55 protein-coding genes and 1 pseudogene (2 of these 56 cut by a window edge) are annotated in these 57,671 nt (G+C 48.0%); 14 read left to right on the top strand and 42 right to left on the bottom strand.

Annotation, left to right across the window (positions count from 1 at the left end):
* From AB1L17_RS02010 to AB1L17_RS01985, 6 genes are all read right to left on the bottom strand, one after another.
* Positions 1 to 256, bottom strand: partial view of a GNAT family N-acetyltransferase gene (locus tag AB1L17_RS02010; protein WP_412842929.1) — the start only. Its footprint begins 335 nt before the window's first position; only the first 256 of its 591 coding nucleotides appear in the window; its start codon is at positions 254 to 256; its stop codon lies beyond the left edge, outside the window.
* Between the two features lie 113 nt (positions 257 to 369).
* On the bottom strand, positions 370 to 1,896 hold the full coding sequence (locus AB1L17_RS02005; protein ID WP_412842930.1) for a tripartite tricarboxylate transporter permease: 1,527 nt from the start codon (positions 1,894 to 1,896) through the stop codon (positions 370 to 372).
* 17 nt (positions 1,897 to 1,913) lie between these two features.
* On the bottom strand, positions 1,914 to 2,381 hold the full coding sequence (locus AB1L17_RS02000; RefSeq protein ID WP_412842931.1) for a tripartite tricarboxylate transporter TctB family protein: 468 nt from the start codon (positions 2,379 to 2,381) through the stop codon (positions 1,914 to 1,916).
* 47 nt (positions 2,382 to 2,428) lie between these two features.
* The gene (locus tag AB1L17_RS01995) at positions 2,429 to 3,487 is read right to left on the bottom strand and encodes a tripartite tricarboxylate transporter substrate binding protein (RefSeq protein WP_412843288.1); all 1,059 of its coding nucleotides are present in this window, start codon (positions 3,485 to 3,487) and stop codon (positions 2,429 to 2,431) included.
* A gap of 144 nt (positions 3,488 to 3,631) precedes the next feature.
* Positions 3,632 to 4,324: a response regulator gene (locus tag AB1L17_RS01990; protein ID WP_412842932.1), complete on the bottom strand. Its 693-nt coding sequence runs from the start codon at positions 4,322 to 4,324 to the stop codon at positions 3,632 to 3,634.
* Positions 4,321 to 5,931, bottom strand: coding sequence for an ATP-binding protein (locus AB1L17_RS01985; RefSeq protein WP_412842933.1), 1,611 nt, complete (start codon positions 5,929 to 5,931; stop codon positions 4,321 to 4,323). Before AB1L17_RS01985 ends, AB1L17_RS01990 begins: the two co-directional genes overlap by 4 nt.
* A gap of 221 nt (positions 5,932 to 6,152) precedes the next feature.
* Between AB1L17_RS01985 and AB1L17_RS01980 the strand changes: the two genes are divergently transcribed.
* Positions 6,153 to 7,643: an NCS1 family nucleobase:cation symporter-1 gene (locus AB1L17_RS01980; RefSeq protein ID WP_412842934.1), complete on the top strand. Its 1,491-nt coding sequence runs from the start codon at positions 6,153 to 6,155 to the stop codon at positions 7,641 to 7,643.
* 64 nt (positions 7,644 to 7,707) lie between these two features.
* Here AB1L17_RS01980 and AB1L17_RS01975 read toward each other — a convergent pair whose 3' ends face one another.
* From AB1L17_RS01975 to AB1L17_RS01950, 6 genes are all read right to left on the bottom strand, one after another.
* The gene (locus AB1L17_RS01975) at positions 7,708 to 9,420 is read right to left on the bottom strand and encodes a methyl-accepting chemotaxis protein (protein ID WP_412842935.1); all 1,713 of its coding nucleotides are present in this window, start codon (positions 9,418 to 9,420) and stop codon (positions 7,708 to 7,710) included.
* A 106-nt stretch (positions 9,421 to 9,526) separates the two neighbouring features.
* Entirely contained in the window at positions 9,527 to 10,039 is a 513-nt protein-coding gene (locus AB1L17_RS01970) for a hypothetical protein (protein ID WP_412842936.1), read from the bottom strand.
* A gap of 89 nt (positions 10,040 to 10,128) precedes the next feature.
* Positions 10,129 to 11,019: a nitrilase-related carbon-nitrogen hydrolase gene (locus tag AB1L17_RS01965; RefSeq protein WP_412842937.1), complete on the bottom strand. Its 891-nt coding sequence runs from the start codon at positions 11,017 to 11,019 to the stop codon at positions 10,129 to 10,131.
* Between the two features lie 19 nt (positions 11,020 to 11,038).
* Positions 11,039 to 12,424, bottom strand: a complete 1,386-nt coding sequence (hydA, locus tag AB1L17_RS01960) for a dihydropyrimidinase (protein ID WP_412842938.1) — start codon at positions 12,422 to 12,424, stop codon at positions 11,039 to 11,041.
* A gap of 97 nt (positions 12,425 to 12,521) precedes the next feature.
* On the bottom strand, positions 12,522 to 13,799 hold the full coding sequence (gene preA / locus AB1L17_RS01955; protein WP_412842939.1) for an NAD-dependent dihydropyrimidine dehydrogenase subunit PreA: 1,278 nt from the start codon (positions 13,797 to 13,799) through the stop codon (positions 12,522 to 12,524).
* A gap of 15 nt (positions 13,800 to 13,814) precedes the next feature.
* Positions 13,815 to 15,161 carry an NAD(P)-dependent oxidoreductase gene (locus AB1L17_RS01950; protein WP_412842940.1) on the bottom strand — a complete coding sequence of 449 codons (1,347 nt, stop codon included), beginning with the start codon at positions 15,159 to 15,161 and terminating at the stop codon, positions 13,815 to 13,817.
* A gap of 186 nt (positions 15,162 to 15,347) precedes the next feature.
* Here AB1L17_RS01950 and AB1L17_RS01945 point away from each other — a divergent pair, with 186 nt between their 5' ends.
* Together AB1L17_RS01945 and AB1L17_RS01940 are read left to right on the top strand one after the other, a co-directional pair.
* Positions 15,348 to 15,860 (top strand): hypothetical protein, encoded by a 513-nt coding sequence (locus AB1L17_RS01945; protein WP_412842941.1) that lies wholly within the window; start codon positions 15,348 to 15,350, stop codon positions 15,858 to 15,860.
* A gap of 9 nt (positions 15,861 to 15,869) precedes the next feature.
* Positions 15,870 to 16,298: a hypothetical protein gene (locus tag AB1L17_RS01940; RefSeq protein WP_412842942.1), complete on the top strand. Its 429-nt coding sequence runs from the start codon at positions 15,870 to 15,872 to the stop codon at positions 16,296 to 16,298.
* Between the two features lie 11 nt (positions 16,299 to 16,309).
* Here the strand turns inward: AB1L17_RS01940 and AB1L17_RS01935 are convergent, their stop codons facing one another.
* From AB1L17_RS01935 to AB1L17_RS01920, 4 genes and pseudogenes are all read right to left on the bottom strand, one after another.
* Positions 16,310 to 17,569: a hypothetical protein gene (locus tag AB1L17_RS01935; RefSeq protein ID WP_412842943.1), complete on the bottom strand. Its 1,260-nt coding sequence runs from the start codon at positions 17,567 to 17,569 to the stop codon at positions 16,310 to 16,312.
* Positions 17,570 to 17,747: 178 nt separating this feature from the next.
* Positions 17,748 to 19,034 (bottom strand): hypothetical protein, encoded by a 1,287-nt coding sequence (locus AB1L17_RS01930; protein ID WP_412842944.1) that lies wholly within the window; start codon positions 19,032 to 19,034, stop codon positions 17,748 to 17,750.
* Positions 19,035 to 19,201: 167 nt separating this feature from the next.
* A complete protein-coding gene (locus tag AB1L17_RS01925) occupies positions 19,202 to 19,783 on the bottom strand; it encodes an LOG family protein (protein ID WP_412842945.1) in 582 nt (193 codons plus the stop codon).
* A 152-nt stretch (positions 19,784 to 19,935) separates the two neighbouring features.
* Positions 19,936 to 20,721, bottom strand: a pseudogene (locus tag AB1L17_RS01920) (RNA-guided endonuclease InsQ/TnpB family protein); the annotation flags it as partial.
* A gap of 6 nt (positions 20,722 to 20,727) precedes the next feature.
* Here AB1L17_RS01920 and AB1L17_RS01915 point away from each other — a divergent pair.
* Positions 20,728 to 20,880: a helix-turn-helix domain-containing protein gene (locus tag AB1L17_RS01915; protein ID WP_412842946.1), complete on the top strand. Its 153-nt coding sequence runs from the start codon at positions 20,728 to 20,730 to the stop codon at positions 20,878 to 20,880.
* A gap of 125 nt (positions 20,881 to 21,005) precedes the next feature.
* Positions 21,006 to 21,335, top strand: coding sequence for a MazG nucleotide pyrophosphohydrolase domain-containing protein (locus tag AB1L17_RS01910; RefSeq protein ID WP_412842947.1), 330 nt, complete (start codon positions 21,006 to 21,008; stop codon positions 21,333 to 21,335).
* A gap of 50 nt (positions 21,336 to 21,385) precedes the next feature.
* On the opposite strand, the gene AB1L17_RS01905 is transcribed toward AB1L17_RS01910, so the two are convergent.
* Together AB1L17_RS01905 and AB1L17_RS01900 are read right to left on the bottom strand one after the other, a co-directional pair.
* Complete coding sequence (locus tag AB1L17_RS01905) at positions 21,386 to 22,750, bottom strand: aspartate aminotransferase family protein (protein WP_412842948.1); 1,365 nt, start codon at positions 22,748 to 22,750, stop codon at positions 21,386 to 21,388.
* A gap of 39 nt (positions 22,751 to 22,789) precedes the next feature.
* The gene (locus tag AB1L17_RS01900) at positions 22,790 to 24,298 is read right to left on the bottom strand and encodes a CoA-acylating methylmalonate-semialdehyde dehydrogenase (RefSeq protein ID WP_412842949.1); all 1,509 of its coding nucleotides are present in this window, start codon (positions 24,296 to 24,298) and stop codon (positions 22,790 to 22,792) included.
* A gap of 132 nt (positions 24,299 to 24,430) precedes the next feature.
* Here AB1L17_RS01900 and AB1L17_RS01895 point away from each other — a divergent pair, with 132 nt between their 5' ends.
* Positions 24,431 to 26,071 (top strand): PucR family transcriptional regulator, encoded by a 1,641-nt coding sequence (locus AB1L17_RS01895; RefSeq protein WP_412842950.1) that lies wholly within the window; start codon positions 24,431 to 24,433, stop codon positions 26,069 to 26,071.
* Positions 26,072 to 26,124: 53 nt separating this feature from the next.
* On the opposite strand, the gene AB1L17_RS01890 is transcribed toward AB1L17_RS01895, so the two are convergent.
* From AB1L17_RS01890 to AB1L17_RS01835, 12 genes are all read right to left on the bottom strand, one after another.
* A complete protein-coding gene (locus tag AB1L17_RS01890; RefSeq protein ID WP_412842951.1) occupies positions 26,125 to 28,395 on the bottom strand; it encodes a S8 family serine peptidase in 2,271 nt (756 codons plus the stop codon).
* Between the two features lie 125 nt (positions 28,396 to 28,520).
* Positions 28,521 to 30,923, bottom strand: a complete 2,403-nt coding sequence (locus AB1L17_RS01885; protein WP_412842952.1) for an AAA family ATPase — start codon at positions 30,921 to 30,923, stop codon at positions 28,521 to 28,523.
* 85 nt (positions 30,924 to 31,008) lie between these two features.
* Positions 31,009 to 32,187 (bottom strand): MFS transporter, encoded by a 1,179-nt coding sequence (locus tag AB1L17_RS01880; RefSeq protein WP_412842953.1) that lies wholly within the window; start codon positions 32,185 to 32,187, stop codon positions 31,009 to 31,011.
* Positions 32,188 to 32,247: 60 nt separating this feature from the next.
* The gene (locus AB1L17_RS01875; RefSeq protein ID WP_412842954.1) at positions 32,248 to 32,739 is read right to left on the bottom strand and encodes a MarR family transcriptional regulator; all 492 of its coding nucleotides are present in this window, start codon (positions 32,737 to 32,739) and stop codon (positions 32,248 to 32,250) included.
* A 131-nt stretch (positions 32,740 to 32,870) separates the two neighbouring features.
* Positions 32,871 to 33,074, bottom strand: coding sequence for a hypothetical protein (locus tag AB1L17_RS01870; RefSeq protein WP_412842955.1), 204 nt, complete (start codon positions 33,072 to 33,074; stop codon positions 32,871 to 32,873).
* Positions 33,075 to 33,115: 41 nt separating this feature from the next.
* On the bottom strand, positions 33,116 to 34,165 hold the full coding sequence (locus tag AB1L17_RS01865; RefSeq protein WP_412842956.1) for a Gfo/Idh/MocA family protein: 1,050 nt from the start codon (positions 34,163 to 34,165) through the stop codon (positions 33,116 to 33,118).
* Positions 34,166 to 34,207: 42 nt separating this feature from the next.
* On the bottom strand, positions 34,208 to 34,870 hold the full coding sequence (locus AB1L17_RS01860) for a GNAT family protein (RefSeq protein WP_412848860.1): 663 nt from the start codon (positions 34,868 to 34,870) through the stop codon (positions 34,208 to 34,210).
* 159 nt (positions 34,871 to 35,029) lie between these two features.
* On the bottom strand, positions 35,030 to 35,710 hold the full coding sequence (locus AB1L17_RS01855; RefSeq protein ID WP_412842958.1) for a metallophosphoesterase: 681 nt from the start codon (positions 35,708 to 35,710) through the stop codon (positions 35,030 to 35,032).
* 173 nt (positions 35,711 to 35,883) lie between these two features.
* Positions 35,884 to 36,531 (bottom strand): nitroreductase family protein, encoded by a 648-nt coding sequence (locus AB1L17_RS01850; protein WP_412842959.1) that lies wholly within the window; start codon positions 36,529 to 36,531, stop codon positions 35,884 to 35,886.
* A gap of 169 nt (positions 36,532 to 36,700) precedes the next feature.
* On the bottom strand, positions 36,701 to 37,021 hold the full coding sequence (locus tag AB1L17_RS01845; RefSeq protein ID WP_412843289.1) for a hypothetical protein: 321 nt from the start codon (positions 37,019 to 37,021) through the stop codon (positions 36,701 to 36,703).
* 16 nt (positions 37,022 to 37,037) lie between these two features.
* Positions 37,038 to 39,581 carry a DNA topoisomerase IV subunit A gene (parC, locus tag AB1L17_RS01840; protein WP_412842960.1) on the bottom strand — a complete coding sequence of 848 codons (2,544 nt, stop codon included), beginning with the start codon at positions 39,579 to 39,581 and terminating at the stop codon, positions 37,038 to 37,040.
* 2 nt (positions 39,582 to 39,583) lie between these two features.
* Positions 39,584 to 41,554 (bottom strand): DNA gyrase/topoisomerase IV subunit B, encoded by a 1,971-nt coding sequence (locus AB1L17_RS01835; RefSeq protein ID WP_412842961.1) that lies wholly within the window; start codon positions 41,552 to 41,554, stop codon positions 39,584 to 39,586.
* Positions 41,555 to 42,007: 453 nt separating this feature from the next.
* Between AB1L17_RS01835 and AB1L17_RS01830 the strand changes: the two genes are divergently transcribed.
* Positions 42,008 to 42,385 carry a YflT domain-containing protein gene (locus AB1L17_RS01830; RefSeq protein WP_412842962.1) on the top strand — a complete coding sequence of 126 codons (378 nt, stop codon included), beginning with the start codon at positions 42,008 to 42,010 and terminating at the stop codon, positions 42,383 to 42,385.
* Between the two features lie 59 nt (positions 42,386 to 42,444).
* Here the strand turns inward: AB1L17_RS01830 and AB1L17_RS01825 are convergent, their stop codons facing one another.
* The 8 genes from AB1L17_RS01825 to AB1L17_RS01790 form a co-directional block, all read right to left on the bottom strand.
* Positions 42,445 to 42,744, bottom strand: coding sequence for a DUF1292 domain-containing protein (locus AB1L17_RS01825; protein WP_412842963.1), 300 nt, complete (start codon positions 42,742 to 42,744; stop codon positions 42,445 to 42,447).
* Positions 42,745 to 42,883: 139 nt separating this feature from the next.
* Complete coding sequence (locus tag AB1L17_RS01820) at positions 42,884 to 43,096, bottom strand: hypothetical protein (RefSeq protein ID WP_412842964.1); 213 nt, start codon at positions 43,094 to 43,096, stop codon at positions 42,884 to 42,886.
* Positions 43,086 to 43,952, bottom strand: coding sequence for an ABC transporter permease (locus AB1L17_RS01815; protein WP_412842965.1), 867 nt, complete (start codon positions 43,950 to 43,952; stop codon positions 43,086 to 43,088). The genes AB1L17_RS01820 and AB1L17_RS01815 overlap by 11 nt, the downstream gene beginning before the upstream one ends.
* On the bottom strand, positions 43,949 to 44,881 hold the full coding sequence (locus AB1L17_RS01810; protein WP_412842966.1) for an ABC transporter ATP-binding protein: 933 nt from the start codon (positions 44,879 to 44,881) through the stop codon (positions 43,949 to 43,951). The genes AB1L17_RS01815 and AB1L17_RS01810 overlap by 4 nt, the downstream gene beginning before the upstream one ends.
* Positions 44,875 to 47,106, bottom strand: a complete 2,232-nt coding sequence (locus AB1L17_RS01805; RefSeq protein WP_412842967.1) for a DUF8725 domain-containing protein — start codon at positions 47,104 to 47,106, stop codon at positions 44,875 to 44,877. Before AB1L17_RS01805 ends, AB1L17_RS01810 begins: the two co-directional genes overlap by 7 nt.
* 17 nt (positions 47,107 to 47,123) lie before the next feature.
* Positions 47,124 to 48,197, bottom strand: coding sequence for a TolB family protein (locus tag AB1L17_RS01800; protein WP_412842968.1), 1,074 nt, complete (start codon positions 48,195 to 48,197; stop codon positions 47,124 to 47,126).
* Positions 48,194 to 48,748 carry an RNA polymerase sigma factor gene (locus AB1L17_RS01795; protein ID WP_412842969.1) on the bottom strand — a complete coding sequence of 185 codons (555 nt, stop codon included), beginning with the start codon at positions 48,746 to 48,748 and terminating at the stop codon, positions 48,194 to 48,196. Before AB1L17_RS01795 ends, AB1L17_RS01800 begins: the two co-directional genes overlap by 4 nt.
* Before the next feature lie 138 nt (positions 48,749 to 48,886).
* A complete protein-coding gene (locus tag AB1L17_RS01790) occupies positions 48,887 to 50,044 on the bottom strand; it encodes a trans-sulfuration enzyme family protein (protein WP_412842970.1) in 1,158 nt (385 codons plus the stop codon).
* Between the two features lie 125 nt (positions 50,045 to 50,169).
* Here AB1L17_RS01790 and AB1L17_RS01785 point away from each other — a divergent pair, with 125 nt between their 5' ends.
* On the top strand, positions 50,170 to 50,865 hold the full coding sequence (locus tag AB1L17_RS01785) for a peptidylprolyl isomerase (protein WP_412842971.1): 696 nt from the start codon (positions 50,170 to 50,172) through the stop codon (positions 50,863 to 50,865).
* A 226-nt stretch (positions 50,866 to 51,091) separates the two neighbouring features.
* Positions 51,092 to 51,715: a cell wall hydrolase gene (locus AB1L17_RS01780; RefSeq protein ID WP_412842972.1), complete on the top strand. Its 624-nt coding sequence runs from the start codon at positions 51,092 to 51,094 to the stop codon at positions 51,713 to 51,715.
* Positions 51,716 to 52,193: 478 nt separating this feature from the next.
* Here the strand turns inward: AB1L17_RS01780 and AB1L17_RS01775 are convergent, their stop codons facing one another.
* Positions 52,194 to 52,250, bottom strand: coding sequence for a hypothetical protein (locus AB1L17_RS01775; RefSeq protein ID WP_412848859.1), 57 nt, complete (start codon positions 52,248 to 52,250; stop codon positions 52,194 to 52,196).
* A 156-nt stretch (positions 52,251 to 52,406) separates the two neighbouring features.
* On the opposite strand from AB1L17_RS01775, the gene AB1L17_RS01770 reads away from it, so the two are divergent.
* Positions 52,407 to 52,718 (top strand): YfhH family protein, encoded by a 312-nt coding sequence (locus AB1L17_RS01770; protein ID WP_412842974.1) that lies wholly within the window; start codon positions 52,407 to 52,409, stop codon positions 52,716 to 52,718.
* Between the two features lie 78 nt (positions 52,719 to 52,796).
* Here the strand turns inward: AB1L17_RS01770 and AB1L17_RS01765 are convergent, their stop codons facing one another.
* Positions 52,797 to 53,801 (bottom strand): RCC1 domain-containing protein, encoded by a 1,005-nt coding sequence (locus tag AB1L17_RS01765; RefSeq protein WP_412842975.1) that lies wholly within the window; start codon positions 53,799 to 53,801, stop codon positions 52,797 to 52,799.
* A gap of 88 nt (positions 53,802 to 53,889) precedes the next feature.
* On the opposite strand from AB1L17_RS01765, the gene AB1L17_RS01760 reads away from it, so the two are divergent.
* A complete protein-coding gene (locus tag AB1L17_RS01760; protein ID WP_412842976.1) occupies positions 53,890 to 54,339 on the top strand; it encodes a DUF441 domain-containing protein in 450 nt (149 codons plus the stop codon).
* Between the two features lie 13 nt (positions 54,340 to 54,352).
* Here AB1L17_RS01760 and AB1L17_RS01755 read toward each other — a convergent pair whose 3' ends face one another.
* The gene (locus AB1L17_RS01755; protein WP_412842977.1) at positions 54,353 to 54,661 is read right to left on the bottom strand and encodes an iron-sulfur cluster biosynthesis family protein; all 309 of its coding nucleotides are present in this window, start codon (positions 54,659 to 54,661) and stop codon (positions 54,353 to 54,355) included.
* Between the two features lie 103 nt (positions 54,662 to 54,764).
* On the opposite strand from AB1L17_RS01755, the gene AB1L17_RS01750 reads away from it, so the two are divergent.
* The 3 genes from AB1L17_RS01750 (at position 54,765) to AB1L17_RS01740 (ending at position 56,988) form a co-directional block, all read left to right on the top strand.
* Entirely contained in the window at positions 54,765 to 54,905 is a 141-nt protein-coding gene (locus AB1L17_RS01750) for a hypothetical protein (RefSeq protein WP_167402490.1), read from the top strand.
* A gap of 61 nt (positions 54,906 to 54,966) precedes the next feature.
* Positions 54,967 to 56,022 carry a DUF2515 family protein gene (locus tag AB1L17_RS01745; RefSeq protein ID WP_412842978.1) on the top strand — a complete coding sequence of 352 codons (1,056 nt, stop codon included), beginning with the start codon at positions 54,967 to 54,969 and terminating at the stop codon, positions 56,020 to 56,022.
* A 21-nt stretch (positions 56,023 to 56,043) separates the two neighbouring features.
* Entirely contained in the window at positions 56,044 to 56,988 is a 945-nt protein-coding gene (locus AB1L17_RS01740) for a hypothetical protein (RefSeq protein ID WP_412842979.1), read from the top strand.
* Here the strand turns inward: AB1L17_RS01740 and AB1L17_RS01735 are convergent.
* Positions 56,955 to 57,671: the 3' portion of an IolE/MocC family protein gene (locus tag AB1L17_RS01735; RefSeq protein WP_412842980.1), read on the bottom strand. The gene runs 213 nt beyond the window's last position; only the last 717 of its 930 coding nucleotides appear in the window; the start codon falls outside the window, past its right edge; it ends in the stop codon at positions 56,955 to 56,957. The genes AB1L17_RS01740 and AB1L17_RS01735 overlap by 34 nt on opposite strands.

Below are 57,671 nucleotides of genomic sequence, written 5' to 3'. Positions count from 1 at the left end.
AGAACCTTGTACTTCCAATGACTCGCTCATCTGATTGGCGAATGATAACGAACGGCAGCTCTGTTTCGGCTTGTTCATTTTTCAACGCCTGCTGTATAAAAGCCTCGGCATCTTCCCTCGTCCTTATTTTCGTGGACATATGGGGCCAAATCTCTTCATACGCTCCTGCTTCCCAGATTCCGTCCACATGGGTAATTCTAAGCGGCTCCATTCGGACGAGCTTGCCTTCCAAGATTACAGGTTCAATCTTTAACATGTCTGTCTCTCCTCTACTGTTCTGCCGCAGCCTTTAAGCAGTACAGCTTCCCGAAATTTTTCCAATGATACGGGCATGAGAGGATTCTGTCAAGCAAGAAAATTGAACGGATGCTACGCTTCTTCACTAATAACGACTTGCTTCCCTCTACGCTTTAACAGGATAGGGATCAGTAACCACAGGAGCGCGCATACGAGAAAAGCAGCGGACAACGGCTTCGTAAAGAAGATGGAAAAGTCACCATTCGAAGTGGTCAATGCTCTTCTCATATTATTTTCAATCATTGGTCCCAAGACAAGACCGAGTACGAGCGGAGCCAGCGGGAAGTCGTTTTTCGTCAAGAAATAGCCAGCTACACCACAAATGACGAGCAAGATCAGGTCAAAGGTACTGATCTGCACAGCGTACACACCGAACACGGAAATCGCGATAATTAACGGAATCAAGAAATGCGACGGTGTTTCAATAATTTTTGCAAACACTTTAACTAATGGCATGTTCAAAATCAACAGCATCACATTTCCGATAAACATACTCGCAATCAAGCCCCAAGCAATCTGCGGATGATCCGTGAACAAGAGCGGGCCTGGTTGTACGTTATACATCAGTAATGCCCCCATCAAAATGGCTGTTGTACCAGACCCAGGAATACCCAACGTCAACAGAGGTATCATCGCACCGCCAGAAGCAGCGTTGTTTGCAGACTCCGGGGCAGCTACGCCTGCAATCGCACCTTTTCCAAAGCGACTAGGATCTTTACTCAGCTTTTTCTCAAAAATATACGAGAAGAATGAGGCAAGGGTGGCACCCGCACCAGGTAGAACACCAATGAAAAACCCGAGCAAGGAACCGCGTGTAATCGGTCCGGCACTTTCCTTGAGGTCTTGCTTGGTAGGAAGTACGCGCCCCACTTTAATAATATCCTTTGACGATTGATCGTCTTCGAGGATTGTCTTGAACACTTCTCCAAGCGCAAACAACCCAACCGCTATCGTGAGGAACTCAAGGCCTTGGTACAAATCGGGAATATCGTAGGTAAATCTCGCTACACCTGAGACAGTGTCCATCCCGATTGTCGCAAGCAAGAGTCCCATGACTGTCATAATAAGGGCTTTGGTCATCGATTTCCCCCCAAGTCCGCTTACCGCACACAAGCCCAGCAGCATGAGGGAGAAATATTCGGCAGGGCCGAATTTCAAAGCCAGATCAGATAATGGATCAGCCAAAAACACGAGGGCAATTAACGCCACAAGCCCTGCGACAAAAGAACCGATGGCTGCAATCGACAAAGCTGCGCCAGCACGTCCCTGTTTGGCCATCTGATATCCGTCCAATGTCGTAACAACCGAGGAGGATTCACCCGGAGTATTTAACAAAATCGAAGTAGTGGAACCACCGTACATCGCGCCATAATAAACCCCGGCCAACAAAATCAGTGCGCTGGCCGCCGCACTTTCTGGGGGTAATCCAGAGGTCAGGGAAGCCGTTACAGGCAGTAACAGCGCGACTCCGCTCATCGGACCAATACCGGGAAGAACACCTACCGCGGTACCGATCAGGACGCCAATAAATGCAAAGACAAGATTATGCCACTGTAAGGCAACAAGAAAACCGTCCGCCAAAAATTGCATTGCACTCATGCTATCGTATCCCCTCCCTAGACGCCGAGCCAGGAAGGTAGTCCTGGAAGCGTACCTTTGAGCAAATGCACATAGATGCCATAAACTCCTACAGAAAACAACAACGAAACGATGACCGACTTGAGAACGCTTTTACTTCCCATCATGGTAAAGGCGTATGTAAGGAAAGCAAAGCTCGAGATGACATAGCCGAGTATTTCCAATAGCAATACGTACAAGAGGGTTGCTGCCAAAATGAAAAAAAATCGCTTGTATCGCAGTGGACTCTGTGACTCGGATGAAGAAGCAGCCGTACCTTTCTTATAGGTCTCCCACAACAGCCGCAAGCTTAACAGGATCAGGATAACGCCAAGTCCGAATGGAAACATATTGGGTCCGACCTGACTTCCGTATGCGCTGGACGAAATATTTTGGCTTTCAGCGATAAACAATGCGCCTACTAGCGCAAAAAACAGGCTGCCAATACGATCAAACATCAGGTTCATGTATACCTCCTAAGGTGTGGAAAAAGGAGGGGTTGCCCCTCCTCTCCCTACTTCGACATACCGAGTGATGTCAACAGTTCTTTTACCAGCTTATCTTGTTCATCCAGGAAAGTAGTGAAGGCCGCTGCGTCCTTGTACTCGCTCTCCCAACCGTTTGCTGCCAATTCTTTTGTCCAAGCCTCATGAGTAGACAGTTCTTTCAGCTTTGTATCCCAATAAGCTTTTGCGTCTGCTGGCATGTCAGCAGGACCGAAGACACCGCGCCAAATTGTAAAGGTCGCATCGATTCCTTGCTCTTTTAATGTAGGGATGTCTTTTAAATTGCCGCCGAGGCGTTCTTCCGAAGTGACGCCGAGTACGCGAATTTTGCCTGCCTTGAGATATTCACCGACACTGGAAGCATCAGTCGCAATGATATCAGCATTACCGCCTAATAATGCAGCCATTGCTTCGCCGCCACCGTCATAAGAGACGTATTTCACGCTTTTCGGGTCAATTCCATATTTAGCTGCTGGGAGTACGCCGATCAAGTGATCCATCGATCCTGGTGCAGATCCACCTGCGAGTGTAATCTTGCTTGGATCAGCCTTGATCGCGTCTAGGATGCTTTTGACGTCCTTATGCGGTGAATCCGCTTTCACTACGAGGGTGCCAAAATCTTTCGTCATTTGCGCCAGTGGTGTTACATCCTTGTAGCCAAATGGGCTGTTCCCCTCTTTTTTGTTATTGTTAATCAAGATAGGCGGGGAGCTCACGAATAATTTATAAGGATTGCCTTTGTCTTTGCTGACATACTCAGCCAAGAATACCGTTCCGCCACCGCCTGGCTTGTTTTCAACCGTGATAGTCTCTGTCACCAGCTTGCTTTCACCGAGCACCTTTGCCAGCGAGCGAGCTGTCTTATCCCAGCCTCCTCCTGCACCGGACGGAGCCACGTACACGATCGGCTTTTCAGGATATTTAGACGCCTCTGCCGCTGGCTGTGCAGCTGGTGCTGGTTGCGTTCCCGGACCTGCTGTTCCCGTATTCGCTGTACCTCCACCACAAGCAGCCAATGCTAGTGTAAGAAAAGTGGACACTGTGATCAGTACTTTTTTTCTTTTCATCAAACAAATATCCCCCTTAAACCGCCTGATTGTAAGCGCTGTCACGCTTGAACCTAATGTACCACTAGGTCCTAAGGAGGAATAGTTTTCGTGCATAAGGTCTATTTAGAAAATTAGAAACTTTTTGTTCATTTTGTTCATGGCTCAGGATGAGATGTAGCGATATTTTCTCTCTGGTCTGCCTACTGTGCCATAAATCAAGTCAGCACGCGCCTTTTTTTCCAGCACCAAATATTCCAAATACCGTCGTGCCGTCGTTCGACTGGTCCCAATCTCTCGGCCGATCTCCTCTGCCGAGACCCCTTTGTCTCCCGTCCGTCTTATCGCTTCGCTCACTTTTTCCAACGTTAAGAGGTCAATTCCTTTTGGCGCGAGCACTTCCCGACTTTTCGAGGCTACCAGTCTTCTCGTCAGCATTTGGTCGATGACTTCCTGGTCCACCTCGATTGCTTCTCTCGTCCGTATTACGTGCTCACGATAGCTTTCCAGCCGTTCACGAAAACGCTCGAAAACCAATGGCTTGACGATGTAGTCGAATACTCCGCCGCGCAGCGCTTCCTGAACCATTTCCATTTCCTTGGCTGCCGTAATCATGATGACGTCTACCTCTCGATAATGCTGCCGAATAAACCAGACCAGCTCCGTCCCCAGCATGTCAGGCAAGTACACATCCAGCAAAACGAGCTGAGGGCGCGTATACGATAGCAATTCTTTGGCATCACTGCCATTGGTCGCGGTAGCAATTACTTCAAAGCCTTCGATCTTGCTGACAAATCGTTTGTTGATATCGATAATCCGCAAATCGTCCTCTACGATGAGAACCTCCAACTTCCTCAAGACGCCACCTCCATTCTTTTTCGCAAGGATACGGTGAATAGAGCGCCTCCTAGCTCGCTGTTGCCCACGAGGATATAGCCATCCATTTCATTAATGATTCCATGCACCTTGGCCAGACCAATCCCTCGATCCGCTCCTTTTTTCGTGGAAAAACCGTACTCGAATATTTTTTCGCGCAATTCTTCCGCAACACCCGGCCCCGAGTCCTCGATTTCGAACATGATCTCATCACCCGTGTCAGACAAATAACATTCCACACGTTTATGCTCCACACTGGGTTCATTGACAGCTTCCAACGCGTTTTGGATGAGTGTACCCAACAGGACAACAATCTGCTGGCGGTTGATCGTCGTGGGGAGCTCCTTCAAACGACTGTCATGATTGATGACGAACTGAATCTTTAGCTCTTTGGCTCGATTGTGCATTCCTAGCAGCAGCGCTCCTATTAATGGATCAGGAATTTGCTTTGCCAAAAACAAAATCATTTCTTGTTGTGCCGATGTTTCACTCGTAATCAGCTCTACGGCTTCCTGAATCGAGCCAAGCTGTAGCAAGCCTGAGATGGTGTACAACAAATTGTGAAATTCATGTGTCTGGGCCCGAAGTACATCTGCATAACGCCTCGCTTGGGACAATTCGGAAGCCAGCTGGTCAATTTCCGATTTGGGGCGAAAGCTGCTGACCACGCCTACGATCTTATCTCCGAGCTTGATGGGAAGCCGATTCACGATGATTTCTTTTCCACCCATCATGGACTCCCGATCCAATTGATGTTCGCCCGATTCTAGCAATTCAGGCATACGGCTGTCTGGCAGTACATCGAAAATTTCTTTGCGGTGGACATCTTGTTCCGGTAAGTTCAAAATCCGAATCGCAGCCTTATTCATCATCGTGATGCGATTATTGCGGTCAATCGCCACGATTCCTTCGCGTACTGACTCTAGAACTGCATTTCTTTCTACATACAGCGCTGCAATCTCTTCCGGCTCCAATCCCAAAATTAAACGCTTTAAATAGCGACTCAGTGCAATCGCACCAGCAATTCCGCATAACAAGGCGAGAAGCGTAATGATCAATACGCGATCTTGATAAAGATCAATGGCCTCCTCGATATCCTCCAGCAAGAATCCGACTGAAACAATTCCGATGATATGCCCTTGTTCGTTTTTGATCGGTACTTTCCCGCGCAGCGATGGCCCCATGCTGCCAACTGCCTTCGATATGTAGGATTGACCATGTGAAAGACCAGGCTCGTTGTCTCCTCCCACCATTTCCTTCCCGATTCGATCCGGAATCGGATGCGCATAACGAATCCCCTCATGGTTACCCACAACCACAAACTCTGCTCCGGTTTGGATCCTGATGTTTTCTGCGATTGGTTGTATCAGCGCAGAAGGATGATCCGTTAAAAATGCTTTACGCAGCTCAGGATCACTCGCAACGATCTTTGCTACATTTAGTGCTTTTTTCCCCACCTGGTCTTCGATCGACGAAGCGACAATGGATGAAAACACCGCCCCAACTGACGAAACAATCAGAATAATGACAATAGTAATCAATAAGATCATTCTGGTTTGCAAAGACATACGTATTTTGCTTGTTGCCACAGCTCGCTCACCTCTTGCTTCATCTTACCATCCACATTAGGTAAAAAGGTAGATTATTCCCATTGTCCATGCTGGAACTTGTCGTAGGTGGCCGTCTTTTTTCGACGAAAAATCAGGTATTAGGCCTTCTGTCCCCCAATATAATGTTACAACTTGTATTCAAGACAAACTAGGCGCTTGTCCGAATACGAGACATCTTGAAATGAAAAGGAGGGAAAGAAGTGAAGACGCAAACGGATACAAATGGAATCGTGACCCTGACGAAAGAAGGCGTAGAGTCAATCGAGAACAGTCCGCTTTATAATGAAGGTCTTCGGCCGACGACGATGGCAGAGCACAACTGGACATCCTACAACTTTGCCAGCTTGTGGATCGGTATGTCGATCTGTTTGCCGACGTATGCAATGGCGGCAGGGCTGATTTCGTTGGGTATGAACTGGTGGCAGGCCATTTTGACGATCATTCTCGGTAACTGTATTGTCCTTATTCCCATTCTCCTCAACTCTCATGCCGGGACGAAATTTGGCATTCCTTATCCAGTATTTGCGCGCCTATGGTTTGGCTCCAAGGGTGCCCATATTCCGGCCGTCGCTCGCGGTTTAATTGGCGCTGGATGGTTTGGCATCAACTGTTGGTTCGGAGGTGCTGCCATCGATACACTCTTGATGTCGATGACAAGCTGGGAAAATGTTCCTGGCCATCTCTGGATCTCTTTCTTCGGATTTTGGCTGTTAAACGTATGGGTCGCTTATAAAGGACCAGAGACGATCAAGAAAATGGAGGCGTGGGCTGCCCCGATCCTGATCATCATGAGCTTGGCTCTCCTCGCCTGGGCACTTACAAAAGCAGGCGGATGGGGGCCGATGCTCTCAGCACCGTCGAAATTTACTACGAATGCAGAATTCTTGAAGGTTTTCTTCCCAGCCTTGACGGGAGCAATCGCATTCTGGGCGACCATGGCTCTTAACATTCCTGATTTCTGTCGATACGCGAAAAGCCAAAAAGCACAAATCATCGGACAATCCTCCTCGTTGCCGACCACGATGGGCTTCTTCTCGTTCATCGGTGTTGCCGTCGCCTCCGCTACTGTCGTCATTTACGGAGAAGCTTTGTGGGACCCGGCAGCTGTGCTGGCAAAATTCTCGCCTTTTGCCATTTTTCTCGGAACGATCGGCATCATTCTCGCCACATTGACGACCAACGTCGCAGCCAATATCGTTGCTCCCGCGCGGGCAGTGGAGAATTTGGCACCTCGTCGCCTCTCGTATGAAGCCGGTGCGATCATTGCAGGCGTCGTGTCGCTCTTGATGCAGCCTTGGTACATTTTGGAGAACTTCGGCAACTACATTTTCCTATGGCTAGGAACGTATGGTGCCTTGTTAGGACCCATTGACGGAATTGCCATCGCGGACTATTGGCTCGTGCGCAAGCGGCGCATTCATTTAACCGAACTTTACAAAACAAATGGGATCTACGCATACAAGACTGGCTTTAATGGCAGAGCAATCTGGGCGATGCTAATCGGGATCGCGATTCCTTTTATTAGTAAATACATTCCGGGCTTAGGTATTATATGGGACAATGCTTGGACGATCGGGCTACTGATTTCGCTCGTGATCTATACCTGGATGATGAAAAACGACTCTACGATATTGAGTGCCAAAGATTACGAGAAAATTACGGCAAACACCAAGCAAACGATTGCTTCCTAATAGCAAGGTACAAAAAAGACTGGCTGCCCATCGGGTTTGCCAGTCTTTCGTATGATCGTTCACGCTACCATTTGAATTGACGAATAGAATCTTGCAGTTCCTGGGAAAGCTGATTCAGATTCGCACTAGAGCGGGCGATTTCTTGCATGCTAGCGAGCTGCTCCCCTGCTCCTGCTGATACGCCCTGCGTATGTACGGCTGCTTCCTGCGCGAGTCGATTCATCTCATCTATTGCGGAAGCAACTTGCTGAATACTTGCCGACATTTGCTCGGTTGCCGCTGAAACGTCTTGGATTTGACCTGCAACATCCTGAGAAGCTGCTACGATACGCTGGAAGGTAACACCTGCTTCTTGAACGACTTCTGCACCCTTTTTGGCCTCTTCGGTTCCATCCATCATGACATGCACGACTTGCGTGGTTTCTTGCTGGATTTCCCCGATCAGTCTCGCAATCTCACGCGCAGATTCCTCTGACTGTTCTGCGAGTTTGCGCACCTCGTCAGCTACAACCGCAAATCCCCTGCCATGCTCTCCTGCACGCGCCGCTTCAATCGCAGCATTGAGCGCCAATAAATTCGTTTGAGACGCAATCCCCGTAATCACGTCGACAATTTGGCCAATGGCTTCTGACCGAACGCCGAGAAGCTGTACGAGATCTGCAGCATGATTAACCGAGTCGGAGATGGTATTCATCTGTACAACAGCTTGTTGAATGTGAATATTTCCTTGCTCAGCATCATCTGCTGCCTGTGCGGAGGATTCTGATACTGCTCCAGACGTGTCGGCAATCCGCTGAATGGCAATCGACATTTCCTCCATGACACGTACACTTTCTTGGGTGCGTTGGGTCTGTACTTCGGAGGCGGATGCGATTTGCTGTACACTGCTGATCGACTGTTCTGTTGCGTACGCGGACTGCTCAGCACTCGCTGACAATTCCTCAGAAGAAGCAGCGACTTGCTCACCTGCCACTTTTACTTGCTCAATCAATGAACGGAAATTGGTTACCAGCTCATTGAAGGCAACTCCTAGCGTACCGACCTCGTCACGTGTCACGTAGGTAACAGGGGCAACTGCCATATTTCCGTTAGCTAATTGCTGCATGCGACTCGAAACGATGCGCAGCGGGTCAGCGATCATCTTGGAGATAATGAACCCCAGTACACTTCCTACCACGATCGACAGTATGCCAACCACAATCAGGAATGTAATCGCATCCTTTGTCTCGGCCTGGTTTTGCTTCTGCATGGCGACTGCCTGCTCTGACTTGTAATTCGCCCATTCCAGTTGTTCTTGATTAATCCAATTCAAAGTCTTATCGGTTGCACGATAAAACGCATAGGCTTGATCCGATTGCCCCTGCTGGATCATTTTGATGACTTCGCCCTGATCCTTGCGATACTGCTCGGTGAGCTCCTTGAGCATCGTCACTCGTTCGAGTTCTTGTTCATCTAGCTTAGCTGCCTGGAGATATTGGAAGGTTTGATCTGCTGATTCCATTCGTACATCCAGCTCAGTCTTGTATTCGGCAAATATCGCAGGAGATGGATCAAGAATCATTTTATAGACCAATCCGTCAATCGCGCGTATTTCTTGTCTCCAGTCGTTAATCCACTTTACTGGAAGAAGCTGATCTTCGTACATTGCCTGGATTCGTTCGCCAGAGACTTTTACATGAAAATATCCCGTGAATCCAACAGCGCACAAAAAGACCGCCATCATCACGATCAAGCTAAAAAGTTTGGCTCGGGTGCTGAGGTTGCGTAAAAAACTCATCGTTGTCGGCAATCCTTCCTGTGTCAGATAGGTAAGCTGAAAATGCTCGAATATTGTCTAATCTTACCAAACTATGTCGAATACGTCGATAGTCTTAGACTATTTCTCACACATCGAGCACAGAAAGAATCGTGATCTCTTCAATTTGTACGTCAGGCTCATAGCAAATATAGTACGTAAGCTCCGGGCTGATCCGATACCGTATCCCCCGGTATCCACAGGAGATCAAATAGGCTCGTACCTTATCTCCCGTCCATTCCAGCCACTCCTCATGTCCCATGGCGCCCTGTCTTTTTTCTAGTTCCTCTTCTGAATAAGCAGCCCGCAATGCATCCATGCGTAGTTCGTTTTCCCCATATCGCTCGTCCAAACATACGAGACCCTGCAAATGTAGCTGCTGGCTCAGTACGACTGCCTTCTCTCCATTCGTCTCTGCATGGCAAATCGCATACTGTGCAGCAATCTCCGGATTGCTCACCAAGTAGACACCGGAGCCAAACACTGCCTTGGCACTTGCACCGTTTATAAAATGTCGTCGCTCTTCCCTCTCATACCGTTGCGCTTTCGCGACGCGAAGTCCCTCGCCATATTCAACTCCTCGATATACAGTCTGCCTCATCCCTGAACGCTCCTTTTGGCTCTGATGGAATCCTTCCAATGATGCGAAAAGGAGGAAGGCGCGTGTCTGGCACCTCCCTCACTCTTGTATTAAGGTAATAGCTTTACCATATCCTCGTAGGTCTCCGGTCTGCGATCCCGGTAAAATTGCCACGTATCCCGTACTTCATGAATTTTGTTGCGGTCCATCTCGGCGATAACAACCTCATCCTGATCCCGACTCCCCATGGCGACAAATTGTCCTCGTGGATCGACCAGGTACGATTGCCCGTAAAACTCTCCCATGCTCCAAGGCGCTTCTGTCCCCACCCGATTGATCGCTGCGACATAATAACCGTTGGCTACGGCATGAGCAGGCTGCTCTAGCTTCCACAGGTATTCGGATAAGCCGGCGACTGTCGCAGATGGATTAAAGACGATCTCTGCGCCATTCAAGCCTAGCAATCGTGCGCCTTCTGGAAAATGCCGATCATAGCAAATATAGACCCCGACCTTGGCAAAAGCGGTTTCAAAAACGGGATAGCCAAGATTGCCCGGCTTAAAGTAATATTTCTCCCAGAAGCCACACCCACTGCTGCCCACTCCCACATGTGGAATGTGCTGCTTGCGATATTTGCCTAAATACGTGCCATCCGCATTAATTACAGCCGCGGTGTTGTAGTAAGTACCGATCCCCACTCGCTCGTACACAGGCAAAATCAATACCGTTCCTAATTCGCGGGCAAGAGACGAGAACAGCTGCACGGTTGGTCCATTCGGGACTTCCTCCGCTGATTCATACCATTTCGGTTGCTGCTCGGCACAAAAATAAGGGCCATAGAAGATTTCTTGCAGGCAGATGATTTGTGCCCCTTTGCCCGCCGCCTCTCGCACCATCCTCTCATGCTTCTCAATGGCTTTTTCTTTGTGCAAATGAACCGGTTCGTCTCCGTGGACATCGTTTTTAGCCTGAATCAAGCCGATGCGAATGATATCTGCCATATTCGTCCTCCTCGCCTTTTTACGGTCTTGCAAAGGTCGATCGTTTCACAAAGCGGCCAGCCCCGGCTTGACCGACGAATTGCTGTTCGCGAATGACAAAGGTGCCACGCGAAAGCACCGAAATAATATCGCCGTTCACCACCATACCTTCAAACGGATTGTAATCGACATTCATATGGTGCGTTTCCTCGGAGATCGTTCGCTTCACAGTCGGATCAAACAATACGATATCGGCGTCAGAGCCTACCGCAATCGTGCCTTTCTGCGGGAACATCCCGAACAGTTTGGCTACTTTCGTTGAGGTAATATCAACAAACTGATTCAGACTGATCTTCCCCTTCACCACACCTTCCGAGAAGAGGATGCGCATCCGATCCTCAATGATCGGTCCGCCATTTGGAATTTTCGTGAAATCACCCAGGCCCAACTCTTTTTGACCCGAGAAGTTAAAGGAACAGTGATCAGAGCCGACCGTTTGCAAGATGCCGTTTTTCAGCGCACTCCACAGGACATCCTGATTCCATTTTTCCCGGAGTGGTGGGGACCAGACGTACTTCGCTCCTTCAAAGTCTGGCTTCTCGAGATGGGTAATATCGAGTACCAAATATTGCGGACACGTCTCCCCGTACACATTCCAGCCTTTCTCACGTGCTTCCGCGATTCTGCGTACAGCGTCTGCACACGAGACATGCACGACATACAATTGTGCGTCAGCCAGTGCAGTCAGTGCCGCTGCACGTCCAGTCGCTTCCCCCTCAGCCTCAGGAGGCCGTGTGTAAGCGTGGTACACCGGATCTTTTTGGGCTTTTGCTAGCGCCTGCTTGGTCAAATAATCAATGACGTCGCCATTCTCCGCATGAACCTGGACGAGGGCTCCCAGCTCTTTCGCGCGAATCAATGTTTTAAAAAGTGTCTCATCATCGGCCATCAGCACATTTTTGTAGGCCATAAATACCTTGAGTGAAGTAATGCCTTCATTTCGGACGACAGCTCCCAATTCCTCGAGAACTTGGTCATTCGCATCGGAAACCATCAGATGGAAGCCGTAGTCGATAACCGCCTTGCCCCTTGCTTTTTCATGCCAGGTAGAAATGGAAGAATGCAGTGGCTCCCCTTTATTCGTCAGACAGAAGTCAATGATACTGGTCGTTCCACCAAACGCTGCGGCCTTTGTTCCTGTATAAAAGTTATCGGAAGTAACGGTTCCGCCAAATGGCATATCGAGATGAGTATGTGGATCAATTCCTCCCGGGAAAACATAGCATCCGGTAGCATCAATCACTTCTGCATCTTTCACATCCAGATGGGAGCCAATTGCGACTACCTTTTCCCCTTCGATCAAAATGTCCGCCTGATACGTGTCTGACGCTGTCACGACTGTGCCATTTCGAATCCATTTCTTCATCCAATCATCTCCTCTTCAACCCGTCACCGAGTAGACATGCCTTCCCTAGTACACGCTATGCGTTCTAGGCCCAAAAGATGCATGCAGGCTCACTGCCTTACAACTCACAGCTACTTCCTTGCGCCAAAGCAGCCTGCCGTTGATTCCAGCTCAGAGGGGCTTTGTCGCTTGGAATCTTGACCATCTCAATCGTTCCTTCTACAGGACATACGATCGAACACAAATTACAGCCGACACAATCATCTTCGCGCACGACCAGGCGCTCTTTGCCCGTCGCTGCATCAGGGACGATATCGATGCATTGATGCGAGGTGTCTTCACAAGCAATATGACATTTGTTGCAATTAATACAGGTTTCTTCATGGATGCGAGCCACGACCTTGTAATTGAGATTCAGATGTCCCCAATCCGAGTACGTGTGCACGGCTTTACCTACGATATCCATCACAGAGGCGATTCCTCGCTGGTCCAAGTAATTGTTTAGCCCGTCAATCATGTCCTCGACGATCCGGAATCCATGGTGCATCGCTGCTGTACACACTTGAACACCCGTTGCACCCATGAGCAAAAACTCAACGGCATCACGCCAGGTAGAGATACCTCCGATACCAGAGATCGGGATTCCCACCTTGGGATCACGCGCACACTCTGCCACCATGTTCAGGGCGATTGGCTTGACAGCTGGTCCACAATAGCCACCATGAGCCCCTTTTCCATCCACATGAGGAATCGGCAGCCATTTATCGAGATCGACCCCCATCAAGCTGTTGATGGTGTTGATCATGCTGATGGCATCTGCTCCACCCTGACTAGCTGCCCGTGCTGTAAAGCGTATGTCTGTGATGTTCGGTGTGAGTTTCACGATGACGGGCGTTTTGGCGACTTCTTTTACCCATTCGACCTGTTGCCGGATTAAATCGGGATGCTGACCAACTGCAGATCCCATCCCGCGTTCTGCCATGCCGTGTGGACAGCCGAAGTTCAGTTCCAACCCGTCTACGCCGATCGCTTCCACCTTTTTGACGATCTCGTGCCATGCTTCCTGGGTATGTTCAACCATTAACGACGCAATCAACGTGTGCTTCGGAAAACGCCGCTTCGTTTCGTCCATTTCCTTCAAATTGACTTCAAGCGGTTTGTCTGTAATAAGTTCAATGTTGTTGAAGCCAAAGACGCGTTGTCCCCCGAAGTTCAGACCGGCAAAGCGGGAGGTGACGTTAATGATCGGTTCTCCGAGTGTCTTCCAGACCGCTCCACCCCACCCTGCTTCAAAAGCACGCTGGACTTGGTAGCCTGAATTGGTAGGCGGTGCAGAGGCCAACCAAAAGGGATTCGGCGATTGGATTCCCGCCAGATTGATGCTGAGATCTGCCATGAAAGGTCTCCTCCTTTATACCGGCTGTTTTTGATCACTAAGTGATTGGTGGATGGCATGAGCGGCTCTTTTTCCATGATTGGCCGCATCTACTACCATCGCATCTGTCTTGCCTCCGCCAAAGATGACATCGCCCGCCGCGAAAACCTTGGCATGAGAGGTTCGATAGGTGCCTTCCTCGACGCTGACAATCCCTTTGCGGTGCTGTAGCCCCAATGCTTCAATGAGCGACAGGTGTCTGTTTTGTCCGATCGCTTTGACGACATAATCTACCTCGATTACAAAATGACTGCCCGGAATTTCTACAGGACGCTTTCTTCCCTTCTCATCCGGCTCGCCCAGCTCCATGCGCACGAGTTCCAAGCCCTTCACTCGACCATCTTCTTCCAGAACACGTGTTGGTGCAACGAGCCAGCGGAATTCTACGCCATCCTGCTTGGCGAACTCGTACTCAAACTGGTAACAGGACATCTCATGCACTGTCCTCCGGTAAAGAATCTGCACATTGTCTGCGCCCAGACGCTTCGAACAGGTAGCAGCGTCAATGGCCGTATTTCCAGCACCGATGACGACGACTTTTTTCCCTACCATCTCTTCTGATAGCGGCTTTGTCTTGGTTTCCTCTACGAGTGCAATGGCATCGAGTACACCGTCCAAATCTTCTCCCGGAATGTGAAGCTGCGGTACACTGCCCATACCCGCCGCCAGGAGGACAGAATCATAATTGGCTAACAGCTCTTCCGGCGCTACATCCACACCGATTCGCGTGTTCGTACGAATCTCTACTCCCAAGGCTTCTACTTGCTCTACTTCCCAGAGCGAGATTTCCTGTGGCAAGCGGAAGGAAACAATGCCGTAGGTGTTCAATCCCCCTGCCTTATCCTTGGCTTCGAATACGGTAACTTGATAGCCCAGACGTGCCAGCTCACGCGCAGCCGATAACCCGGCTGGTCCCGCTCCGATTATTGCTACCCGTTTGCCATTTGCTTCGCCCTTTGAAAACAGCGACGCTTGATTCTGGATGGCCCAGTCTGTCGCGTGACGCTGGAGAAGACCGATCATGATTGGCTTGGAAGCATTGTTCAGTACACAGGCACCCTCACACAGCTCTTGTGTCGGACATACGCGTGCACAGCTTGCCCCTACTGGATTGGATTCCATGATGGTCCGGGCAGATCCGAACAGATTCCCCGTCGCAATTTTTTTGATAAAGGAGGGAATATCAATCGACGTAGGACAAGCCTTGATACAGGGTGCATCGTAGCAATACAAGCAGCGGTTCGCCTCATCGATTGCTTCCATCGGTTTTAGTGCAGGCACGACTTCCACGAAGTTTTTCGTCAGATCATTCGGGATGCTCATCGGTTCACAACCTCCTTACCAGATCTATACATGCTTGCTATTAATCAATGTGCGAAATCGTCTTTTTATGATTGTTACATTTCGTATTTGCATATGGTGGTGACGAAATCAATCTGCTTGTTTTGACATGAATGATTTCATGGTCGAATAGGATAAAAGCAAACACGGAGGAAAGGACCGTCCCGTATGAAGGATTACGACCGAGAAATCCGGCTCGTGAAGCAAAAAATCGCGGATGCGAATGCCCTTCTCATTCAATTGGAAGCAGAGCACAAGAACTATTTGACCCAGCTGGAGACTCGCACAGCGTATCTCTCCTCTCGGGAAATTCTTGAGATGATGGAGGCAAGAGTTGGCCGCGTAGGCAGTATGGCCACCATCAAGCGCTGGGCAGATCAGGGTTATTTAGGGATTTGTATTGACGAACGGGAAGCCTTTCCCCTCTTGGTCAGTAAACAAGGAAACAAACGATTTCTTTATCCTCGTGAGTCCGTACTGACTTTCCTATATAAAAAAGGGTATCTACGCCCGATCTATGAGGTATTAGATCGTGTCCAGGTCAACACGGGACACATACACTGCTGGGGAATCATCACCTCCGTTGAGCGCAGCGACCAGCGCTTCACCTACCAAGTCCAATTGGAAAAAACGGGAGAAGTATTATTGTCGGTAGCAGAAGGAGACCTGTCACTCCCGTAAGGAGGCTCTATGGAACTGGCCGTTATCACACTGGAAAATACAATCACCAATCAAGAACGATCGCGACAAATCCGCGACTTGCATAAAAAAAAGGGCCAGACCCTCGCGATTCGTTTCAGCGAAGACCTGACCCATATCATTTTAGAAGCACCTTGCTTGTATATCCCCGACCATGAGCTATTGGATGGAGCCGTTGCTATAGTGGGAGCCTTGAAAAAAACAGCGGAGCACTACGAAATACATCCGCGAAGCAAAGGGAAGACTGTCAATCTCCACCTTGATTCAGAACTGGTTGCCGAGCTGGAACAAATACGCTCTCTCGTCAATAGCAAAACACAGCAAGAGGTCATCCGCGAGTTGTTCATTCGCGGGATGCGTTCATACTTGGCCGAGAAAGAAGCCGGAAACTCAGAGGTCGGAGCCAGTGAGAATCGGTAGTCATGATTCCCCTACCAGGAGAACGTAATCTTGTCGCCCTTGATTTCATAACGAACCGTGTAAGTCTGTTTCTTCTCCTTCGTGTTGACTTCAAACACGATCGCTTTTTTTGTGAGATCTGGCTGGACTTGATTGACGTCTAGCATCTCAAAGGGCTCGTTCGCTTTTTTCTCCATGCCTACGAGTTCTATCTTTTCATGCGTATTAACATGAAAAACGCCCACACCCAGCATCGTATGATACAAGATCCAGTTGTTGTCCAGCCATGTTATTTGATCTACAAAATAACCTGGGAACAGTTGAGCCTGTGGGGTATAGTCCGGCTGATAAATTCGAATGTTTGCGTTGTTGTACAAACTGTCTGAATCAATGACCGCAATTTTTTTCTTGTCAGGCGAGCTGATTCCAGCCTTTTTCGCCAGCTCGATTTTTTCTTTTTCATTCTCTATTCTGAATTTCTCGATCATAAACAGGGAATCTTCTTGTGAGAAGACGACATTTTTTACATTTTTCAAGTCTGTGAGCTTGTCTTTGCCTGGAAAATTACTGTAAATGGTAAGCGTTGCCTCATCAAGTGCACCATCATAAGCGATCCCTCTGGACGGATACTCCCACGAATAGGTACCGACCCCCCGCAAGTGATAGGCAAATTCCGGCTTACCCCAAGCACCAAAGATGGAAAAGCTCGCGTTTTCGGCGGGTGCCCCCAGCTTCTCCCCGTATGCTTGCAGATTTTTGGCCATTTCAACCAAGGCTGTAGTATCGGTGATCGGGTCACGTCGATAAATGGACATGTCTTTCACTTTTTCCTGCGCGAATGTGATGAACAAATAATAATCCTGTTGGGCGTAGCCAATCAGCTCATGTTTTTCATCTGTAAATGGAGGAGTACCCAGTAGCTGTACAATCTCAGCTTTGCTTTTGGATGTGGTGATGCCTTTCACGATTTCACCCTTGTACGCTGGATCAACCAGCACGGAAAACACTCGTTTGTTATCATCCCACTTGATGCCGATTCCTTGTGGATAGTACTCATACTCATCAAAAAATTTCACAGATTTTCCTAGTAGATTCATGAGCGAATCTTGTTTCCACTGATGGGAAGAGAAGGTATTTACGAGCAGCCCTTTGGACAAATCTGCTGGTGCCTGCATGGATGTTGCTGTACCGCTTTGCGTTGAGGCTGGCTTTGTCGTTGATGCGCTTGCTGCGAATGCTGTCGAAGCGAACAAACAGCAGGACATCAGCACAATTATCGCTTTCTTTTTCACTTCATTCCCTCCCAAACTCTCAGCATGACTATACAACCATTTCCATAGATCAACGGTTATCCCTAAATTATACCAGAAATAGACAAAATCAGCTAAATGGATTTTTTATTACATGATATGAAAGCGCCCTTCTCCTCGCTTTTGCGCAGGTAAAAGGACGCTTTTTGATGTACGCTATTTACTTGGATTCACCGTTGAGATAACGAAAGAAAGGCTGATCTACCCAAAATTTGTAGGTCTCTACTTTTACTTTGTCATTCAGCTTATGAAAGCCTTCCACGACTTTTGGTGATTGCTCATTCAGAGAGAACGACTGCACGACATAACGGCCATCTTTCAATACGTTGTTCGTAATAACCGCATAATCTGCCAGCTCTGTACGGGAATGATAGAGTGGTTGCCACCAAGAAGCCTTGAGCAATCCGGTCATGTCCTCTTGATCTCTTTTCGCATATTTCAAAACAAGTGGCTGAAACTTCTCTTTTTCTTCTACACTGTCGAATTCCAGGCTGAGATCGTATTCCTTCGCATACGCAATGTAGTTGCCGTTTTCTATCTGAACCACCTGGTAATCGGCCGTCTGAACAGGCTCTCCCCATTCCTTCAAGTAAATAAATGCAGATGTTTTCGGCTCAAATTGTACCTTGGCATCGATTCCTTCACTTTTTAACAGACCAATCAATTGAATCGCGTGGGCGATATCGCTGTGTCCGTACGTAATCGTGCGCTGTGGATCAAAATGAGGATCAAATGCAGCGTCCTTCAGGTTGTAGCCGGTAATCAGGTTTTGCTTCAAGCCCTTGTCTACGAGCTCTTGCAGTGCTCCGGCTTTCATGATTTGCGATTCATTCCAAGCTTGTGCGAGCTTGCCAAAAATCTCTTCATCTGCAATCGTGCCCAAATAGTTTTTGGCTGAGCCGTGGAACTCAGCTACTTTTGCTAGCAATTCACTCGCCAGCTCTGCGGATACAGCTCCTTCCACAGATGCTGCTTTCAAAGTATTCGCAAAGACAAGCCCCGTGTCAAGGGCTACAGCCAGCTCTTGCGCTGCCTGCAAGGTGAGGTTTCCGCCTTTTTTGTACGTAATCCCTGCTTTTTTCAAGGAGGCAGCCACTTTCTCCTCGCTATATGTATATCCTAGTTCTTTTAATTCAGCAGCTTTTACAGCAGCACTGACGGCTTCCCATACAAGCAGCTTGGAAGCATCTTTTGCTGCTGGCAAGAAACTTTTGGATGTCTCTGCATTTTCCGCTATACTTGAAGTAGCTGCTATAACCTTGAGCAACGCTTTCTCAAATTGCTCGCGAGTCACGGTCTTGTCAAAAGAAACCCCGTATTGCTGCTGTAAAAAGCTGTTCCACTCTACTGGAGCTGTTTTTGCTCCTACTACAGTCGGGAATACGAGTGCGGCCGTTAGTACGGCAGCGGAAGTCGAGAGTTGTAACCATTTCGCTGATCTGTTCATGAAGAATCCTCCTGACGTATGAAGACGAATCATATTAATATTATTCCTATGTGTTTACTAGGGATATAATCAAATACATTAGCACTCCATCCGTACACCTGTCAATAACTAGCATAACCCGAATTCCTTCCGCAAGTGGAAGGCTTCGGGTTATTTTTTGTGCTTGTTTATTTATCCAGTTCCGACCATTTGTTCACTTTCACTGGTGGTGTGTAATCTCGCATACGATCTAGCAAAATCGCAGGATCGCTTTCGCAGAGGATCAATTCACCTTGCATAGCGGGAATAAAGCCAGCTGTAGTCGCATGCTCAACCATCTCCATCAGCGGCGTATAGTAGCCATCCACGTTCAACAGTCCAATCGGCTTTTGGTGAATGCCAATTTGCCCCCAGCTCACCACTTCGAATATCTCCTCAAAGGTTCCCAAACCACCGGGCAAAGCAATGAAGCCATCAGACAAATCGATCATTTTCGCTTTACGCTCGTGCATCGTCAGAACCTCATGCATTTCTGTCAGACCTGTATGTACGATCTCACCGCGGAACAATCCTGTTGGCATGACGCCGATCGCTTTACCGTTTCCTTCGAGAACAGCATTTGCGACACGCCCCATCAGTCCCATACTGGAACCGCCATAGACCAAATCAAGACCACGAGAGACCAGTTCTTTTCCCAGTTCCTGTGCGTATTGCTCAAACAGCGGGTTAGCACCTGGATTGGATCCTGCATAAACACAAATACGTTTCATGTCATCCGTTGCCAAAAGATTGTAAAAGTCTTCTGTTTGCTTCCTGCTTCTTTGTGTCTGCTTTTGCCGATGCTACTTGCATTTGGTATGACACTCCACAGGCGTAAATTCCGGTACAACGATCCGTACATATTAGCAGTAACTTGTAGGTGTTAGCTTGCTAATTTGGCTAAATTGATAGAGGCATTGAGGTCTCTATCTATTACTCGCCCACAATCACATTTGAATACCCGATCTGACAGCTTTAGGTCTTTTTTGATTTGACCACAACCAGAACAGGTCTTCGATGAAGGATACCATTTGTCTGCTTCCAAGAAGCGAATGCCATATTTCTCGCACTTGTATCGTAGTTGGCGTGTAAACTCGTGCAATTTTTGTTGTGCGATAGCTTTAGACAAATGGCGGTTCTTCATCATTCCTGTAATATTCAAAGTCTCCAACACTACAGAGCGAGGTTTGGTTTTCACGATCGCACTGGTAGCTTGATGGATGTGATTGGTACGGATATTTGTTAGTCTTCGGTGGAGCAAACGAATGGATTTTTCCCCTTTTACAATGTTGCAAGTTTTGACAAAACGGTTTCCCTCCTTGTTCATCTCGTATTGGCGAGAAACTTTACGTTGCAACCTTCGTAAACGTTTCTCTGCTTTCTTTAATGTTTTTGTTTTGTTGATATTTTTAAAGGTCATGCCATTAGAGCAAACTGCAAGCTCCTTCACACCGACGTCGATGCCAATGGCTTCATTTGTTAGAGAAGGCTTCTCTACCTCTTGATCCATGCTGACAGATAGATACCAGTACTTGCCGTCAAATGAGACGCGAGGATTTCTGTACTTTGTATTCATCGGGATTTGTTCTGAAGTAGAAACCCACCCTACTCTCAAAAGGAAGACGAGATCTTTCTTCACCTTCAATTTCACGGTATCGTTGTAAAAGGAAAATCCGTGTATTGGTTAATTAGAGAAGCTAAACTCAGTCACAAGGCGACATATGATTTAGTGAATAATCAAACCAAAGGAATTCAATTCGATACACTATCTAAAATCTGCAAGGCATTAGACTGTACTCCGAACGACGTATTATACATGAATGATTAGTATGCATATTTGCATGGTTGTTAATAGTCAATAATAACCTCCCAACTTGTTGAAGTAGAATGGATTGCCGTAAATTGCTTTGCGTGTAATATAATTATACTAAAATCAGGAAGGGACAGATATATGTGAATATGACTGAGTTTCAAAAATGGGTCGGCGATTTTTATGAAGAACGCGGTTGGACGCAGTACAGCCCCTTTATCCGCGTGGGTTTCCTGATGGAAGAAGCTGGCGAGCTGGCACGAGCAGTACGTGCGATTGAAATTGGCCGTGATCGTCCTGATGAAGGTGAAAAGCATGCTGCAGAAGCTCGTCAGGAGCTGGTGGAAGAACTGGGCGATGTATTGGGGAATTTGATCTTGCTGGCAAACCAATATGAGGTATCTTTTGAAGAAATTTTGGACGCACATCGGGACAAACTGCAAAAACGCTATCAAGCGATGGAGCGTGAATAAAATCAGCAAGCCGCTTTCCATCCTCTCGTGGAAAGCGGCTGCTATTTTTCCTATGCCAATGTATCAAACGCTTCCTTCATGACTTGTGCAATAAAATCGATATCATCGCTCGTGGTGGTAAACGGCGGAGAGAGTGTCAGCACGTTGTTGAAGCTCGGAATCGTGTCACCATTACGCCCGATGATTAACCCCCGCTTCTTGCACTCGGCAATCACCTGCGTCAATTTCGCTGGAGCGGCTGGTTCCTTCGTCTTGCGGTCTTCCACCAGCTCGATTCCCATCAGGAAGCCGAAGCTGCGAATGTCTCCGACGTAAGGATGATCTGCAAGAAACGCCAGCTTCGCACGCAATTCTGCTCCAAGCTCCTCCGCTCTCTCTACAAGTTGTTCCTCTTCTAATATCTCAAGATTTTTCAGAGCAAGTGCGCATGCCGCGGGATTACCGCCAAATGTGTTGACGTGACGGAAATGCAGGTTGTTTCCTTGCTCATTGAATTTGTCTGCGATTTCGGCCCGCACAGCTGTTGCGGACAGCGGCAGGTAGGCGCTGGTAATGCCTTTTGCCATGGTCACGATATCCGGCTTGATACCGAAGTTTTGATGACCGAACTTTTGACCGGAGCGACCGAATCCACAGATGACCTCGTCTACGATCATCAGCACGCCGTACTTGTCGCAGATTTCGCGGACTTTTGGCATGTATTCCGGTGCTGGAACGAGGACGCCGCCTCCGGTAATCGTCGGCTCCATGATGACGGCTGCCACGGTCTTTTCGCCTTCCCAATTGATCACTTGATCGTAATACTGTGCGCACTCCAAATTGCATTTGCCATACGATTTACCAGCCGGACAGCGATAGCAATAAGGCGGAGGAACGTGTAAGAAGCCAGGAGCTAATGGCTCGTATTTTTCCTTGCGAATGGATTGACCCGTTGCAGCGAGAGCCCCCATCGTATTCCCGTGGTAAGCACGATGTCGCGAAATGAATTTGTAGCGTCCCGGCTCCCCGTTCTGATGATGGTATTGACGGGCAATCTTGAATGCGACTTCATTGGCTTCCGAGCCGCTGTTCGAGAAGAACACGCGATATTCCTCACCAAGCCATTCGCTGATCTTTTCAGAAAGACGTATAGCCGGTACGTGGCTTTGTGTAAGGGGAAAGTATGCCAATTGCTTCAACTGCTCGTAAGCAGCGTCCGCGAGCTCCTGTCTGCCATACCCAACGTTCACGCACCACAAGCCTGACATTCCATCCAGGTAGCGGTTGCCGTCGATATCCGTGATCCATGATCCGCTCGCTCCGGTCACGATCATCGGATTGGGATTGTAGGGAGACATATGGTGCCACATATGCGAACGGTCGGCATCCAGCAGGCTTTCTTTGTCAAAATCCTTTGTTACTTGTCCTTGTTCCATCGCACGCTCCTCCTTCGTTTCACGCAAAATGCGCAGCGGTTATTTTACAAACACTTTTTGCGAGCCGATGCTGGTATCGCCATCTTCAAACCACCTGGACGTGACCGTTTTCTTCTTGGTGTAAAACAGGACGCCATCCTTCCCGTTTGCATGCAAATCACCATAAAAGGACTCCTTCCAACCGGAGAAAGCAAAGAAGCCCATCGGCGCAGGTACCCCTACATTGACACCGACCATTCCCGCCTCCACTTGCTGGACGAATTCTCTTCCCCATTTTCCGTTGTTCGTATAAATCGTCGCGCCATTGCCAAAACGCGAGCGGCTGATTGTCTCCAAGCCTTCTTCAAAGTCACTCACACGCATGACACTCAAGACAGGCGCAAAGATCTCGTCACGAACAATGACCATCTCGGCATCTGCTTTGTCAAAAATCGTAGGTCCGAGGAAGTAACCATCAGGCAGCTGCTTCGCGTCCTCGCGTCCATCCCGAACAAGCGAGGCACCAGCAGTGACACCTTTTTCAATATAGTCATGAACTTTGGACAAGTGTGTATCGCGGATGACAGGACCGAGATCGATCCCTTCCTCCAAACCATTCCCCATCGCAAGGGCGTTGGCTTCCTCAATCAAATGCGCGATTAGTTCATCGGCAATCTCATCAACAGCCACTACCGCACTGGCTGCCATACACCGCTCTCCTGCACAGCCGAATGCTGAACTCGTGATCGTTTTCGCCGCCCGCTTCAAATCCGTATCAGGCATGACCAGATGGTGGTTTTTCGCTCCAGCCAGTGCTTGCACGCGCTTCCCGTTCGCTGCTGCTGTTTTGTACACATATTCGGCAACGGGCTGAGAGCCGACGAATGAGATCGCTTTTACATCCGGATGCTCTAACAAACCGTTGACGACATCGTGCGCGCCGTTCACAACGTTGAATACACCGTCTGGCAGTCCTGCTTCCTTGAGCAGTTCAGCGATCCGAATAGAGGACAGCGGCGTACGCTCAGACGGCTTCAGTACAAACGTATTCCCCGCAGTAATCGCAATCGGGTACATCCACATCGGAACCATCACAGGGAAGTTAAACGGTGTGATCCCGCCCACGACTCCCAGCGGAAAGCGGATCACCTGACTGTCGATGCTGCTTGCGATATTCGGCAATGTCTCCCCCATCATTAGAGTCGGCATCCCACACGCGAACTCTACCATTTCCAGCCCGCGTAATAGCTCAGCCTGAGCCTCAGGCAGATTTTTGCCGTTTTCCATAGTGATCATGCGGGCTAATTCATCCTCGTGCTTCATGAGAAGACTATGAAAACGAAACATAATGCGAGCACGATCCACGACAGGGGTAGCGCTCCAGCTCACGAACGCTTCCTTCGCAGCAGCAACAGCCTTGTCCACATCGTCTCTCGTCGACAGTGGTACGCGTGACAGCAATTCGCCTGTTGCCGGATTGGGCACATCCTCAAAGCGTGTCGTGAGCGAATCCACCCACTGCCCCCCGATATAGTTTTTCAACGGATTTCCAACTGTAGCTGTGTTCATCCCTTCAACTCCTCACGTTCAATTAATTGACAATTCCATTTTATCCAAAAACAATGCCTGTCAGCACTAGACAAAGTGCTACACATTACGTAGGGTTAATCATACAAAGTGTAAATTGATGAGGTGATCCTGATGAGCAACGATTTGCGCCTGACCATTGCAGAAATCATCAAGCGTCCATTGTTTCAGCATACCCACGTGGTAGCGGGACATCGCGGGCTGTCTCGTCCGATTCGCTGGGTTCACGTCTTGGAGACGGCCGATACTGGGCAGTTTTTAAATGGAGGTGAATTGATCCTATCGACCGGACTGGGGTTTGGTGAAGAAAAGGAAAAGCGACTCGCGTATTTAACAGAGCTCATTCGGCGAAAAGCAGTCGGGTTGTGCATCGAGCTGGGACGTTACATCCCATCGATCCCTGACGATATGATTGAGCTGGCGAATCACCACCAGTTTCCGTTGCTCGTTTTTCATCAGCCTGTCCGCTTTGTGGACATCACGCAGGATTTGCACGAGCATTTGATCCATGCACAGATGCAAGCACTTCGCAATCTCGAAGCGTACTCTCGCAGTTTGCAGCAGCTCAGCCTGCAAGCAGCGGGCACGCTTAAGCTACTGCAGCATTTTCAGGTCGCGGTCCAAACCCAGGTGTTTTACTACTCACCGGATGGCTCCACACAATTTGCTCCAGTGGTTCCACATGACGTCGCCGTGGAGATGAGCGATTTGATGGGCTCGCATTTTTCCGAAATGGACAGTAGTACTGAAGCAGGCGTCCGCTTTCTCTCTCTATCTGTGACCAGGCAGCTTGCCTATCAGCCAGTGATGGTGATGGGTCACGTACTCGCCTATGTAGGCATTGTCTTGTATGAGCGCAGCGCGGATGAGTATTTGCTCTTGACCTTAGACAATACAGTCAGTGCGATGGCCCAACTATTAATGCGAAAAATGTTCGTCGAGGAACAGGCGCTCGCAACCGAAAATCGGTTGTTTGATGATTTGATAGCCAATCGCTCCCTATCCGAGGAGCAAATGCGTTCTCTGCTCGGGATGACTGGTGGCAGTAAAACCCCTTCGTTTCACATGATTATTCTATCGTTTGAAAAGTCAAAGAACCTGGTGGAAGACTCCCTTCCTCCGCACGATTTGACAGCCATATTCCGTTCGTTATTGACACGGCATCGCTTTCGTCCTTTCATCCGATGCATAGGCAATCGTTTTTACTTTTTGCTCATGGAGCAGCAGCCGCTTGCTGATTCACGTCGATCCCTCGAAAAAGCCTTTCGCGATGTCCAAAAAATGATAGGCCAAACACTTGGAGAGGATGTTCAAATCTGGATGGGGATTAGTCGGATGGGCAAACGGTTGTCTGAGGCTGGACGGCACCTCGCAGAGGCTGAGCAGGCACTGGCTTTTTACCATGAATCCTCCAGTCCGTTTTTCGCTGATCTCGGATTGTTTCGCCTCCTGTTTCACGTACCGAATGAACCCGTGCTAACAGTCTTTATTAGCGATTATCTCGGCCCGCTGTTAGCCCATGACCAAGCATATGGCTCGTCGCTCGTACAAACGCTTCGTGTTTATCTGGACGCTAACCTGTCCAAGCAAGAAGCTGCCCAGAAGCTGTTCATCCATCGCCAGACGCTCTATCATCGCCTGGAAAAAATCGAGGAGATTCTCGGGGAAGACTTCGCGGCTACACAAAACCGGATATGTCTGGAAATCGCACTGCGCGCAAGAGACTGGTTAAGCAAGGAAGAGTCCCATCACTAAAAAAAGACACAACCGTGGCTTCGAATCAGAAGACAAAGGTTGTGTCTGACATTTTATTTTCCTGGTTTTTTCATATACAGGCGATACTTTGCTTCCTTGCCTTCAGTAAGCTCGACCCGAATCTTGTACAGCCCGCTTTTTTCGAGATTCACCGTTAATTGCTTAGGATTGTCGGTACTTATTGCAGAAGCAAGCTCTTCTGACCGATTATCAGCAACGTATAAATCGACATTTGCATCCTCATCCCACTCCACGGTCAATTCCAAATCGCCTGGATCATTGACGCGGATCAAGTACTCCATTTCTTTCTGCTTCTTCGTCAGCTTCCCTGTTCGCGATGGTTTCTGTTCTGCTGGTGGTTTTGGTTCTTCTTCATCATCGACCTTTTTCCATTTTCCCGTTGTTGCAAGCGCATACGGCTGCGGACCTTTCGGGATGTTGTAGCCTTCGACGGTAACGGTGTAAGTCCCCTCTTCCGGCTCCATGATCCATATTTGTTCGACGTTGTTGAGGTTATCCACTTCGTCATTGTAGGGCGCCTCAAAAAAGTCGTTTCCGTTCAGTTTTTCTCCACTCGGCGTCGTGACCTTCAAATTCAAATCATTGACAAGCGCACGCTTTGCATTAATGGAAGCTGGATAATCCGTCCATGCAAGTGTAATCGCCAAAGGCTTGGTATCATCGGAGACTCCGACCTTATACGTCACTTTTTCGCGCGTCCGAATGCCATCCTTCTCGTCCTTGTAGCTCGTTTCGATCGCCTGCTCCAGATTAGCTCGACCGAAGCCTTGCTCTCGCATGTCTTCATCCAAGTTGTCTGCACCCGTCAGCAGCATCGCTTTCAATAACGCTCCACTCGGATTTTCTTCCCCTTCTTCATCCAAAAATTCGCGAATCTGAGCGACACCACCAGCCAAAATCGGAGTAGCCATGCTCGTACCGTTCATATAGGCGTAATGATCATTAAAACGCTTATAGAAATTTTTGCTCGGTGCCAGTGAAGAGCGCGTGGACAAAATCGCGGAACCAGGCGCCACAATATCGGGCTTCAAGCGCCCATCGCTGGTTAACCCCCGACTGCTCGATACCCAGATGTCATCTTTGTCATTGGAGTTCTTACCCAAGTTAGGCCGGACATTTTCCGTAGCCCCGACTGCAATGACGTTTTTGGCTGTAGCTGGGCTCCCGATCGTTTTATACCCCTTCTCGCCATCGTTTCCAGCCGCAATAAGCACCGTCATGTCTGGATGCTCCCATAAAAAGCGGTCAAACAGAAACGAAGACAGACTATACTCTCCCTTATCATCTGTCCCCCACGAATTGGAGTGAATACGAGCTCCCTCTTCGTATGCTTCCTGCAAGATCGTCTCGACATCCGTTACGAGCTTTCCTTTCCCGTTCTCAATCGAATGAAAAACGAGCTTCGCATCTGTGGCCATGCCTTTATACTGTCCATCTGATGCCTCTCCTGTACCGACAATCGATCCTGCCACATGCGTACCATGACCGTGGACATCACTGGCATCATTCGCTCGACCAAGGGAGATGAGCTTCTCGATTTGGCCCTTAAAATCTGGATGCATCGTTTGTAGATTCCCTGTATCAAGCCCAGTATCTGCAACTCCGACAATTTGTCCCTTACCGGTGTAGCCTGTCGAGGCGAGCTTGTCTGCGTGAATGATGGTTGCCGCTACATCATTGTGCAGCTTGTTTTCTGGCACGGGAACAACAGCGATGACATCGTCTGACTCAATTACTTGCTCGATGGTTTCTTGATCCATCTTCGCGATCGAAATATGCGGGGCATCTTCTGGTGTTTGTATTTCTCGGATGTCTTGATCCTCTGTCATTTCTGTCATCGTGTGAACCATGTCCACCCGTTGATTAAAACCGATGACGGCAACCTCGACCCGCTCTCTGTTTCCTCCTGGAAAACGAAGCTCGGGCGATACCTTGGATTGCGGAGTGAACGCCATAACGTCTTCGACAAAGGACAGCTCTTCCACTTCACTTCTCCATTGCTCGTCCTCTATTTTTGCGATGAATGCATAATCGGGTATGTAATCACCGAGCGTAATTCCGATATCCTCCAGCTCTTCTTTCCATTCCTCACGAACAGGGCCAGATAACTGAATAATGACGAGCTCGGACTCCCTCTCCTTCGACGACAGCTTGTCCAATGCAAGCCCTTTATCCGCTTCAATCTGGATATTTCCCCGACGCTCTCCCTCTTGCTTGGCGTCTGCCGGTATGCCTTCTAGCGAAAGTGTCAGAACAAGTGTAGCGCATAAAGCTGCATGCCATTTTTTTTGCAAACAAAACACCCTTCCCCCATGGCGTAATGTAACCATTCGTGCGAGTTCAAAAAGTCGACTTTTTGAACTACCCCTATTATAAGAGAAAGGGTGAATTGTCAAAAGAGTAAGAAGGCGCAGAAAAGGGACAAAAATTAAGTTTTTGCCCCATCCTCCGCTTCCGTCCACGCTAGCAGCGGTTGAAAATCAGACCATGCCAGCTTCATCAACATTTCCTGATTCCATTCCTGCTTCGGTATGCCCATCAGTCTCATGGCCTGGTTTTGGATCGCCTCTTGCAACAGGTTATGGCTAAAACGTCCGTTGCCATTCACCCGATGATCACTGACCGCTTTTTCCAAAGACCTCGCAATCATATCTAGAACGTTCTTCTCAATCGCATACCCAACCTCACACGCTGCCTGTTCGAGAATATAGACGAGCTCCTCTACGGTATAGTCGGCGAATGCGATGTATTTCTTAAACCGTGACAACAAGCCGGGGTTACTCATCAACAGTTGATTCATTTCCAATGGGTACCCTGCGAGGACCACAACCAGATTTTCTTCGTGCTTGGTCATCTCCTCGACGAGTGTGTCTACCGCTTCCTGACCGAAATCTCGCTCTCCCCCACCGAGCAGCGAATAGGCTTCATCGATAAACAGCACGCCGCCCAATGCTTCTCGAACTTTTCTTCGCGTAAGCGCTGCGGTCTGACCCACATACCCCGCTACCAGATCAGCTCTGCTCGCCGTAACGAGGTGACCGCGTTTCAAATAGCCGATCTCTTGCAAAATTTGTGCATACAGCTGTGCCACGGTCGTCTTCCCTGTACCCGGATTTCCGGTAAAGACGGCATGCAGCTCAATTGGACTTTTCGGCAGACCTCTCGCTGCACGCTCTTGCTGTACGGATACGTAGGCAGCTATTTTTTTCAGCTCTGTCTTGACTTGTGCCAGACCGATCAAGCCTTGCAGGCGCGCTTCCGCATTTCTTTCCTTTTGCGGTGCTTCAAACCCACGGACATCTTCCGGTTTCAGAATCGTAAAGTCATCCCACTTCAGTTCCTTCCCGTCTGTCTCGCGTCCCTTGGCAAAAATCGCATCGAGTACGATATTCGTGACTGCCCTCGCATTGCCAAACGTCTCGTCTACTTGCGCTTTTTCAATCCGCTGGCGCAACGTAATTTTTGCCGCATCTGTCAGCGTAAAGTCGTTCCGTACCGCAACCTCTTCGGCAATGTGGACCAGCTCATCCGCATCATAATCTGGCAATAAAAAGTGGCCCGTTTCCGGAAAACGACTATTCAGTCCAGGGTTGGCATATAGAAAATGACGCATTTCTTCCGGGTAGCCTGCCAGCATCACGACAAAACGCCCTGCGTACTCGCCGCTCGTCATAGCAGATACAAGCGTATCGATCGCCACCTGCCCGTAATCACTCCCCGAGCTGTCTGGACGTTTTAGGCTGTACGCCTCATCAATAAACAGGACGCCGCCATCAGCCTGCTTGATTGCTTCCATGACACGCTGCTCCGTCTGTCCGACGTAAGCTCCGACCAGCTGAGAACGATCTACCTCGATGAGCTGTCCTTTTGCTAGCAGTCCAAGCTCCTGATACAGCTTCGCAATCAATCGAGCCAACGTCGTTTTACCTGTACCAGGGTTCCCCATCAGCACGAGATGAAGCGGGAGCTGGTCTTGCATATGCCAGCCCTTTTCTTCGCGAAGCTGACGGTAGTGCAGGAATTGCGCTAGCTGCCGAACGCGATGCTTGATATCGTCCAAGCCGATCAAATGCTCCAATTGCTCCAGAGCAGACAGTTCCTGCTGTGGTGAATGATCGCTATCTTGTACGTCTTCCTTTCTTTGTGGCAGGAGCTGTTTCTTCTGTTCTTGTTGGTTGATTAGCGCGCGAATCGTCTCCTGCAATTGGACGAGCATTTCGCTTGAGTAAAAGACCCCCGATAAAGACGCTCCGTACGCTTGCACACGTTCTTGCAATTGTGCCAGTAAATTTTGCCGCTCCGTGTATAACTGTACGAGGCCAGCTGCTGTTGCTTCCGCCTCCGAATCGTTCCATTTTTGTGCGGCCTGTAACGTCTCTTCCGCAAGAGTGCGCCACTTTGTCATTTCAGCAAGCTCGTTGGTTGCTTGCTCCTCCAGCACCTCGACTGTTCGCCTGCGCATGACGACATTATCCGTTTCACGCACAGACTTGAAATCAGTCATGAATGTATGGGAGCGTAGCTGTGTAAAGTACAGCTCGAGCTTGACTTCGCCTGCGTTGCGATAATCAGGGGCTAGCTGAAGTGCACGATCCACCCATTCAGTTGCCAGCGTACGGCCTCCTGTTTTGTGCATCCGCATGACAGACATCCGCGTCAGCACCATCGCTTCCGTCAAATCGAGCTCTTCTCCTGGATGTTCTTGGCGATGCTGTTCGATCATTTGCAGTAATGATAAGCATTCACCTTCGGATAATGATTGGATGCTGGATGGATTTGCGCGATAACCTGCAATCAGTAACCTCGGGTCCCGTTCTTCTTGTTGCTGCATCTTTTGATTGCTCCTCCCGCTCCTTTGTTTCACTCCTGTTGTAGCATATTTAGCCGAACATGAAAAGTCCGTCAGGGTATGAGAACTACCCCTGACTCTCCGCTACCGTTCTTTTCACCATTTGTACGGCGAAAAAAGTCGCCAAAGCGATGAGGATACCCGCTATACCGAATTCGAGCCAGATTCCTCCCAAGTCTAACAGGATAGCCCCTACAATCGGACCTGCAGCCATCCCCGTATAGCGGATGAAATTGTACACGCCAATGGCCGTTGCACGCTCACGCTCAAATACTTCGGATAACATGATGGTGTGAGTGGACAGACCCACTCCCAAGGTCAAAGCAAACAGCGTACTCGTCACCATAAGCAGCAGCAAAGAAACATCAGCGGCAATCATAAAAAGAAACATAGCCAATGCATTGGAGCCAGAAGTCACCAGTAATGTTGTACGTGCCCCCCATAGATTTTGCAAAAAAGCAGACAGCTTGCTACTGATAATAAAGACGGCGGACACGAGCAAGAAAACCAATCCGATCTTCTCAGCGGTTATTCCATATTGGTGCGTCAATTGTGCCGGGAGAAACAGTAGAAAACAATAATAGGCGTACATTTGGGTAAAACCAATCAAAATGACGGATGCACCGACCGGGTGGAGCAAAATATCACGGAAAGACCCTAACGTAAACCCGCCTGATGATGTAGCTTGGTTGCTTTTCGTCTCGGGTAACAGTGTTGCGTTTATGACGACAAGAAAGACCGCGCAGATCGCCAAAAACAAAAATACAGCAGAATGTCCGCCAATGCCGCCTATCCAGCCACCTAACAACGGACCAAGTGCCGGACTAAGCGCTAATATCATCTGATACGTGCTCATCGCAGATGCACGATTACTACCTGTAAATAAGTCACCGATGATCGTTGCTGCCACAATTGGGATGGCAGCAAACCCAGCTCCTTGTAAAGCCCGGAAAAATAAAAGCCCATAGATCGAATCGACCAGATAACATCCAATTGACGCGATCGTATACAGGATCAGAGCAGGTATCATCACACGTTTTCGACCTAGCCGATCGATAAAGGGTCCGTAAATGATTTGCATGATCGCGAGCATGATGGTAAAGATCGAAACGGTCCAGTTAATCATGGTTGCACTCGTCTGAAACTCTTGTTGCATCACTGGCAAAATAGGCATAAACAAATTTTGCGCGAACATACCTAGCAAGAGTGTTATCCCTAGCAGGTACAGCACTTTTTTGGGACTCATGATTGCTCTCCTCTTATCCTGATATTATTGTGTCTACGGAAACCATTTGCGCAAAAAAAGCTAGCGCAGGTTTGTATTTTTCCCTAGTTCATCCGTTGCTTCTCGAATGACATTCTCCAGAAATGACAATTCATCGGAAGTATACCTCTCCAAAAATCGGTGCATATCGATCTGCAGTCGCTGATGGTAGCTTGCGTGAATCTCATTGACCAGCTCTCCTACTTTTGTCAGCCGAAAAAAAACTTCCTTCTGGTTGTCCTCAAGCTGGTAGCGGTCGAGCAGTCCTTTTTTCAACAGCTTGACTGTTATTTTGGATATCGCACTCTTGGTTACGCCAATATTTTGTGCAATTGTCGTAACATTTACTCGATCTTTATCGCCTACCTCTTGTATGACGTGAAGCTCCGTTAACGATAGCTTTCCGACTTTATCGTAATCGGGAACGCTGCTTCTGATCTGTCGTATAAGCAGTTCTTCACGTACCTTGCTGCGCTCCTCCTGCTTATGTAGAAAGGTGATCCATTGATTCCATATCTTATTTTTAGGGTCCAATGCAGCATCAACTCCTCATCTATTTCGGTATTTTGTTTCCGAGGAAACAATAGTACAATACCACGAGATTTCATTTCGTGCAAGAAAAAACCGCAGCCCTGCATTCGCAAGCTGCGTTCCGAGGCCAGAAGCTATCCATTTACATTGCCCAATTCCTTGTCCGCACTGAAATGAGCACGAGCAGCTTCAAATACTTCGCTTTCCGATCCTGCTGAGATTTTAAAGCTCGATACCACTTTCTTGCCGCATCGCACTTCTACATTATACTGTGAATCACCATCATACGTAGACTCGAAATGATAATCCTCACCATTGACCTGAATAGTTCGCTCCATGGTTACACCTCCCACCCTAGTGTGACCAAGCAACATGGCTATCATCCAACATTTTGTTGCAAAGAGATCGTTTTGCCCGTCGCAGCAGACTCCATGGCCGCTTCGATAATCAAAAGAGCCATGAGCCCATCTTGCCCTGTTACGAGTGGCTTTGTTTGATTACGGATCGCTTCTACAAAGGAATTGATGACTCCGCTGTTTGTCTGGTTATCGTTCGTCTGGATTGCTCCCGTTTGCTCCACTCTTCTCTCGCCACTCGCTGTGATGACCTCTATATCTTTTAGTGGGTCCGCAAAAATTTTCATGATTCCACGCTCGCCATAGACAATCGTACTATTGTCTTCTTCACCGTAGTAGCTCCAGCTAAAAGAGGCGGTACCCACCGCGCCCGACTGCGTTCTCAGCAGGCAGACCATATGATCACATACTTCTATTGGATTGCCTCCCTCATCCTTTTTGTCCAACACACCCGTGAGTGCACTGACCTCAACAATTTCCTCCTGGAGCAAATAGCGCAGCAAATCTACTTTGTGGATGCCCAAATCTCCTGCAACCCCCAAAGTTGAGCGACTCTTTTTGAAAAACCAGGTCGCATTTGTTTTGTTGATACTCCAATGCTCAGGCCCTTTATGACCGAAGCTTGTTTTAAAGGAAAGGATGCGGCCCAGCTCACCTGAAGCGATGATCTCGCGCGCTTTTTGATGTGCGGTGACTAGTCGCTGATTATGGTCGATCATGAGAATCGCACCCGTCGCTTTGGCTGCTGCAAGCATAGTCTGCGCACCTTCACTCGTCGTCGCGATCGGCTTCTCACACAAGACATGCTTGCCAGCCAGTAGTGCCTCTGTCGTGATGATATGGTGCATTTCATTAGTAGAGCAGTCGCTGATCGCTTGTATTTCTGGATGGTGAACGACCTCTTGCCAGCTAGCTGCTACCTTTCCCCCATACTTCTCTGCCAATCTTTGCGCGCGATCTGGATTGGGGTCATACACAAGGAAAAGCTCGACAAATGGATGGTTGTGATATTCCGGCGCATGCCGTTCGTTTGCAATAGAACCACAGCCAATGATGCCTACTTTTATGCTCATGTTTACTCCTCCTTTATGCTTGGCTCTCCGCGTAGCAACACCTCAGCTGATATGAAGGTCTGTTCCATATTGGATTAATTGCAGCTTCTTCGCTACAGATTGGGACGAAAAATTATCCCATGAGGTGCTATACAATGCCAATCTCTCCTGGTTTTGAACCTCTGCTGCCCATCCATTTGAAACTTCTACCCCATACGCTTTTCCACGATATTCTTCGATTGTGTGTAAACTTGCTTCGGCAGCTTTCGCTGACTGTCTGGCACTACAACATACAGAAACAGCCCTATCATTTTGAACGATTGCATAGCAAGGCTGCTTATATTCCCATTCGTCAAATGTATAGGGAAAGTGAGGTAAAAGTAACTCTTTATTCGACTCCGTTATTTGTATCGCCTTCGTTGATCGCTCTCGCACATCGGGGAACAGAAACGCTGGACCAATCGAAACATGCTGAATCGGTTGAACTCGATTTAAAATATGAATGATTTCGGCGACTGGAGTACCTGACCCTATAGAAATAGCTCTTTCCAATTCTTTTACAACATGGTCAGTGAGAAGATGATGATACCTGATTACAGTACCTCCCTTTGTAGCACCAATAAAAAATCGCGGCGCATCATCGTGCGGGGGTTCGTTTATAAGTGTGATGCGACCATCCGTATCGTGTTTAAACAAGACGTTCACATGAATGTCCATCAGCTCCATCTCATTCAACAATAAACACTCCTCCTAACAAAATGTGAAATTGTATCCGGCAGTGGATGCTTCGGTTTACATTATTCATCTCATATAACTTCGCTAAATACAACGAATATTACAAAAATACAAACAAAAAAGAACGGGTTTCATCCCGTCCCTCGTCTATTATTCTACCGAGTATACTTTTCGACTAGGCAGCTCCAAACAATGCAGACGTCCACCGAATACGGCACCACCGTCAATGCCGATGATCTTGTTATCTCCGTAATACACATCATGCTTGCCGTGCAAGTAGCTGGTCGGCGTGTGTCCAAAGACGACAGTCTTCTCACCCTGGTAGCCTTTATGGAATTCATCACGAATCCACATCAGCATATACGGGTCAGTCTCTGCAACAGGAGTCTGTGGATGTACTCCCCCATGGACAAAAATATAATCATCCGTTTCATAATAGCAGTCCAGCCCAGCCAAAAATTCCAGATGCTCTTTGACCGCCGACGTGATTTCCAAGGTCTCTGGTGCCCCAGACTCTGTAGCTGCTGCGGCATGACCATAGCTCGCCAACGTTTGTTGGGCGCCATTACGGAACCATCGCTCAATAAATACAGAGTCCTGTTCAAACGATTTGACCATCATATGATCATGGTTGCCCATCAACACGATTGCTCCTTCTGCATGGAGCTGTTTCACCTTGTCGACGACACCTTTGGACTCTGGCCCACGGTCTACATAATCACCCAAGAGGATCAGTTGATCGTTTTGTGGATCGTAATGAATTTGTTCCATCAACGATTCCAGTTTCTCCAATTCCCCATGAATATCGCTGATTGCCAACAATCGTTTCATCCTACACCCTTCTTTCACTCGTCTGCTGCTTCTAAGGTCCTGCATTGTCTCCCTTATTGTACGCCCCATTTTGCTTGATTGCTAGCATGTCTGTCCCTTGTGGCTGGCAAAAACAGAAATAAGGCCCTGGCCCAAAAATCTTTAACGGCCAAGGCTATTCCTTCTTTCATCTTTTATTTACTCGGCATCTCATTCCAGAACGTAATTTCATCTACATCCAAACGCGTTGTCGGATGACCAGCTTGTGCTGCTTTTCCGACGGCAATCAACATGACGGTTTCATATTGATCCGGGATTTGGAAGGCTTCCTTGAACTTCTCGCTGTTATAGCCTCCCATTGGCACAGTGTCATACCCTCTTGCTTTCGCGACAAGCATGAATTGCATCGCGACGATACCACCGTCAACCAAGGCAATTTCTTTAATAATTGCACGATCACGATTTTCATAGCGCTTGTTGATATTTTCGATCAGTGTGCCTTTCACTTCCTCTGTCATGTAGCCAGCTTCGATCGCTTTATTGTAAATGCTCTCGGCTTTTTTATAGCCTTCATAATCAGCCAAAACAGCGATAACGGCAGCAGCGTCTACCACCTGCTTTTGGTTGAACGCAATGGGGAGCAGCTTCTCTTTCAATGGCTGTTCATCAATGATCAAAAAACGCCATGGCTGGAGATTGGAGCTGGAAGGTGCTAACGTCGCTTCCATTATCATTTCTTTTAGTTCATCCCGGGAGATTTTTGCTGTTGGATCGTAATGACGTACAGAACGACGCTCACGAATGACGTCCATAAATGCCTTTTGCGTGATGACTTTTTCCATGATTACATCCTCCATTAGTAAGTTACTAACTTTATTATACAAGAACTGGTGTTCAAACTGTATCACATATTCCATTTGTCTGGCAATCTTTTCTTATGCAAAAAAACGCTTTGGCTGTACGACACACATCCTGACATGGATGCATGCACGTCACCAAAGCGTTTATCTGTTATACCGGGGAAAACGCTGACAGAACGGTTGGCTGTCTCACTGTCTCTCCATTCGGAAGTTCGACAACGAGATGGCCACTCCCCTCGTCCCCATCTGCTTCCCATCGCAAGGAAAATGGTTGGCGGCTAAATGCTTCCTCTTCGTCCAAACAACCGAGCATCGCCTTCAATGTGTCTGACGTAATCGGAACAGGCACACTTGCCCCTTGCTCTTGAGGAAGGGAGAGCAGCTTCGGTGCGTCTTCGAAATATTGCACAGTATCAAGGAGCAGCGAAACCTGCTGCCAGCTTAGCAGTGAAACAAAGGCTTCAAACGCCATTTCTTCATCATTCCTTCTATTCTCCATGATCTCCATCGAACAAGCTAGCCTGGGCATTTGGTGCTTTCTGTTGTCCTGCTGCCCCTGCTCCGTCTCCTGAGCCTTTTGTTGCCGCCTCATCCTTCGATTCATCCGTTGGCAAGACGGTCTCAAACGAAACTGCTTTTACGCCGCCCTCCACCAGATTTCGGCCGATACCGCCTTGTTCGTTGACGATTACTTGTTCTGTCTCGACAAGCGTCCATTCATTCTGCGCCGTCCACGCATAGACGTTTTCGTCGATGAAGATCGCCACAAGCTCATGCGGGTTATTTTTGCGCTTACGAATCAGCTGTACTCCTTTACCTGCGCGAGCCTGCAATGGGATCGCCGTAATCGCCGTACGTTTTACAACTCCTTCAGCAGTCAACAAACTAAAGGCACGAGCGTCCTCTTCCTCAATCGGAAGCATCGTGATCACATCGTCGCCAGAAGCAAGCGCGATTGCTTTTACCCCACTAGAAGCTCGGCCGGTTGCGCTGACTTCACTGCGCTGGAATCGAATGCCCATGCCGTCCTTCGTCCCACCGAGTATCGCTCCAGCTTCATCCGCTACAAACACATTCACGAACTCGTCATCGTCTGCTTTCAGCTTCGCTGCTACCAGGGCACTGGAACGATTCGTTTCGTATTCGGACAGCGCTGTCTTTTTCATCAAACCATTTTTACTTACATGATATACATACAATGGTTCCTTGAAGTTCTCAACAATCGTAAAACCAACGATCCGCTGATTCTTCTCCAATGGGATGATGTTAACCAGTGCGGAGCCGATATCCTTCCACTTATCATCCGGGAAGGCATTGACCAGTGTGGCAAAGTACTTGCCGTCCTGAGTAAAGAAGAGAGCGGTGTGGGACGTATTCGTCTCCATGAAGTAGCGTACCCGGTCTCCTTCTTTTACGCCACACGTCTCCAGCGTTCCCCCTACTGATCTGAAGGAGCGCGGGCTCGTCCGCTTGATGTACCCTTCGTTTGTGAGGGTCACGATGCAATCCTCAGCATTGATTTGCATCGCAATGTCGATCTTGATTTCCTCAATCTCACCCTGGATTTCAGTCAGGCGCTCTTCCGCGTACTTCTTCTTGATCTCGTTCAGCTCGCCAGTGATGACTTGAATCAGCTTTTTCTCACTAGCCAGAATCGATTTAAGCTCCTCGATCTCTTTTGCCAGTGTTGCCAGCTCTTTTTCCAGCTTGACGATATCCAAACGGGTCAAGGAAGCGAGCTGAATGCTCAAAATCGCATCTGCTTGTGTATCCGTGAAGCCGTATTTCTCCATGATGTTTTTCTTGGCATCTGCACGGTCTTCCGAATCCATAATCGTGTCGACGATTTCACGCAGAATGGACTTCGCGCGAATCAAGCCTTGTACGATATGCTCGCGATTTTGCTTCCGTGCCAGATCGTAACTACAGCGATTCGTGACGACCTCTTTTTGGTGGTCGATATACGCACCCAGCAAGGCCTTGAGTCCCATCTGACGGATGGTTCCCTCATGAATCACGTTCATATTGTAATTGTAATAGATTTGCAGGTCCGTATTTTTGTACAGGTAGTTGAGGATCGCCTGCTCATCTGCTTCTTTGCGAATATCGACAACGATCCGGACTTTTTTCAGCTCCGCCTCTTTGCGACCGGTTTCATCGCGAACAGCCGTTGCCCCCTCGATTTTGCGCTCCATCACGAGCTCATCGATTTGGGCAACCAGCTTCGATTTGACGACTTCGTAAGGGATTTCGGAAATGACGATTTTTTTGATCTTCCCGCCCTTTGGCTCCTCTACATGGGTCTTGCCGCGAATGATGAATTGACCACGGCCTGTCTCAAACGCCTTGCGAATACCGGACAACCCTTGAACAATTCCACCTGTTGGAAAATCAGGGCCTTTTACGTGCTGCATCAGTTCATCCAGCGAAATATCCGGGTTTCTCATTTGGGCAACAGCCGCGTCGATCACCTCACCCAAATTGTGGGTAGGGATATCTGTTGCAAAACCAACCGCAATACCAGCAGCGCCATTCACGAGAAGATTAGGAAAGCGTGAAGGAAGAACTGCCGGCTGTTGGGCAGAGTTGTCATAGTTCGGGATAAATGTAACCGTATCCTTTTCAATATCGCGCAAAAGCTCGTTGGCCAATGCCGACAGCCTGGATTCGGTATAACGCATGGCTGCTGGCGGGTCTGCGTCCAAGCTACCGAAGTTTCCGTGGCCTTGAATGAGCACCTGCCGCATTTTCCACCATTGCGCCATACGTACCATCGTTTCGTAAATAGCGGAGTCACCGTGCGGATGATAGGTACCCATCACGTAACCAACCGTTTTCGCCGATTTCCGGTACGGTTTATCGTTTGTATTGCCTTCTTGGTACATGGCGTACAAAATACGTCGCTGTACCGGCTTTAGTCCATCGCGAGCATCCGGGATCGCACGTGAGAGAATAACCAGGTTGGCATAGTCTCCGAAGCGCTTTCCCATGATCTCTGCGAAGCTTTGTTTAATAATTTGATTGGACAGCATGCTTATTCATCCTCCCCCACTTCAAAGGTGACGTGGTTCTCGATCCACTCACGGCGTGGTGGGACTTTGTCACCCATCAAAACGGTTACGAGCTTCTCACAGTGAGCGAGGTCTTCCAGTTCAACCTTAATGAGCTTGCGCGTCTCAGGGTCCATGGTTGTTTCCCAGAGCTGATCGGCGTTCATCTCACCCAAACCTTTGTAGCGCTGTACTTCAGCACCGCGTCCAGCCTTTTTCAACGCCTGCTCCAGCTCGTAATCGCTCCAACAGTAAATCCCTTCTGTTTGCTTGCCCTTGCTCTGCTTTTTCACCTGATACAAAGGTGGCTGGGCGATATACAAATGACCAGCTGCGATCATTGGACGCATGTAACGGAAGAAGAAGGTCAAGAGTAGTGTCTGAATATGCGAGCCGTCGACGTCCGCGTCAGACATGATGATGACTTTGTCAAACGCACAGTTTTCGATAGAGAACTCTTCGCCGATATCGGTCTCGAGCACCTCAAGAATCGTCCGGAATTCTTCATTCGCCAATACTTCCGACAGCTTGGCTTTCTCCGTATTCAACGGTTTTCCGCGCAGACTGAACAATGCTTGGAACTCAGAATTACGCGCCTGTTTCGCTGAGCCCCCCGCGGAATCCCCCTCGACGAGGAAGAGCTCATTTCGCTTGGAGTCTCTGTATTGAGGCGGGGTGAACTTTTCCGAAATCGATTTGCGCTTTTTCGTTGTTTTGCCTTTCTTATCACCGCGCAGCGCTTCACGTTGTTTGCGCAGCTCTTCGCGAATTTCAGCAGAACGCAACGCCTTGTCAATCAGCAGCTTGCCTATTTCCGGATTTTCCTCGAGGAAGAAGCCTAGTTTTTCGGAAACAATCTGCTCCACGATTGCCCGTGCTTCTTCGTTCCCCAGCTTGTCCTTCGTTTGGGACTCAAACTGGACATCAGCCATTTGCAATGACAATACACCGAGGAAACCTTCCCGCAAATCGTTTCCAGTCAAATTCGGGTCTTTTTCTTTCAAGTACCCTTTTTTCCGGGCAAATTCGTTAAAGATCCGGGTCGTACCGTTTCGGAAGCCTGTTACATGTGTTCCGCCGTCCGTAGTGACAATCGAGTTGACGTAGGACACCAGCGTTTCCGCGTAGCCGTCATTGTACTGAAAGGCCAGCTCGACGTAGATGTTATCCTTTTCCCCTTCGAAGTAAACAATCGGATGAAGGGCGTTTTTGCCTTCGTTCAGGTAAGCCACGTATGACTTCAAGCCATCCTCGAAGTAAAACTCTTCCCGCTTCTTCTCAGGACCCCGTTCATCAATTAGAACCATACGAAGCTTTTTCAGAAGAAAGGCAGTCTCCCGGAAACGATCACGAATCGTCTCATAATCAAAGCGAGCATTTCCAAAAACGGCATCATCCGGCAGGAAGCGTACAGTCGTTCCCGTGCGTTTGGTGTTCCCAGTGATTTCAAGACCCGTCACTGGTTTGCCGACATGCTCCAATCCGTTTGCATCGACAACATACTCAAAGCGCTGCTTATGAATTTTGCCTTCGCGATGGATTTCGACCTCAAGCCATTTGGACAAGGCAACAACGACACTGGAGCCTACACCGTGTAATCCACCACTTTTTTTGTAACCGCCGCCGCCGAATTTACCACCGGCATGAAGCGTTGTAAAAATAACTTCTGGCACAGGTCGCCCAGTCTTATGCATACCAGTCGGAATCCCGCGTCCATGGTCTTCAACGCTGACGCTGCCATCCTTGTACAATGTGACGATGATGCTATCGTTAACACCAGCGAGTGCCTCGTCTTTCGCGTTATCTACAATTTCCCACAACAAATGATGCAGGCCACGCGAGCCAGTGGAGCCTATGTACATTCCAGGCCGTTTTCGAACGGCAATCAAGCCTTCTAAGACCTGAATATCTTCTTCCGTATACGTTAGTGTTTGCTGTGTATCTGTTTCCTTCAATCGCGCTCTCCCCTCTACTCTTCGGACACGTACAAAAACGTTTCATGCCTTTTTTGCTGATGGCTAGCGTCATATTCACCTTACTTGACAAAAAGCGAACACTTAATCGCTATTGTACCGTATGGTTCCCATAGTATTCAACGCCAGTCGCAAAATGGCCCAAAAAAGCCACCTCGCCCCTAGCGAGATGGCCGATTCTACTCAGTATTCCTCGTTTGACATTCGTTCTGTACATGACATGCATATTCCATTAATTAGTGTAGCACTAATGGTGAGGATTGGTCAAAACGAAAAACCAAAACATCTGTTTCCCTTTCTCTATTTCTCCCCCATCCTCGTAAATCCTGCTGCTATCAAGGAAAATATGCCTCAGGTATTTCCATTCATCCGCGTTTTGGCTTTGGGCATCCTAGTAAGGCATCGATTCCTGAGGCGAAAAGGAGGGGAATAATTTTGATCAGTGCTACCAAGCCGTTCGTCAAATTTCACAAGTATGATGCTGAGCTTGCTTCCGACGTTCATGCGTTAAATTCAGCCGGATACAACAGTGATGACATTTGGGTATTGAAATGGAACCCGGATAAAAATCACTCGAATCAACGCAACAATTTTTATAAATACAGTACGCACTTTGAAAGTGCCGTCGGTCACATTGACAGCATGGCGCATTTCTTTGACAATGGCGGTAAAGAACTCCGTACGCGACTCGAAAAGCTCGGTCTAACGAAAGACGAGTGCTCTGCGCTGGTTCGCGAACTGCAAGAAACGGACTATACATGCCTTCTCTGTGTACGAGACCTAAAGGATAACATAATTAAAATGAATGACTGATCGACCGCACGAAAAAGCCACTGCTTAGGTTTTAACGCCAGCAGTGGCTTGTTTCATTCTTACTTATCTTCTTTAATGAGTTCGATACCTTCCAGCACTTCGTTCAGCTTCGCGTAAACAGTGCTCTCCTCGTCCTCTTCCAGTGGCACCATTTCGCCACCGTCTACTTGGAATACGAAGATATCCACTTCTTCATCCTCTTCGCTTTCCTCATCTTCCAGTGCTTCAGCCAAGGCAATATATTCTTTACCGTTCAGGTCGAACATAGCCAATACTTCGAAATCCCCCAACGGTTCACCATTTTCATCATCCAGGGTAATGATATCGCCCAATTCGAGGTCTTTGTTCTCTTCTGTCAATGTGTTCACGTCCTTATGCTGTTATTCGTATACTGTTTCATCATACCGTTTTTTTCCGGGAGAAGCAAACAGGCGAATGACTCGCTGCCTTCGCTGCTCATGAAAAACAACCTACCCCCTCAGGCAGGTTGTTAGCTGATTACTCGCTATACTCCTCAAGAACACCCTTTTCAAGCAAAAATGCCTCTTCAGCCTGAAGAATAGTCACGATTGCTTCGCGCTTGACATACATCCCTGCAGACGCGAGACGGCTCTCAATAGCTCGAAGCAATTCTTCAAAATCAATGATCTGCACTTCTTGATCGCTCACAAAAAAACCTCCCTTTTCCCAAGCACCTTTTTCATTGTACACGAACAGGTCGTTTCTTCCAACTCCACCATTTTCGACGGATTGGTTTTAACAAATAAGCGCTCCATACGACGAGCACAAAGGAAAGAACCACATACACACAAGAGAAGAATAACCACGGCGCAAAGGTGATATCATCGGATTGATCAAAGGATTCCCCCAATATATCGAACAAAACGATGATCGGGTTCATGCCCGCCAGCATTTGCAGCTCATACATGCTCCAAACATCTGCATTGATATATCGTTCCGGATACGCCTGCTGCAAGGACTCCCCGATGAAAAAGAACAACAAGCCAGTACCTACCACAAAAAAGAAGGCTATCCCGTATGTGGTGACCGTCGAGATCGACGTTCGTTTAATCCAAGTCGAGCAAAACAACCCCAATGACCCGAGAAAAAACATATTCACTGCTAGGAATAGGACTAGCTGTACCATTTGTTCCGGGGAAACACTTCCGTACAGCATCACGATACTATACAAAGGCATCGATGCCACCAAGAGCAGTGTAGAGAATGCCAAGGACGTGATGAGCTTGCTCAAAATAATCGTTCTTGTTGATAGTTGAGTTGTCAGCAAAATATGCAAAGTCTGACGCTCTCTCTCGCCACTGATCGTGCCCGCAGTTAAGGCAGGCGCCACAAAGCAAACCATCGCGAAATGAATCCCCGCAGAAATCAGGAACAAATTACGGTTATCACCTAACGATTCAGCCTTCAGGGGATCCATGAGCAAAAAGCCCATTGGAATTCCCCCCATCACAAATAAGTAAACCAGTAAAACAAGCAACGTCTTTTTCGAGCGGAATCTGTCCCGCATTTCTTTTACCAAAAGAGGATTGAACAAGAAGTCGCTCACTCCATACCGACTCCTTCCGTGATCGCTAAGAAGACATCTTCTAAATCTTTTTTGGAATCGCCATAGTAGACGACTGCGACCTGCTCATCCAGCAGCTCTTGAAGCAATTCAGCCTTTTGCTGCTCGGTCCCTTGAAAATAGAAGCGAAAGCCTCCCATATAATCGGACAACTGATGTACATATGGAGAGCTTGCTAACAATAGGCCCGCTTTGTCTACGTTTCGCAATGCTCTTAGCTGCATCAGGCTCTGCCCTGTGTCCCGATTGCTGACCTCATGAACGGAGCCATAGGCAATTAATCTGCCTTTTTCGATGACACCAATATCATCACACAACTCGGCAAGCTCCGGTAAAACATGAGAGCTAATAATGATGGTTTTGCCCATTTCACGTAGCTGCTTCATGATCTCCCGCAATTCGATACGAGCTCGTGGATCCAGTCCTGATGCGGGTTCATCCAAAATCAGTACAGCAGGATCGTGAACAAGGCAGCGAGCCAGACTTAGACGCTGCTGCATCCCACGAGATAACGAATCCACGAACGCTTCTGCTTTGTGAGACAAATTCACCAGCTCTAATAGATCAGCGACAAGTGCCCGTCTTTTGGATGCAGGGATTTTGTAAGCACCCGCATAAAATTCCAGGTACTCCACCGCTGTCAAATTGTCGTACACGCCAAAAAAATCGGGCATATAACCAACAGACTGACGGACACTTGCTGGATCTTTTCGTACATTGTACCCGCAGACGAATGCCTCTCCTTCACTTTGCTCGAGAAGGGTCGACAGGATAAGCATCGTAGTAGATTTACCAGCACCATTGGGGCCGATGAAACCGAACACCTTCCCTGGCTCGATCGAGAGGTTCAGATCCGTCAACGCTTGCAAATTCCCGTATCTTTTCCCTAAATGAACGGTTTCGATTACCATTTCCGCACCCCCTCTACCTGGAAAATTGGCTCTGGTAAGGCTAACCGCGACGCTCCATTATGGGAAAAACGAAGCAATAACGTTTGATTCGGAGTCAATACTTGTTGGATTTCATCGTCGAGGACGAGTCTCGTTCCACGCTCGACAGGAATCCATTTTCCACTTTTTTGCTGGAAGTATTCCACACGGAAAGGCTTGAAAGAACTATGATTCAGCGGTACCGTAATCCGCTTCAAATCAAGCCCCGTTTTATCCGTTCGCAATTCAAACGTGATGCTGCCTTTCCCTAATTGCCATATATAGCCCGAACTATCATAGTCGCCCGTCACTTCCATCATGTCGGAATCTAGTGTGCCGTATGGAAGTGTGACCATACCTCGCTCGTCAGGCTGCAAAATAACGGGTTGTTGAACAACATTCCAGTAATGAGCTTGGTGAGGTACCTTCATCGTCATCAGCGGAATGGGTTCCGTGGTGATTCCTATGAGACGTATCTGATTGCCCTCGCCATACGCGATCACCCTGTCTTGCAGCTCCTTGACCCTTTCTTCGCGCGTCTTCAGCTCATCAGTCGGCATTTTCCTAGGCATAAACAAGGACTCCAGCGCAATATCGATTTGCTTTTCTTCCCCTTTTTTCAGAGGCCCTATCGGGATGCGCTGCAAACCAATTTCTACGTAGACTTGATCATAAGAATATACCGTATTGTTTATGACGAGTCCTTGCATGCGATTATCATTGACTTGCAAAGAAGGATTGAATGCGCCAATGTCGTGCATGACCCCAATGCTTATGGCCTGCTTCGGCGTCAAGTAAGGAAGCTTGCGGTAGGACAGTATTCCCTCTCTCTCTACCAAACCTTCTGGCAAATATTCATATTCATTTTTTCTAGCGCTTAATGGCAGTGCTAAAATGGATGGTTTCACTTCGACGTCGTAGTTACTTTCGTCCACCGCTAAAAATGTAGCTGCCGAACGCACATGAGCCAGCTTCTCATCTAATATGCCGATCTGGTTTACTGCGTAGCTACTACTCGTTTTCACAACGGATGGCTTTCCGACCGCGAATACAGCGACTGTTATAAGAATCGCGCAGGCTGGGATGACTCCCCACGCCCATTCAGGCCTTCTCATTCTTTTCAAAACAATGTAGGTCAGTGGCGCGATTACAATGACATAACCAGCCCATAACGCCACCATCCAAATCGGTGGAGGAGTCTGTACTTCCGGAATTTTTTTGCTCAAGTCTAAAAATGGAATCGTCAAGGTATCGTAAATGATATTGTCTTCAAAGATTTTCTTGGCTCCATGCTCGATCATGACATTTTGCCACAACTGAGGATTGAATTGCCACGATGCGAGCGGTTCAGCAGTCACATCATAGTTGACGAATAACAGTAAGCCTTTCCCACTCGCCTTGGAGACAAATAGTGGAAAATCCCGATTGTAGACGCCAATATTGCCATCTGGCGCTACCTTACCTATGTCATACTTTCCTAAAGCTTGTTTAAGCTCAACATCCCCCGACTTTCCAGCCTCAACGGGGAGAATATCAGCAAACCGCTGGATGACGCTATCCTGATTAGGACCGGCCGATACTACTACAATCCCGCCTAGCTTGATCCACTCCTTGATCGCTGCCATCTGCTGATCATTGATCGTAGAACCGCTATTTCCCGCGATCGCCAGTAAATCGATATTCTGATAAATCCACGATTGGTCAGGCAACATCTGCTCCGTAAGATTATGAACGGAAAGCGGGCGGTTCATTTTGGACTGGGATTGATTAACCGCCAAGAAGTGAAACGCATTCCCTCCTTCGCTCACCACACCGATGAAACGACCATCGCCTGGGAAAGGAATTCGCAGTCGTTCACTTTTGACGACTTGACCGTTTTGCGTCACCTGAATGTACCACTCATTTAGCAAAATTTGAGTAGGCATATCAAAGAACACAGTTGTACTCTTTCCTTGCTCAAGCTTTATCGGACGCCGGAAATTAACGTCTTTACTTTTATTGGCTTGTTTCTTGGATAGTTCTATTGCTCCTGTAAAATCCTCTTCCTGACTGGTTACCTTTACACCTACCCGCATCCACGTCTCATGCTTAATGATACCCCCTAAGGGCATCTCTATTTGTATGTCTACGTTGTTCTCTGCCATAGCTGGGCGTATAGAAAAGCTAAGCCATGTGATGACAAAGATTAACAACCATTTCCATCTCATGCTTGTTCCTCCGCTCTTTATCGTGACGCCAAAGAGATCACCAGTTTTTGTGGTTGATCCTGGAGGGTGATAACCAGTAATTGTTTACCATTATTTGCCCAATTCCCCCTGATCAACACTTCCGATGACTGGTTGCGCAATGGTAGCTCGTTTGTTACAAACGGCTCAACACCCACATTGACTTCCATCAGCGTACCATCGGGGTGTGTATAGGTCAGTTCCGTATCGGAGCTCCATGAAGCCCACTGCCCCATGCCAAGCGGTGTGACTTTTCCTGTACGTATTTCCATCACCTGAATTTCTCCTGCCTTATTGAAAGCAAGGAAGCGTCCATCTTGGGACCATTCAGGCTGGGAGCCTTCTACGAGCTTCCACTCTTGGAACGACACTGTACTGCTTACCCAGATTTCTTCAACACCATTTTTGGAGCGGGTAAAGGCAAGCGAATCATCATCTTTGGACCAGCTTGGTGAAGAATATTGAACTCCTTCTTCCTCTTTTAGTAATCGATTGCTACCCATACTGTAGGTAGTAGGGAGTTCCACAAGCCATATACGAGACACTTGTTCGTCCTGCTCAACGACAGCGATCTGATTTCCTCTATTTCCCCATGCCAGTGATGTGTACTTGCCTTTTGTTGGGGGCAGCTTGACAGTTTCAGCCTTCAAATCCTTCGTCATCGGAATCGTTTTCAGCTCTGTGCTGTTGGATATGTAAGCAAGCTGAGTGGCTTTCCTGTCAATATCAATCAGCTCCACCATCGTCTGTGAAGGCAACGCAAATACTTCATGCTCACGTATAGCAAGAGTGGTCTTGTTCCACCACACATACCCTCCTATTGCAAGGGCAAGAGTAACAGTCGCAATGCAACTCCAAACCAGCCTTCCCCATTTGTGTGGTGCGGCGCCCGGAGCCTTAGCTTGTTTGGCTTCGAGCTCTCTCATTTTCTGGAGCAATTGTTGCTTGAGGTCTGATTTTAGTTGGTAATTAACAGGAACCGATCCACGCATCTGCTTCAAATGGGTCAGGAGTTGGGTTACGGTCTGATCATCCGATTGATGATCCTGGGGGTGTTTCTCCTCTTCTCTCATTCGGAGTCCCCCCTCTCATACATCTTCTGAAGTTTTTGTAGTCCGCGATAAGAAATCATTTTAATACTCGATTCTGTTTTGCCGAGCACCTCAGCTACCTGACTGATTTTGAGGTCAGCAAAATACCGCAGCATCAACACGTCTCGCTGATCCTGGGATAACAAGTCCAAACGATCGCGAAGCAGACGAATCTCTTCATTCGTCAAAGCCTGCCGTTCTGGCTGCCACGTATCATCCGGTTCTGCACCTAAAAAATCTTCCTGGTCAACCGGCAGCTCCCTGTTTTTTCGCATAAAATCCACATATGTATTGTGAGCAATGCGAAAAATCCATGATGCGAACGGACTTGTTCTGCTATATTGCTCGAATTTTTCTAGTGCTTTTAAAAATACTACGGTGGTCAAATCATCAGCATCCCACGAACTTTGAACCCGGCATCGTAAATACCGGTTGACGCGATCAAAATATTCGTCGTACAGTTCCGTAAATGGACGAGATTCATAATAATCTCCAGATGATGGCCCCTGCGGTTGCTTCATAGCCATTCCCATTTGCGATATCCTCGGTTTCCTCCAGACTGAAGCATGTTCTCAGAATGGTCTTTCCCCACTACATTCTGAGACTACTCTAACTAAGTATTACGTATGACATAGGAAGAAAGTTTCTAAATCCGGCAAAAGTTTTTTGAATTATTTTCCTAATGCAGCATCTAATTCTAAGCGAATGTCTTCGACAGCTTCTATTCCGACCGATAATCGTACCAACCCCATTGTGATTCCCGTTTCTTTTCGCTGCTGTTCAGAAAAAGCCCGATGCGATGTCGTCACTGGATGGGATACGCTCGTTTCCACACCTGCAAGGGAAGGGGCGAGCTTGATCCAATGAAGGGCACGGTAAAAGTCATAAATCTTACTCTCATCAGCCAGGACAAAAGATACCATCGCCCCCTGTTTTTTCCGCGAAAAAAAGAAGGTATCTGTAGGACTTGGGTAATACACCTGTTCAATAGCGGGATGATCACGAAGAAATGCCGCTACCTTGCTCGCGTTCTCGCATTGACGCTCCATTCTTACTGCCAATGTTTTCAAGCCACGTGATGTCAACCATGCCTCAAACGGACTGAGCGATGCGCCATAGTTTGCTATGATCTCCGTGGCTCGCTTAATAGTTGGCTGTGCTCCAACCAGAACACCAGCAGTCACATCACTATGCCCACCTATATATTTTGTTCCACTATGTACCACTAAATCTGCTCCGTATGATATTGGTTGTACCAAATAAGGCGTGGCAAACGTATTATCCACCATGACGGTTAAGCCAAGACTCTTGGCTTCCTTGATCCAGTAAGGCATATCTACCACCGTCAGCAACGGATTCGTGATGGTCTCCAGGAAAAACAACTTGGTCGTTGGACGAACGTGATCTGCAAGCTTTGTCATCTGACCCAGCTGGATGCATTCGAGTTCAATCCCAAACCGCGACAGCTCGTTGTGCAGCAGGGCATACGTGCCACCATAAATTTCATGCGAGGCCAAAACGTGATCACCAGGGGCTAGAACGGCAAGTAAACCAGCCATGATCGCTCCCATACCAGACGCAGCACTTACGCCTGCTTCTGCTCCTTCTAATCGGGCGACTGCGTTAGCCAGCTCTGCTTGGTTCGGGTTACCATTTCGGGTGTACACATATTCACCTTCGCCGGCATAGAACTGTTCTACTTCTTCTAAGCCTTCGAAGGCAAAAACGGATGTCTGATAAATCGGCGTCGACTTACTCTGTACTCCCCGCAACGGGGCATGTCCAATATGTACCGTTTTGGTCTCAAATCGCTCTGCCACATCGATCACCCTTTTCTCCCATCATACCATGCTGGATAGGAAAGGAAACTAGCTGATTGGCAAAAGCCCGACTATTTGTGTTATAATTCGAAACCGAACCACCCAACAGTAAGAAACAAAGGAAGGTGCATAAGATGAAAAAATTCATGACGACTCTGTTCACATGTCTGACGGCAATCGCCTTGGTTACGGGTTGTTCTACAGGAAGCAATGAAGCAGCTCCTAATCAGCCGACTACGCCAGCAGAGAAACCAGCCTCCAAAGAGCCTGCTAACCCACCGGGTCCAACTGGTGAGAAGAAATACGACAAGGCTCCGGCTATGCAGATTGACAAAGCAAAAGACTATCAAGCGAAAATCTCCACTTCCATGGGAGACATTACGATTGATCTGTTGGAAAAAGATGCTCCAATCGCTGTAAATAACTTTGTTTTCCTCGCAAAGGACAAGTTCTATGATGGCATCACGTTCCACCGCGTCATCAAAAACTTCATGATTCAAACTGGCGATCCATTGGGCAGTGGCATGGGTGGTCCTGGTTACACGTTTGAAGACGAATTGAAATCCGGCCAGAAGTACGCGCCAGGCGTTGTGGCGATGGCAAATGCTGGTAAGAACACGAATGGTAGCCAATTCTTCATCGGTTCTGGACCAGACGTGACCGGCTTGGACAACTCGCCAAATTACACCATTTTCGGTAAAGTTACTGGTGGCATGGATGTCGTTACAAAAATCGCAGGAACTAAAGTAAAGACACACCCACAAACAGGTGAACCAAGCGTTCCTGAACAAAGCATCACAATCAAAAGCATTACAATTACAGAAAAATAAAGACAGCGTCAAGCTGTGTGAAAACGCCACTTTCTCATCGGGGAAGTGGCGTTTTTTTGTTTGGAGCACCCGCATGTGAAAACACTTTCATAAAACTGATTAATTTGTAAATAGTTCTATGGAACCAATTCCCTCTTGAACCATTCCGATAAGACCGATAGACTTGCAAAAGACCTGATTCGCTTCCGCAATCAATACGCAAAAGCGAAAAGGAGTGGTTTCCACCATGATTACACGAGAAGCGCCAACGCGCTTTTTCTTCTTTTTGAACAGTTTTGGCTTACTGTTGCTATGCCTATTTGTCACACCAACAAGTGCAATGGCACCACAACCAGTACAAATACTTCCTGTTCTCGGTAGTGCACCAATGCCATCGGAACAAGCATCGAAGAAGGAAACGAAACCTAGCAGCTCTGCTTCCACTGCAAAACGCGAATCTGTCCAGGTTAGTCGTGACAGTCAGCGCAAAGTGATTCGCAATGGAAAAGGAAAGATTTCTGAGAGGGATATGGAACTGCTCGCCCGGTTAGTGTATGCGGAAGGCCGGGGAGAACCGTATGAGGGACAGGTAGCGATTGCTGCCGTCGTATTGAATCGGGTTGCTTCAGATGAATTTCCAAATACGGTACGGGAGGTTATTTATGCTCCCAATGCATTTTCGCCTGTCCATGACGGCAATTTAACACATAAGTCCAATGCGAGTACGAGAAAAGCGGTCAAGGACGCAGTAAATGGAAAGGACCCAACTAATGGTTCTCTCTATTTCTTCAATCCTGATACGGCTACATCCAAGTGGATTTACTCACGACCTGTAACGCTTGAAATCGGCAACCATCGTTTTGCTCGTTAACGCGCTAAATACCTAAAAAGATTTAATAATACTTTATTTTTATTTTATTGATGTTTTACTTTTCCTTGCTATTTTGTAGGTGTAAGCACTTTTTCAACGCATTGAGAAAAAGGTCGATAATCTTCTTTGGATGACTTTTTAACGTAAGCATGTTTAGATCGATCGTTCAATCTGAGTATGCCTATGCTAATACCGTTTGATTGATTGACTGTTTTGGGTGAGAGCAAACCAGTCATAAAACAATCAGTCGTTCTTTTTCTCAATCGCCCCCAATAATTAGGCATTCCCAACTGGGAATGTCCCTTTTTTTATTGGGATCTTTTCTAAAAAACCTTTGATGAACAGATTATTCTCACTTTAGTGAAATGACTTCGCCTTTCCCTCGATAGTCTCTCCGTAACGAATATTTCGTTTATGATTCATCATCATTTCAAGCTCTCTTTTGGTGTCGGGATGTACAACGATCTTGTCTGTAAGGTCAGAAGGAGCGCCAGTCGCAAACCATTTCGATGATATATTTTTTAGGCATCGGCATTGCTTCCTTCGTAATCGGATTAATGACCCAATATTCCCAGTATAGCAAGTCATCAAGAAGCTTCTCCCCTTTCGTTTCCCCTAGTGGATTTCTGCATCCATCGCCTTTTCCCTTGTCTTTTGCTACAATATACCTGTATGGAAAGGGGGCAGTCCGTTGCGTTTGTACAGTCAGATGACACTCGCCGAGCTGCAGGAGGAAATGGAGCGCCTGCATGTCGAAGCGAAAGAAAAAAAGAAGCTTGGTGATCACTCACAGCTTGGCATCATTACGCAAAAGTACTTCATGGCGAAATCGTATTACATCGGAACAGATGAGTTCCGAATCGGCAGCAAATACAGTGTGCCAGATTACGATCAGCCCTTTACAATCGATTATTTCAACGGCGTCTTTGCTTGGGGACGTTTCCCTGATTCGGACGAACAAACTGGTTTTCCAGTAGGAATGCTGGAACTATGGTTTGATTAATGTAAAAAAGATCGGTACATGAATGATTGTGTACCGATCTTTTGGCTTTTTAGACCTCAGCTCAATGAGGTCTTTTTTTCACTCTAGCCATACCTTTGGCTGATCACCAAGCTTCCAAAACCAAATGCGTCCATCCACGGTTTTCGCCAACGTTACGTCCGTTCCTGCTGCAATCCCGACGACTCGTTCCATCACTTGGCTAGGGGTCGTACCTACTGTTTTCCCCCATATCCACAAAGTATTATCGCTTCGAATGGCTACTGAGTGTGATGCGCCGGTAGCGATCATCTTGGCGTCTTGAAAAATGGTCCCCCAAGTGGTTGCTTTGTCACCAAGTCCGTGCGTGCTGATCGGTCCGAAAATATTACCGCCCGTGCCTTGCACGTCACCGTTCTTTTTCAAAAGTACGGCATGTCCGGTATGCCCTTTGACTTGTACAACATCTTCGGCGACTTTCACGTAATCAGACGTGCTCTCCAGTCGGCCGTTCCCATACTGGCCTCTATGAGCAAGACCTTTTACAAACAAATGGCCCTGCTCGTTAATGTAATAGTCCGCTCCGTCCCCAATACTCGCGTACGCGACGCCTCCTGAAGCGATTTGAACACCTCCCTGATCCGGAGCAGCATATCTCCACAGGCTTCCGTCTTTTCTAATGACGAACAAGCCAGATTTACCTGCGGAGAAAAAAGCTGCGTCCCGCGTTATTTCCTTGGCATCCTGGACATCCTCCATCCACGACACGAGTGTACCCGAAGACAATAATGCATAGCTCACTTTATCGCTGACGCCAACTTGTACGGCATTGTCAAGCATGTACTTCGGTTTGTCGCTGCCAGTCCAGCCGTACACTTTTCCATCCTGAATGGCGAGATGGCGATCGTAATACGAGGCCAGCTCCCCTGATCGTCCAAGTGTGTCATATTGTGGAGCTGCCGCATTGTTTGGCGGCTTGACGTCGTTTGTTGACTGAGGTGCAGACGAGGCTGTTTGGAGGACGGGTATGGGGTCTTGAACCGTTCCGAATGCAAATAGGACAAAAATCAGCATGAACCCGGTTAACCCAACAGATAGACGTATCATCACTTTCATCCTCTCCATTTCGGGTAGAATCCACACAAGCTGCTTTCTTATGGATATACTAAAAAAAACGAAAGCGAGCCACTCACTCATGGACTGGATTACTATCATCCTCTTGATTCTACTGGCCCTCGGTGTCATTGGAAATAACGCAACCGTCTCCATAGCAGTGGCTATCCTTCTTTTAATGAGGCTCCTGTCACTGGACCGATTTTTCCCATTGCTCGAACAGCATGGGCTACAGCTCGGGATCATTGTACTGACGATCGGAATTATGACTCCGCTTGCTAGCGGCAAAATCAATCCGTCCTCTATCCTCGAAATTTTTACGAATTGGCAATCGATCCTTGCCGTCGCAGTCGGTATGTTTGTCGCTTATCTCGCTGGAAAAGGTACGGTCTTGATGACGCAAAACCCGTTGATCGTCACTGGCTTACTGCTCGGCACGATCGCTGGTGTCACTTTCTTCCGAGGCGTCGCGGTCGGTCCATTAATTGCAGCTGGCATCCTGGCCTTTATTTTGCAATTTCTACCAAAGTAAATCAGTCGTGAGTTTAACTCCAGCGTTCTTTCAGCTGGAGACCATAGACTAAAATTTGCTGAGGCGTTACCATACGGAAGCCTTGCTGTGCACGATAATCAATCGTGAGCGTGTCCGATCCGATATACGCAATGGTTTCCCGATCTATCAGAAACGTCAACGAACCGATGTGGTAGACCTCATCTTCCGGGCTCTGGGTATCCCACCATAGGGCATATTCTACATTCATCCCGCAGCCACCTACTAGCTCACCGTTGATCCGAATCGGTTTGTCTGTATTTGCTATGCGCTCTACTGCTTCTTTCGTTACTTTCACTATCATGTACTTGGTGCCACCCTTCGCATGATTTTCCAGAATGCTGGATGCATCATCTCTTTCATGATAGCATACAATGCTTGAAAGGCAGCAGAAAGGACGATCATCTATGAACATCTATGAACAAGACGGCATTTTTGTCGCAGAAACTGAGTTCCAATCGGAGCAAGTAGTCATTTTCGCGAACACGTGGGAGGAAGCCAAGGAAAAACTACTTGTTCGGCTTCTCGTACTTGAAATGATTGGTTGAATGAAAAGCGGGTCGCCAACCAGACCTGCTTTTTTCAATGCTGAAACCTGAAGGAGCTATTATGACATACATGACACCAGCCACAATCGACGAGCAACACCTAGTCGCTCAACTCAGACAAGCAACAACCAAAGCCAATCGCAACAACGTAACCCGCACCAAAGCATACCTCGACTTTTATCTCGAACACCCCGAGGTTCACTGGGCGTTACTGGCCCATCTCGTCTCGCGAAATGGCGGATGGAGCATGACAGACTTAAAAGGAGAATGGCTTCCGCTTATCATGGAGGAAGAAGCGATCCAGCCGTTTTTTTGGTTTTTGGAAAGAAGCAATTGGCTTATCTTTCACGATGCTTATCCGCAACTACTTCTCTATGCGGAGATGAAACGTACGGGGGCGGATTTAACAAAGCTTTTGGCCCCGCTTGGTGTCTCCATTTTTATGCAAACCTATTGGCAAGAGTTCCTGTCTTCCCAAGATAGCGCGCAAATTTCGCATGCACTCATCGTCAATGAACAGCAATACATCGAACAAAGGGTCGTACAGAAGCCATTTACGCTAAATCGTATCTTCTCTTCTTTCGCTTTCCTCGCCCAATCGGCTCTCTCGATGAATCAAGTGCTTATCCCGTACAAAGCGCATCCTACCGATCGCAGACTCAGCTTGGTCGGTCTGAATGTGCATCATTTCCCGGAAGTTGAGCAGCGCATTCAGATTGGAAAGACGTTGTATCAACTATTATTTGGGGATCGCTTTCGTTTTGAGAAAATCGTCTCCTACTGCTCTCGTATTCCGCATACGGGCTCACGGGCAGATTATTGGCCGCATCTATTCACATCGCAACCAAATCCGCTTGCTACAGGAGAGGAGTATCAGCTTCGATTAGATAGACATGAGCTGTTAGAAGGAAGACCCAAAATATACAGCCCAAGGCTTCAAGATGCTTGGACTGACTGTGGACACGATCCGGCAGATGGGGTAGATTGGTTTCGAGATGAAAAGTGGTACAAGGTCGTGACTGAACCTGCATCGCTGCCTTCCATCGACAGTAATGCTTATGTACGGTCCTTGCATTGGATCGAATACGGAGTCAAGCTCGCCACTTCCATCACGTAGCATGGAGAGGAGGTAGACCTTATGGATAAGTGGATGCAAGATATGGTGCTGAATCAAACGAACTTTTTGCTATCCTGTCAGCTGCCGAGCGGTACGTTTCGACTTGGCCCCAAGCGCGACCAAATTAATCCGTACTTCACCAATCTCGGAATCATCTCCCTTATCCGTATGAAGGAGGTCGACGCTGTTCGTGGTCATCTCGATTGGTATTTGCAGAATTTGAATGCGGACGGCTATATCAACGATTTTCGTCTGGAACAAGGGAAGGAAATCGACACAGGCACAAATGACAGCGAGGATAGCTATCATACTACTTATTTCAGCTTGCTTGCGGAATGGATACGGGCGACGGGTCGTATAGACTGGCTGCATACCAATCATGCTAAGCTGGTGTCTCTTCTCCAAGCTGTTGCCCGCCTTCAACAAAAGGACGGTCTGACCTGGGCAAAGCATTCGTATCGAGTAAAATACTTGATGGACAACTGTGAGGTCGCCAAAGGTCTGGCAGATGCTTCGTATCTATTTTCATTGCTAGGAAATGCGGATGCTTCCGAGGAAGCTGCTGCACGTGCCAAAGCCTGTGAAATTGGCATAAACGGGATGTACAGTCGGATTCGCAAATCGTATGCGATGTATGATCGTACGTATCCTGGATGGCGAAAATGGTATCCGGACGTCACTTCGCAAGCATTTCCGATCGTGTACAGCCTGACCGATGCCAGCACCGCATCATTACTCTACCAGAGAATCACGGGCGCTTTTCCTCATTTTGATACGTTTCAAACTGGCGATCTGTACCCTTGGATGACGATGGGTGTATGCGCACAGCTGATGGGTGATCAGACCCGGGTGAAGACGATGCTTGTGACCGCTACCGACTTGTACATACATGGACCGAGATATCCGTACTGGTTGATTCAAGATGCCGGGCGCTATATCGAGCTATTGCTTGATGAAGATTCATGAGGTTCAGCCAAGAGTTGCTTCACCCAACGATAGCAGCTGTCCAGTTGTTCGTCTGTCACCAGATCGGAACGATGCTCGAACATGATCTTCACCCGAGGGTTTTCCTTCCGCACAATCATCAGATAGTCCGCAATCGGAGCCCATCCGTCTTCCGGCTTGCATTCTGGAAGAACTGGATAGTGAAGACATTCAACCGTATCAGCGGTCGCCTTCATACTCTTCAAATGAATGCTCCACGCATATTTCCCATACTTGTTGATGACAGTACGGGCATCGAAAAACGGGTCGATTTTTTCTTGAAGGAACAGTCGGCCTGTATCGAGGCATAGCTTGATCGTTGGATATTTCTGAAGGATCTGTTCTAAAAATTCAGTCTCATATACATATCGGTTTAGTGCGTCGAATTCCAGGACGGGTGTAAAATGAAACTCCTTGCCTTTCTCAGCCAGCCACGCAAACAGCTGCTCACTACGCTGCTGAAACTCCGCTTCCGTGTAAGCATGTTCCCATACATACTCTCTCGGATCATAAAATCGCCATATTCGCCAGTCCACGCGATCATCCAAAATGACCGGCTTCGGATAGTGGAATAGGACGTAGGTTGGCTGTATCGATGCCATATATTTGAGTTCACGCTCAATTAACCCGAGTGCTTCTGCTCTTGTCTGATCGTCGGAAGCCAT

Source organism: Brevibacillus jepli, from assembly GCF_047229145.1.
Lineage (GTDB): Bacteria > Bacillota > Bacilli > Brevibacillales > Brevibacillaceae > Brevibacillus.
This window is presented reverse-complemented; position numbering and strand designations above follow the sequence as displayed.

Coding starts and splice junctions, on each gene's coding strand:
- AB1L17_RS01800 (WP_412842968.1), bottom strand. CDS start 48,197: ATGAGAGAAGAGGAGAAACACCCCCAGGATCATCAATCGGATGATCAG.
- AB1L17_RS01965 (WP_412842937.1), bottom strand. CDS start 11,019: ATGGCAGATATCATTCGCATCGGCTTGATTCAGGCTAAAAACGATGTC.
- AB1L17_RS01755 (WP_412842977.1), bottom strand. CDS start 54,661: ATGATAGTGAAAGTAACGAAAGAAGCAGTAGAGCGCATAGCAAATACA.
- AB1L17_RS01745 (WP_412842978.1), top strand. CDS start 54,967: ATGACATACATGACACCAGCCACAATCGACGAGCAACACCTAGTCGCT.
- AB1L17_RS01895 (WP_412842950.1), top strand. CDS start 24,431: ATGAGCAACGATTTGCGCCTGACCATTGCAGAAATCATCAAGCGTCCA.
- preA (WP_412842939.1), bottom strand. CDS start 13,799: ATGGCAGATCTCAGCATCAATCTGGCGGGAATCCAATCGCCGAATCCC.
- AB1L17_RS02005 (WP_412842930.1), bottom strand. CDS start 1,896: ATGAGTGCAATGCAATTTTTGGCGGACGGTTTTCTTGTTGCCTTACAG.
- AB1L17_RS01880 (WP_412842953.1), bottom strand. CDS start 32,187: ATGAGTCCCAAAAAAGTGCTGTACCTGCTAGGGATAACACTCTTGCTA.
- parC (WP_412842960.1), bottom strand. CDS start 39,581: ATGCTGTCCAATCAAATTATTAAACAAAGCTTCGCAGAGATCATGGGA.
- AB1L17_RS01850 (WP_412842959.1), bottom strand. CDS start 36,531: ATGGAAAAAGTCATCACGCAAAAGGCATTTATGGACGTCATTCGTGAG.
- AB1L17_RS01845 (WP_412843289.1), bottom strand. CDS start 37,021: ATGGCGTTTGAAGCCTTTGTTTCACTGCTAAGCTGGCAGCAGGTTTCG.
- AB1L17_RS01860 (WP_412848860.1), bottom strand. CDS start 34,870: ATGGAGCTGATGGACATTCATGTGAACGTCTTGTTTAAACACGATACG.
- AB1L17_RS01750 (WP_167402490.1), top strand. CDS start 54,765: ATGAACATCTATGAACAAGACGGCATTTTTGTCGCAGAAACTGAGTTC.
- AB1L17_RS01995 (WP_412843288.1), bottom strand. CDS start 3,487: ATGAAAAGAAAAAAAGTACTGATCACAGTGTCCACTTTTCTTACACTA.
- AB1L17_RS01975 (WP_412842935.1), bottom strand. CDS start 9,420: ATGAGTTTTTTACGCAACCTCAGCACCCGAGCCAAACTTTTTAGCTTG.
- AB1L17_RS01785 (WP_412842971.1), top strand. CDS start 50,170: ATGAAAAAATTCATGACGACTCTGTTCACATGTCTGACGGCAATCGCC.
- AB1L17_RS01970 (WP_412842936.1), bottom strand. CDS start 10,039: ATGAGGCAGACTGTATATCGAGGAGTTGAATATGGCGAGGGACTTCGC.
- AB1L17_RS01765 (WP_412842975.1), bottom strand. CDS start 53,801: ATGATACGTCTATCTGTTGGGTTAACCGGGTTCATGCTGATTTTTGTC.
- AB1L17_RS01780 (WP_412842972.1), top strand. CDS start 51,092: ATGATTACACGAGAAGCGCCAACGCGCTTTTTCTTCTTTTTGAACAGT.
- AB1L17_RS01940 (WP_412842942.1), top strand. CDS start 15,870: ATGGAACTGGCCGTTATCACACTGGAAAATACAATCACCAATCAAGAA.
- AB1L17_RS01805 (WP_412842967.1), bottom strand. CDS start 47,106: ATGAGATGGAAATGGTTGTTAATCTTTGTCATCACATGGCTTAGCTTT.
- AB1L17_RS02000 (WP_412842931.1), bottom strand. CDS start 2,381: ATGAACCTGATGTTTGATCGTATTGGCAGCCTGTTTTTTGCGCTAGTA.
- AB1L17_RS01885 (WP_412842952.1), bottom strand. CDS start 30,923: ATGCAGCAACAAGAAGAACGGGACCCGAGGTTACTGATTGCAGGTTAT.
- AB1L17_RS01865 (WP_412842956.1), bottom strand. CDS start 34,165: ATGAGCATAAAAGTAGGCATCATTGGCTGTGGTTCTATTGCAAACGAA.
- AB1L17_RS01925 (WP_412842945.1), bottom strand. CDS start 19,783: ATGAAACGTATTTGTGTTTATGCAGGATCCAATCCAGGTGCTAACCCG.
- hydA (WP_412842938.1), bottom strand. CDS start 12,424: ATGAAGAAATGGATTCGAAATGGCACAGTCGTGACAGCGTCAGACACG.
- AB1L17_RS01930 (WP_412842944.1), bottom strand. CDS start 19,034: ATGAACAGATCAGCGAAATGGTTACAACTCTCGACTTCCGCTGCCGTA.
- AB1L17_RS01945 (WP_412842941.1), top strand. CDS start 15,348: ATGAAGGATTACGACCGAGAAATCCGGCTCGTGAAGCAAAAAATCGCG.
- AB1L17_RS01740 (WP_412842979.1), top strand. CDS start 56,044: ATGGATAAGTGGATGCAAGATATGGTGCTGAATCAAACGAACTTTTTG.
- AB1L17_RS01855 (WP_412842958.1), bottom strand. CDS start 35,710: ATGAAACGATTGTTGGCAATCAGCGATATTCATGGGGAATTGGAGAAA.
- AB1L17_RS01810 (WP_412842966.1), bottom strand. CDS start 44,881: ATGGTAATCGAAACCGTTCATTTAGGGAAAAGATACGGGAATTTGCAA.
- AB1L17_RS01760 (WP_412842976.1), top strand. CDS start 53,890: ATGGACTGGATTACTATCATCCTCTTGATTCTACTGGCCCTCGGTGTC.
- AB1L17_RS01795 (WP_412842969.1), bottom strand. CDS start 48,748: ATGGGAATGGCTATGAAGCAACCGCAGGGGCCATCATCTGGAGATTAT.
- AB1L17_RS01870 (WP_412842955.1), bottom strand. CDS start 33,074: ATGGAGCGAACTATTCAGGTCAATGGTGAGGATTATCATTTCGAGTCT.
- AB1L17_RS01905 (WP_412842948.1), bottom strand. CDS start 22,750: ATGGAACAAGGACAAGTAACAAAGGATTTTGACAAAGAAAGCCTGCTG.
- AB1L17_RS01900 (WP_412842949.1), bottom strand. CDS start 24,298: ATGAACACAGCTACAGTTGGAAATCCGTTGAAAAACTATATCGGGGGG.
- AB1L17_RS01950 (WP_412842940.1), bottom strand. CDS start 15,161: ATGAGCATCCCGAATGATCTGACGAAAAACTTCGTGGAAGTCGTGCCT.